Annotated in this window: 50 protein-coding genes (2 of these 50 cut by a window edge); 18 read left to right on the top strand and 32 right to left on the bottom strand. The window is 70.8% G+C overall.

Features of this window, described 5'->3' with window-relative positions; genetic code table 11:
- The 10 genes from P9K36_RS25345 to phaZ all read right to left on the bottom strand — a co-directional run.
- Nucleotides 1-168 carry the 5' end (the start) of a putative sulfate exporter family transporter gene (locus P9K36_RS25345; RefSeq protein WP_043384759.1) on the bottom strand. 921 nt of this gene lie to the left of the window's left edge, so 168 of the gene's 1,089 nt are visible here — the first part of the coding sequence; the start codon lies at nt 166-168; its stop codon lies off the left edge, out of view.
- Nucleotides 169-340: 172 nt separating this feature from the next.
- Complete coding sequence (locus P9K36_RS25340) at nt 341-1,264, bottom strand: ABC transporter permease (protein ID WP_051976149.1); 924 nt, start codon at nt 1,262-1,264, stop codon at nt 341-343.
- Nucleotides 1,257-2,027, bottom strand: coding sequence for an ABC transporter ATP-binding protein (locus P9K36_RS25335; RefSeq protein WP_043350049.1), 771 nt, complete (start codon nt 2,025-2,027; stop codon nt 1,257-1,259). Before P9K36_RS25335 ends, P9K36_RS25340 begins: the two co-directional genes overlap by 8 nt.
- A 157-nt stretch (nt 2,028-2,184) precedes the next feature.
- Entirely contained in the window at nt 2,185-3,324 is a 1,140-nt protein-coding gene (locus P9K36_RS25330) for an amidohydrolase/deacetylase family metallohydrolase (protein WP_111474328.1), read from the bottom strand.
- Nucleotides 3,325-3,457: 133 nt separating this feature from the next.
- Entirely contained in the window at nt 3,458-4,474 is a 1,017-nt protein-coding gene (locus P9K36_RS25325) for an oligopeptide/dipeptide ABC transporter ATP-binding protein (protein ID WP_043759645.1), read from the bottom strand.
- Nucleotides 4,471-5,484: an ABC transporter ATP-binding protein gene (locus P9K36_RS25320; protein WP_043350053.1), complete on the bottom strand. Its 1,014-nt coding sequence runs from the start codon at nt 5,482-5,484 to the stop codon at nt 4,471-4,473. Before P9K36_RS25320 ends, P9K36_RS25325 begins: the two co-directional genes overlap by 4 nt.
- Nucleotides 5,484-6,359, bottom strand: coding sequence for an ABC transporter permease (locus P9K36_RS25315; protein WP_052083912.1), 876 nt, complete (start codon nt 6,357-6,359; stop codon nt 5,484-5,486). The genes P9K36_RS25320 and P9K36_RS25315 overlap by 1 nt, the downstream gene beginning before the upstream one ends.
- A gap of 95 nt (nt 6,360-6,454) precedes the next feature.
- Nucleotides 6,455-7,396 (bottom strand): ABC transporter permease, encoded by a 942-nt coding sequence (locus tag P9K36_RS25310; RefSeq protein ID WP_043350057.1) that lies wholly within the window; start codon nt 7,394-7,396, stop codon nt 6,455-6,457.
- 263 nt (nt 7,397-7,659) lie between these two features.
- Nucleotides 7,660-9,246, bottom strand: coding sequence for an ABC transporter substrate-binding protein (locus tag P9K36_RS25305; protein WP_043759640.1), 1,587 nt, complete (start codon nt 9,244-9,246; stop codon nt 7,660-7,662).
- A gap of 436 nt (nt 9,247-9,682) precedes the next feature.
- Complete coding sequence (gene phaZ / locus P9K36_RS25300; protein ID WP_043384766.1) at nt 9,683-10,960, bottom strand: polyhydroxyalkanoate depolymerase; 1,278 nt, start codon at nt 10,958-10,960, stop codon at nt 9,683-9,685.
- Nucleotides 10,961-11,217: 257 nt separating this feature from the next.
- Between phaZ and P9K36_RS25295 the strand changes: the two genes are divergently transcribed.
- From P9K36_RS25295 to purQ, 5 genes are all read left to right on the top strand, one after another.
- Nucleotides 11,218-12,603: an ActS/PrrB/RegB family redox-sensitive histidine kinase gene (locus P9K36_RS25295; protein WP_043350081.1), complete on the top strand. Its 1,386-nt coding sequence runs from the start codon at nt 11,218-11,220 to the stop codon at nt 12,601-12,603.
- A 46-nt stretch (nt 12,604-12,649) separates the two neighbouring features.
- Nucleotides 12,650-13,249, top strand: a complete 600-nt coding sequence (locus P9K36_RS25290; RefSeq protein WP_043350065.1) for an ActR/PrrA/RegA family redox response regulator transcription factor — start codon at nt 12,650-12,652, stop codon at nt 13,247-13,249.
- Nucleotides 13,250-13,353: 104 nt separating this feature from the next.
- Nucleotides 13,354-13,587: a hypothetical protein gene (locus tag P9K36_RS25285; protein WP_043350069.1), complete on the top strand. Its 234-nt coding sequence runs from the start codon at nt 13,354-13,356 to the stop codon at nt 13,585-13,587.
- A gap of 178 nt (nt 13,588-13,765) precedes the next feature.
- Entirely contained in the window at nt 13,766-14,005 is a 240-nt protein-coding gene (gene purS, locus P9K36_RS25280) for a phosphoribosylformylglycinamidine synthase subunit PurS (RefSeq protein ID WP_043350071.1), read from the top strand.
- Entirely contained in the window at nt 14,005-14,685 is a 681-nt protein-coding gene (purQ, locus tag P9K36_RS25275; protein WP_043350073.1) for a phosphoribosylformylglycinamidine synthase subunit PurQ, read from the top strand. Before purS ends, purQ begins: the two co-directional genes overlap by 1 nt.
- Before the next feature lie 475 nt (nt 14,686-15,160).
- Here purQ and P9K36_RS25270 read toward each other — a convergent pair whose 3' ends face one another.
- The 5 genes from P9K36_RS25270 to P9K36_RS25250 all read right to left on the bottom strand — a co-directional run bounded on the left by P9K36_RS25270 (nt 15,161) and on the right by P9K36_RS25250 (nt 21,880).
- On the bottom strand, nt 15,161-17,593 hold the full coding sequence (locus tag P9K36_RS25270) for a penicillin-binding protein 1A (protein WP_043350075.1): 2,433 nt from the start codon (nt 17,591-17,593) through the stop codon (nt 15,161-15,163).
- Nucleotides 17,594-17,763: 170 nt separating this feature from the next.
- The gene (locus P9K36_RS25265) at nt 17,764-19,023 is read right to left on the bottom strand and encodes an N-acetylmuramoyl-L-alanine amidase (RefSeq protein ID WP_043759637.1); all 1,260 of its coding nucleotides are present in this window, start codon (nt 19,021-19,023) and stop codon (nt 17,764-17,766) included.
- A 124-nt stretch (nt 19,024-19,147) separates the two neighbouring features.
- Entirely contained in the window at nt 19,148-19,723 is a 576-nt protein-coding gene (locus tag P9K36_RS25260; RefSeq protein WP_111473552.1) for a hypothetical protein, read from the bottom strand.
- A gap of 197 nt (nt 19,724-19,920) precedes the next feature.
- Entirely contained in the window at nt 19,921-20,277 is a 357-nt protein-coding gene (locus P9K36_RS25255) for a phasin (protein ID WP_043357179.1), read from the bottom strand.
- A 337-nt stretch (nt 20,278-20,614) separates the two neighbouring features.
- Nucleotides 20,615-21,880, bottom strand: coding sequence for a glycosyltransferase (locus P9K36_RS25250; RefSeq protein WP_111474329.1), 1,266 nt, complete (start codon nt 21,878-21,880; stop codon nt 20,615-20,617).
- Nucleotides 21,881-22,004: 124 nt separating this feature from the next.
- Here P9K36_RS25250 and P9K36_RS25245 point away from each other — a divergent pair, with 124 nt between their 5' ends.
- Complete coding sequence (locus P9K36_RS25245) at nt 22,005-23,270, top strand: glycosyltransferase family 4 protein (protein ID WP_111473553.1); 1,266 nt, start codon at nt 22,005-22,007, stop codon at nt 23,268-23,270.
- Between the two features lie 249 nt (nt 23,271-23,519).
- Nucleotides 23,520-23,699 (top strand): hypothetical protein, encoded by a 180-nt coding sequence (locus tag P9K36_RS25240; protein ID WP_043357184.1) that lies wholly within the window; start codon nt 23,520-23,522, stop codon nt 23,697-23,699.
- 29 nt (nt 23,700-23,728) lie between these two features.
- Here the strand turns inward: P9K36_RS25240 and P9K36_RS25235 are convergent, their stop codons facing one another.
- The 5 genes from P9K36_RS25235 to P9K36_RS25215 form a co-directional block, all read right to left on the bottom strand.
- Nucleotides 23,729-26,224, bottom strand: coding sequence for an EAL domain-containing protein (locus P9K36_RS25235; protein WP_078947376.1), 2,496 nt, complete (start codon nt 26,222-26,224; stop codon nt 23,729-23,731).
- 94 nt (nt 26,225-26,318) lie between these two features.
- Nucleotides 26,319-28,001: an acyl-CoA dehydrogenase family protein gene (locus P9K36_RS25230; protein ID WP_075381037.1), complete on the bottom strand. Its 1,683-nt coding sequence runs from the start codon at nt 27,999-28,001 to the stop codon at nt 26,319-26,321.
- Between the two features lie 233 nt (nt 28,002-28,234).
- Nucleotides 28,235-28,441: a hypothetical protein gene (locus tag P9K36_RS25225; protein WP_043357188.1), complete on the bottom strand. Its 207-nt coding sequence runs from the start codon at nt 28,439-28,441 to the stop codon at nt 28,235-28,237.
- A gap of 128 nt (nt 28,442-28,569) precedes the next feature.
- The gene (locus P9K36_RS25220) at nt 28,570-30,135 is read right to left on the bottom strand and encodes an FAD-dependent oxidoreductase (RefSeq protein WP_278306199.1); all 1,566 of its coding nucleotides are present in this window, start codon (nt 30,133-30,135) and stop codon (nt 28,570-28,572) included.
- An 85-nt stretch (nt 30,136-30,220) separates the two neighbouring features.
- The gene (locus P9K36_RS25215; RefSeq protein WP_278306198.1) at nt 30,221-31,129 is read right to left on the bottom strand and encodes a DMT family transporter; all 909 of its coding nucleotides are present in this window, start codon (nt 31,127-31,129) and stop codon (nt 30,221-30,223) included.
- Between the two features lie 230 nt (nt 31,130-31,359).
- Between P9K36_RS25215 and P9K36_RS25210 the strand changes: the two genes are divergently transcribed.
- Nucleotides 31,360-32,232 carry a YihY/virulence factor BrkB family protein gene (locus P9K36_RS25210; RefSeq protein WP_043384854.1) on the top strand — a complete coding sequence of 291 codons (873 nt, stop codon included), beginning with the start codon at nt 31,360-31,362 and terminating at the stop codon, nt 32,230-32,232.
- Nucleotides 32,211-33,083, top strand: a complete 873-nt coding sequence (locus tag P9K36_RS25205) for an alpha/beta hydrolase (protein WP_043351465.1) — start codon at nt 32,211-32,213, stop codon at nt 33,081-33,083. Before P9K36_RS25210 ends, P9K36_RS25205 begins: the two co-directional genes overlap by 22 nt.
- Nucleotides 33,084-33,143: 60 nt before the next feature.
- On the opposite strand, the gene P9K36_RS25200 is transcribed toward P9K36_RS25205, so the two are convergent.
- The gene (locus P9K36_RS25200) at nt 33,144-34,919 is read right to left on the bottom strand and encodes a glucan ABC transporter ATP-binding protein/ permease (protein ID WP_278306197.1); all 1,776 of its coding nucleotides are present in this window, start codon (nt 34,917-34,919) and stop codon (nt 33,144-33,146) included.
- A 283-nt stretch (nt 34,920-35,202) separates the two neighbouring features.
- Between P9K36_RS25200 and P9K36_RS25195 the strand changes: the two genes are divergently transcribed.
- Entirely contained in the window at nt 35,203-35,976 is a 774-nt protein-coding gene (locus tag P9K36_RS25195; protein WP_043384792.1) for a MotA/TolQ/ExbB proton channel family protein, read from the top strand.
- A 42-nt stretch (nt 35,977-36,018) separates the two neighbouring features.
- On the top strand, nt 36,019-36,852 hold the full coding sequence (locus P9K36_RS25190) for a flagellar motor protein MotB (RefSeq protein ID WP_278306196.1): 834 nt from the start codon (nt 36,019-36,021) through the stop codon (nt 36,850-36,852).
- Nucleotides 36,853-36,888: 36 nt separating this feature from the next.
- Here P9K36_RS25190 and P9K36_RS25185 read toward each other — a convergent pair whose 3' ends face one another.
- A complete protein-coding gene (locus P9K36_RS25185; RefSeq protein ID WP_043384797.1) occupies nt 36,889-37,383 on the bottom strand; it encodes a CAP domain-containing protein in 495 nt (164 codons plus the stop codon).
- Nucleotides 37,384-37,587: 204 nt separating this feature from the next.
- Here P9K36_RS25185 and P9K36_RS25180 point away from each other — a divergent pair, with 204 nt between their 5' ends.
- Nucleotides 37,588-38,610, top strand: a complete 1,023-nt coding sequence (locus tag P9K36_RS25180; RefSeq protein WP_043384800.1) for a diguanylate cyclase — start codon at nt 37,588-37,590, stop codon at nt 38,608-38,610.
- Here the strand turns inward: P9K36_RS25180 and P9K36_RS25175 are convergent, their stop codons facing one another.
- Nucleotides 38,611-41,328: a DUF3772 domain-containing protein gene (locus P9K36_RS25175; protein ID WP_278306195.1), complete on the bottom strand. Its 2,718-nt coding sequence runs from the start codon at nt 41,326-41,328 to the stop codon at nt 38,611-38,613.
- A gap of 509 nt (nt 41,329-41,837) precedes the next feature.
- Between P9K36_RS25175 and P9K36_RS25170 the strand changes: the two genes are divergently transcribed.
- Nucleotides 41,838-42,386, top strand: coding sequence for an HNH endonuclease (locus P9K36_RS25170; RefSeq protein ID WP_043346385.1), 549 nt, complete (start codon nt 41,838-41,840; stop codon nt 42,384-42,386).
- A 393-nt stretch (nt 42,387-42,779) separates the two neighbouring features.
- On the opposite strand, the gene P9K36_RS25165 is transcribed toward P9K36_RS25170, so the two are convergent.
- Nucleotides 42,780-43,763 carry an omptin family outer membrane protease gene (locus tag P9K36_RS25165; RefSeq protein WP_278306194.1) on the bottom strand — a complete coding sequence of 328 codons (984 nt, stop codon included), beginning with the start codon at nt 43,761-43,763 and terminating at the stop codon, nt 42,780-42,782.
- A 252-nt stretch (nt 43,764-44,015) separates the two neighbouring features.
- Nucleotides 44,016-44,990, bottom strand: coding sequence for an outer membrane beta-barrel protein (locus tag P9K36_RS25160; protein ID WP_043346381.1), 975 nt, complete (start codon nt 44,988-44,990; stop codon nt 44,016-44,018).
- Between the two features lie 277 nt (nt 44,991-45,267).
- On the opposite strand from P9K36_RS25160, the gene P9K36_RS25155 reads away from it, so the two are divergent.
- Nucleotides 45,268-45,606, top strand: a complete 339-nt coding sequence (locus P9K36_RS25155) for an MmcQ/YjbR family DNA-binding protein (protein ID WP_043384808.1) — start codon at nt 45,268-45,270, stop codon at nt 45,604-45,606.
- Between the two features lie 4 nt (nt 45,607-45,610).
- On the opposite strand, the gene glmM is transcribed toward P9K36_RS25155, so the two are convergent.
- The 6 genes from glmM to pal all read right to left on the bottom strand — a co-directional run bounded on the left by glmM (nt 45,611) and on the right by pal (nt 52,734).
- Nucleotides 45,611-46,951, bottom strand: coding sequence for a phosphoglucosamine mutase (glmM, locus tag P9K36_RS25150; RefSeq protein ID WP_043384857.1), 1,341 nt, complete (start codon nt 46,949-46,951; stop codon nt 45,611-45,613).
- A gap of 133 nt (nt 46,952-47,084) precedes the next feature.
- Nucleotides 47,085-47,831 carry a sulfite exporter TauE/SafE family protein gene (locus P9K36_RS25145; protein WP_043346365.1) on the bottom strand — a complete coding sequence of 249 codons (747 nt, stop codon included), beginning with the start codon at nt 47,829-47,831 and terminating at the stop codon, nt 47,085-47,087.
- Between the two features lie 223 nt (nt 47,832-48,054).
- Nucleotides 48,055-49,977 carry an ATP-dependent zinc metalloprotease FtsH gene (ftsH, locus tag P9K36_RS25140; RefSeq protein WP_043346363.1) on the bottom strand — a complete coding sequence of 641 codons (1,923 nt, stop codon included), beginning with the start codon at nt 49,975-49,977 and terminating at the stop codon, nt 48,055-48,057.
- Between the two features lie 3 nt (nt 49,978-49,980).
- Nucleotides 49,981-51,030, bottom strand: a complete 1,050-nt coding sequence (tilS, locus tag P9K36_RS25135) for a tRNA lysidine(34) synthetase TilS (protein WP_278307328.1) — start codon at nt 51,028-51,030, stop codon at nt 49,981-49,983.
- Nucleotides 51,031-51,140: 110 nt separating this feature from the next.
- Nucleotides 51,141-52,127: a tol-pal system protein YbgF gene (gene ybgF, locus P9K36_RS25130; protein ID WP_043384810.1), complete on the bottom strand. Its 987-nt coding sequence runs from the start codon at nt 52,125-52,127 to the stop codon at nt 51,141-51,143.
- A gap of 112 nt (nt 52,128-52,239) precedes the next feature.
- On the bottom strand, nt 52,240-52,734 hold the full coding sequence (gene pal, locus P9K36_RS25125) for a peptidoglycan-associated lipoprotein Pal (RefSeq protein ID WP_278306193.1): 495 nt from the start codon (nt 52,732-52,734) through the stop codon (nt 52,240-52,242).
- A gap of 352 nt (nt 52,735-53,086) precedes the next feature.
- Between pal and P9K36_RS25120 the strand changes: the two genes are divergently transcribed.
- On the top strand, nt 53,087-53,491 hold the full coding sequence (locus P9K36_RS25120) for a response regulator (protein ID WP_043346357.1): 405 nt from the start codon (nt 53,087-53,089) through the stop codon (nt 53,489-53,491).
- A gap of 69 nt (nt 53,492-53,560) precedes the next feature.
- Here the strand turns inward: P9K36_RS25120 and P9K36_RS25115 are convergent, their stop codons facing one another.
- Nucleotides 53,561-54,595: a WcbI family polysaccharide biosynthesis putative acetyltransferase gene (locus P9K36_RS25115; protein WP_278306192.1), complete on the bottom strand. Its 1,035-nt coding sequence runs from the start codon at nt 54,593-54,595 to the stop codon at nt 53,561-53,563.
- A 74-nt stretch (nt 54,596-54,669) separates the two neighbouring features.
- On the opposite strand from P9K36_RS25115, the gene P9K36_RS25110 reads away from it, so the two are divergent.
- From P9K36_RS25110 to P9K36_RS25100, 3 genes are all read left to right on the top strand, one after another.
- Nucleotides 54,670-55,737: a GSCFA domain-containing protein gene (locus P9K36_RS25110; protein WP_043346353.1), complete on the top strand. Its 1,068-nt coding sequence runs from the start codon at nt 54,670-54,672 to the stop codon at nt 55,735-55,737.
- Nucleotides 55,738-55,831: 94 nt separating this feature from the next.
- Nucleotides 55,832-56,431, top strand: a complete 600-nt coding sequence (locus P9K36_RS25105) for a nitroreductase family protein (protein ID WP_075381031.1) — start codon at nt 55,832-55,834, stop codon at nt 56,429-56,431.
- Between the two features lie 156 nt (nt 56,432-56,587).
- Nucleotides 56,588-57,121: the 5' portion of an SHOCT domain-containing protein gene (locus P9K36_RS25100; RefSeq protein WP_278306191.1), read on the top strand. The gene runs 303 nt beyond the window's last position; the window shows 534 of its 837 coding nt (coding positions 1-534); it begins with the start codon at nt 56,588-56,590; the stop codon falls past the right edge of the window.

Below are 57,121 nucleotides of genomic sequence, written 5' to 3'. Positions count from 1 at the left end.
GGGATGGCCGGCGACCCGCTCCTCCAGCGCCTGCGCGGCCATCGCCACCGCGGTGATCGCCGCGCACAGGCCGATGCCGGGCAGGACCGAGGCGGCCGTATCCGACCGGCCGCCCCGCTCGGGAAGCGCCGGCGTCGGGGCTGCCTGGGAAGAGGATTCGAGGCTCACAGGATCGGACTCCGCGGTCGTCGACGGAGCTTATAGGAAGAAAACGTTCGTCGCACCCACGCAAAAGAGAAGTTACTTCTCTATTCAGGCATCGTTCGAGAAGACGCATCTAAGGACACGGTGGACCCGACCGCGCGCCGGGACGCTCCCGGTCGTCGGGCGCCGCGGCGCCTCAGGCCTGCATGCCCCAGCGCTGGACGGTGCGCCGCTCGATCGTCTGGAAGATCAGGTTCTCGACCACGAGGCCGATCAGGATGACGGTGAGCAGACCGGCGAACACGTTCGGGATGTCGAGCATGTTCTTGTTCTCGAAGATGAACCAGCCGAGCCCGCCCGCCCCGGACGACACGCCGAAGACCAGCTCGGCGGCGATCAGGGTGCGCCACGCGAAGGCCCAGCCGACCTTCAGCCCGGTGAGGATCGCGGGAAAGGCCGCCGGGATCAGGATCTTGCCGATCAGCCGCGGTCCCGACAGCCCGTAATTGCGCCCGACCATCTTCAGCGTCCGGCTCACCGACAGGAAGCCGGAATGGGTGTTCAGCGCGATCGCCCAGGTCACCGAGTGGACCAGCACGAAGATCAGGCTGCCGTTGCCCAGGCCGAACCAGATCAGCGCCAGGGGCAGCAGTGCGATGGCCGGCAGCGGGTTGAACATCGACGTCAGGGTCTCGAGCAGATCGGTCCCGATCCGCGACGCGATGGCGAGGCCCGTGAGCACGGTCGCCAGGGCGATGCCGGCGGCGTAACCCATGAGCAGCACCTTGAGCGACGACCAGGCGCGGGCCGGCAGCGTGCCGTCCGCGATACCCCGAAAGAAGGCCTCCACGGTGGCCGAGAAGGTCGGGAACAGCAGGTCGTTGTCGAGGTAGCGCCCGTAGGCCTCCCAGATCCCGGCCAGGAGGACGAGGATCACGATCTTGCGCAGCCAGGCTTGGTTGTAGAGCCGCTCGGCGAGCGACAGGGGCTTCTCCACCACCGTGGCGCCATGGGCGTGGCCGGTCTCGCGCACGATCTCAGGGCGGCCGGATTCCACGGGCGTCAGGCGCGGCGCGACGCCGGTCAGCGGGGCGCCGGTCAGGGCTTGCGCGCTAGACATTCTCGGCCTCCTCGATCTCTTCCGAGAACAGCATGTGCTGGATTCGGCTCTCCAGCTGCAGCGCCGCCTCCGGGGATTCGGCGCTGTTGAGTTCGGCCTTCACCTCGCCGGGATGGGGCGAGAGCAGCAGGATGCGGGAGCCGACCTTGATCGCCTCGGGGATCGAGTGGGTGACGAACAGCACGGTGAAGCGCGTGCCCTCCCACAGCATCAGCAGCTCGTCCTGCATGCGCCGCCGGGTGAGCGCGTCGAGCGCCGCGAAGGGCTCGTCCATCAGCAGGATGTCGGGCTCCATGGCCATGCCGCGGGCGATGGCGACGCGCTGCTTCATCCCGCCCGACAGGGTGTGGGGATAGCTGTCGGCGAACTTCGTGAGGTTGACCTTGTCGATGTAGAGGTTGGCCCGGTCCAGGGCCTCCCGGCCCTTGAGCCGGCCCGAGGCTTCCAGCGCGAAGACCACGTTCTGCCGCACGGTCTTCCAGGGCAGGAGCTGGTCGAATTCCTGGAACACCATCATCCGGTCGGGGCCGGGCTCGGTGACCGGGCGGCCCTTCAGGCGGATCTCGCCCTCGGTGGGGGCCATGTAGCCGCCCACCGCCTTGAGCAGGGTCGACTTCCCGCAGCCGGAGGGCCCGAGCAGGACGAACCGGTCCCCGGGCCAGACCCGGAAGCTCACCCGGTAGGTGGCGGTGACGAGGTGCTCGGGCGTCTTGTAGCGGAGTGTGACGCCGTCGACCTCCAGCAGAGGCTGACCCGTGTCCATCCATCCTCCCTGGCGCCGCAGCTTCGACCGCGTGTCGCAGAGGGCCGGCGATGGCCCGCCCCTCACGGGAAAGTGTATCGGGCCGCCGAAGAGGCTGTAAAGGTCGATATTCTGTATGCGATCGGACCGAGGACCTGCAGGTCCGGCCCCGGCGCGGTCAGGCCGGATGCCACCACCGGCCCTTCAGCACCACGCCCTCGGCGGTGATCCGCTGGGCGCCGGTCATGGTCTCCCCCCGCGTGTCGACGTAGTCGAAGGCCCCGTCCCGCACCGCCAGCACGGTGGCGTCGCCCAGCGCCCCGACCTTCAAGGTCCCGTATTCCATGCGCTTCAGCGCCACGGCGGCGTTCACCGTGGAGGCGGCGATGACGTCGGTGAGGCTCATGCCGAGGCAGAGCATCTTCGACATGGTGGTGACTTGGTCGAAGGCCGGCCCCTCGATGCAGAGCTGGTGCACGTCCGACGAGATCGTGTCCGGCAGGAAGCCCCCCGCCAGCATGGCCCGCGCCGTCCGGAAGGCGAAGGAGCCCTTGCCGTGGCCGATGTCGAACAGCACCCCCCGCGCCCGGGCCTCGCGCAGCGCCGGCTTCACAGCGCCCTGCGCGGTCACGGGCGAGTTCGGGAAGGGCCGGAACGCGTGGGTCAGCACGTCGCCGGGGCGGAGCATGGCGAGCACGGCCTCGTAGCTCGGCGGCGGCTCGTCGATATGGGCCATCAGCGGAAGGCCGGTCTCCTCGGCGACCTGCAGGGCAATGTCCAGCGGCGCGGTACCCTGGTCGCCGGAGGCGTGGCGCCCGACCCGGACCTTGATGCCGACGATCACGTCCCGGTTGGCCTCGGCGACCTCCACGGCCTCCCGGGGCGCCATCAGCCGCGGATCCTCGCTCTCGCCGACCATGATGGTCTTCGAGAACCCGAAGATGCCCGCGAAGGAGACGTGCAGGTAGGCGAGGATCCGCGCCTGCGACCGCTCGATCACGTGGCTGCGGAAGCCCGCGAAGTTGCCGGGTCCCGCGCTGCCGGTATCCACCGAGGTGGTCACCCCGGAGGTGCGGCAGAATTCGTCGGCGTCGATGCCCAGCGACGTGCCGCCCCAATAGACATGGGTGTGCAGGTCGATCAGGCCCGGCGTGACGATGGCGCCTTCCATGTCGCGGACCTGCGTGCCCGGGCCGGCCGGCAGGTCGCGGCCGAAGCCCGAGACCCGTCCGTCCGCGAAGGCGACGTCGCAGATCCCGTCGTGGTTCTGCGACGGGTCGATGACCCGCGCGCCCTTCAGGATGAGGTCGTGCTGCACGGTTGTCTCCAAAAGCCGTCTGCAGGGATCCGATCCGTCATCGCGCGCGCAGCGAAGCGACCCAGGGATCCGCCACGCTCGGGGATCGCGCGCCGCACCGGGTTGCTTCGCTGCGCTCGCAAAGACGGCTCCGTCAGGCCGCCCGGGCCGGCGCGGCCGCGTCGTTGAGGTGGCAGGCGGCGAAATGGCCGGTGCCCACTGCGTCGAGGCCGGGCACCTCGGTCCGGCAGCGGTCGAAGGCGTGCGGGCAGCGGGTGTGGAAGCGGCAGCCGGAGGGCGGGTTGATCGGGCTCGGCACGTCGCCCTTGAGCACGATGCGGGTGCGCCCGGCCCCGGGCTCGGGGATCGGCACCGCCGAGAGCAGGGCCTGCGTGTAGGGGTGCTTCGGGGCCAAGAACAGATCGCGGCGGGGCCCGATCTCGACGATCTTGCCGAGATACATCACCGCCACCCGGTGGGTCATGTGCTCGACGATGGCGAGGTCGTGGCTGATGAACAGCATGGCGAGGTCGAGCTCGCGCTGAAGATCCCGCAGCAGGTTGACGATCTGCGCCTTCACGGAGACGTCGAGCGCCGAGACCGCCTCGTCGCAGATGATCAGGTCCGGCTCGGCGGCGAGCGCCCGGGCGATGCCGATGCGCTGGCGCTGGCCCCCCGAGAACTCGTGTGGGAACCGGCCCAGCGCCTCGCGGGGCAGGCCGACCCGCTCCATCAGGCTGGCGAGCTTCGCCTCGAGGTCGGCGGCATTGCGGGCGAGGCCGAAATTGCGGATCGGCTCGGCCAGGATCGCCCGCACCCGCATCCGCGGGTTGAGGGACGAGAACGGGTCCTGGAACACCATCTGGATGTGGCGCCGCAGGGGCCGGAGCGCTCCGGCCGAGAGGTCGTCGATGCGCCGCCCGTCGAGCACCACCTGTCCGGCGGTGGGCGCGTAGAGGCGCATCAGCGCCTTGGCGACGGTGGACTTGCCGCAGCCGGATTCGCCGACGAGCGACAGGGTCTCGCCCCGGGCGACCGTGAAGGACAGGCCGTCCACGGCCTTCAGCACGCGGGTCGACCGGCCGAACAGGCCGCCGCCGAGGGAAAAGTGCTTCTTGAGGTCGTTGACCTCCAGCAGGGTGCGGGCGGGGGGTGCGGGCGGGGCGCTCATGCCGCGAGGGCGTCCTTCGGCGCGTAGTGGCAGGCGGCGAGGTGGCCCGGCGCCTTCGGCTCCAGGGCCGGCGCGTAGGCGCGGCACAGGTCGGTCACGTCCGGACAGCGCCCGGCGAAGACGCAGCCCTCGATCCGGCCCTTCAGGCTCGGCACCATGCCGGGGATCTCGGCGAGCCGCGCGTCGGCCCCGTGCTCGACGGCGCCGAGCTTCGGCACCGCCCCCATCAGGCCCCGCGTGTAGGGATGGCGGGGCGCCCGGAACAGGTCGCGGACCGGCGCCTCCTCGACCTTGCGGCCGGCATACATCACCACCACCCGGTCGGCGACCTCGGCCACCACCCCGAGATCGTGCGTGATCAGCATGATCGCGGCCCCGACCCGGGCCTTCAGGTCGCGCATCAGGTCGAGGATCTGGGCCTGGATGGTCACGTCGAGCGCCGTGGTCGGCTCGTCGGCGATCAGGAGCTTGGGCGAGCAGGCGAGCGCGATGGCGATCATCACCCGCTGGCGCATGCCGCCGGAGAGCTGGTGCGGGTATTCCCGCACCCGGCGCCGCGGCTCGGGGATGCCGACCAGCGTCAGCATCTCGATTGCCCGCTCCTCGGCCTCGCGTCGGCCGAGCCCCTGGTGCAGGCGCAGGGTCTCGCCGATCTGGCGGCCGACCGTCAGGACCGGGTTCAGCGAGGTCATCGGCTCCTGGAAGATCACGCTGATGTCGTTGCCGCGGATCTTGCGCATGGCGCTGTTGGGCAGGTCGAGGAGGTTGGTCCCCTCGAACTTGATGGCGCCGGCAATGCGGGCCGGCGGCTCGGGCAGGAGCCGCAGGATCGACATGGACGTCACCGACTTCCCGCAGCCGGATTCGCCGACGATCGCCAGGGTCTCCCCCGACTGGATCGCGAACGAGACCCCGTCCACCGCCCGGTTCACCCCGTCGGGGGTGCGGAAATGGACCTGCAGGTTCTCGATCGACAGGAGGGGTGCGCCGCTCATGCTGCCGGTCCTCATCAGACGTCTTTCGCCATGCGGGGATCGAGGGCGTCGCGCAGGCCGTCGCCGACGAGGTTCACGGCCAGCACCGTCATCGAGAGGAAGATCGCCGGGAACAGGATGATGTAGAACTTCACCTGCCAGAGGGCCCGGCCCTCGGCCATGATGTTGCCCCAGGACGGCGTCGAGGGCGGCACGCCCGCGCCGATGAACGACAGGATCGCCTCGGTGATCATCGCGGAGGCGCAGATGTAGGTCGCCTGCACGGTCATAGGCGCCAGCGTGTTGGGCAGGATGTGGCGCCAGATGATCGCCGGCATCCGGGTGCCCGTGGTCACCGCCGCCTCGACATAGGGCTGCTCGCGCAGGGACAGGACCACGCCGCGCACGAGGCGGGCGACCCGCGGGATCTCCGCGATGGTGATCGCGATGATCACGTTCTGGACCGAGCCGCGGGTCAGCGCCATCAGCGCGACCGCGAGCAGGATCGGCGGGATCGACATCATGCCGTCGACGACCCGCATGACGATCCCGTCGAGCCAGCGCACCATGCCGGAGACGAGTCCGACCGCGAGGCCGGCGATCGAGGCGAGGAACGCCACCGAGAAGCCGACCAGCAGCGAGACCCGGGCGCCGTAGACCACCCGCGAGTAGACGTCGCGGCCGAGCATGTCGGTGCCGAACCAGTATTGCGCGGACGGAGCCCGGGTGCGCTTGGCGGGCGCCAGGGCGGTCGGGTCGACGGTGCCGAGATACGGCGCCAGCAAAGCCATCAGGAAGACGACGAGGAGCAGCACGCCCCCGACCACGATGGTCGGGTTGCGGCGGATATAGGTCCAGACCGGGCCCCGGCGCTTGCGGGCCGGGAACACGTCGGGCAGCGGCGCCGCGATGGCGAGGCCCGGCGGCGGGGGCGCCTTGGGGGCGGTCGCCTCGGACGGGGTCCCCGCCTGCGGGGCGCTGCTGGGGAAGGGCGCGACGGTCGCGGTCAATAGCGGATCCTCGGGTCGAGCACGGTGTAGAAGAGGTCGATGGCGAGGTTCACCAGCACGTAGACGAAGCTGAACAGCAGGACGACGCCCTGGATGACCGGGTAGTCGCGCCGCAGGATCGCATCGACGGTGAGGCGCCCGAGGCCGGGAATCGCGAAGACCGTCTCGGTCACCACCGCGCCGCCGATCAGCAGGGCGATGCCGATGCCGATCACGGTGACGATCGGCACCGCGGCGTTCTTGAGGGCGTGGACGAACAGGACCGGCCCCTGCCCCAGCCCCTTCGCCCGGGCGGTGCGGACGTAATCCTGCTGGAGCACGTCGAGCATGGTCGCCCGGGTCACCCGGGCGATCAGCGCGATGTAGACGAGGCCGAGCGTCACCGCCGGCAGGATCAGGTTGGACAGCCAGGGCCACAGGCCCTGCTCGATCGGCGTGTAGCCCTGGACGGGCAGCCAGCCGAGTTCGAGGGCGAAGACGTAGGCGAGCACATAGCCGACCACGAAGACCGGGACCGAGAAGCCCGTCACGGCGAGGCCCATCACGAGGCGGTCGATCAGGCTGCCGGCCTTCCAGGCGGCGACGACGCCGAGCGGCACCGCCACCACGATGGCGAAGACCAGGGTGACCAGCATCAGCGAGACGGTGGGCTGCACGCGCTGGCCGATCATGGTGGTGACCGGCAGGTTGGTGAAGATCGAGGTGCCGAGATCCCCGTGGAGGATCTGCCAGGACCATTCCCAGAACCGCACCAGGAACGGCCGGTCGAGGCCCAGCGTGGCGCGGATCCGGGCGACGTCGTCGGGCGTCGCCTGGTCGCCCGCGATGATCGCCGCCGGATCGCCGGGGGCGAAGTAGAGGAGGCTGAAGACGAACAGCCCGACCACCGCCATGACCGGGATGGTGGCGAGGATGCGCCTGCCGATATAGCCGAGCATGGGTCCTCGCTAGGCCGTGGGACGAAGGGCGCGGCGGGCGCCGCCGCACCCCCTCTCCCCTCTGCGGGGGAGGGTGGCCGCCGAAGGGGGTCGGGAGAGGGGAACCCGGCTTCCGGAAGGGGCGCGGCCTGCATGAAGGGCGAAGCCCGATCCTGCATCGTCGCTCCCCTCTCCCGACCCTCGCTGACGCGAGGGCCACCCTCCCCCGCAGAGGGGGGAGGGAGAACGCGTCGCGTTCGCCGGCATGATCACCACCCGCCCCATCACGCCTTCGACACGCCCCAGGTGAACGGGATCGGCCCCTTCACGATGCCCGAGACGTTCTTCCGCCACGCCTGGTAGCCGAGGAAGAACCCGGTCGGGACGTAGACCACGCCCTCGCAGGCGGCGGCGTTGACCTTGTCGATGGCGGCCTTCTCGGCGGCCGGGTCGGCGGCGTCGAACCATTCGGCGATGGCGGTCTCCACCGGCGGGATGTTCGGCCAGCCGAACCACGCCTTGTCGCCGCTCGCCCGCACCGCCGGGTAGCCCGCCGGGTTGATGCAGTCGGCGCCCGCGTGCCACGTGTGGAACATGTTCCAGCCGCCCTGGGACGGCGGCGCCTTGGAGGCCCGGCGGGTGCCGGTGGTGCCCCAGTCGGTGGCGACGAAGTCGACGTTGAAGCCCATCTGCTTCAAGAGGTCGGCGGTGATGTCGCCCTGCGCCTTGGTGATTCCCTGATCCTGCGCCACGATGCAGACCACCGGCTCGCCCTTGTAGCCGGCTTCCTTGAGCAGCTTCTGGCCGAGCTTGATGTCGCCCTTGCCGACGTTGCCGCCGCCCGCCTCGCTGTAGAGGGGCGTCCCCGGCGTGAAGAAACCCGGCAGCTTCTTCCACAGGCTGTCGTCGTCGCCGACGATCGCCCGCATGTAATCCTCCTGGCTCATCGCGGTCATGACCGCCTGCCGGATCTTCGGATTGTCGAAGGGCGGGTGCAGGTGGTTCATCCGGAACGAGCCGACATTGCCCAGCGGGTCGGCGATATCGACGTTGAGGTTGCTGTTCTTGCGCAGCAGCGGGACGAGGTCGGAGATCGGGTTCTCCCACCAGTCGACCTCGCCGTTCTGCAGGGCCGCCGAGGCGGTGGCGGCGTCCGGCATGATCACCCACTCGACCCGGTCGACCAGCATGCGCTTGCCGCCCGCGAGCCAGGAATTCGGCTCGTCGCGGGGCTTGTAGTCGGTGAAGGTCTCGAACACCGCCCGGGCGCCCGGCACCCACTCGTTGCGGACGAACTTCATCGGGCCCGAGCCGACATATTCGGAGATCTGCGTGAACGGGTCGGTCTTGGCGATCCGCTCCGGCATCATCAGGGCCATCGGCGCGTTGGTCTTGCCGAGCGCGTAGAGCAGCTTCGGGAAGGGCTTCTTCAGGCGCCACTGGAAGGTCTTGTCGTCGGTCGCCGCGAGGTCGTCCTGGATTCCCCGGATCATCAGGCCGATCGGGTCCCGGGCCATCCAGCGGGTGAGGCTCGCCACCACGTCCTTGGCCAGCACCGGCTCGCCGTCGTGCCACTTGAGGCCGGGGCGCAGCCGGAAGGTCCAGGTCAGCTTGTCGCCCGAGACCTCCTCGGACTCGACCATCTGGCGCTGCGGCTTCAGCTGCGCGTCGACGCCGTAGAGCATGTCCCAGACGAGGGTGCCGGCGTTGCGCACCACGTACTGGGTCCCCCAGATCGGGTCGAAATTGGCGAGGTTCGCCTGCGGCACGAAGCGCAGCACCTTCGCGCCCTGCGCCAGGGCCGGCCGCGCGATCTGCGGTGCCGCCAGCCCGAGCGCGGCCGAGCCCTTCAGGAACGTCCTGCGGTCCATCGTCTTCTCCCTGGCGGTGCGGGTCTCAGGCCCGAAGCGCCGGCCCACACCTTGCGGGCGAGTTTGAACAATTCTTAAGCAGGGGCGCAATGGCCCGGCGTGACAATGGAGCTCTGGCAAGCGCCCGCGCGACCACCGGTCTGGGGACGGAGTCGGGCTGGGCGCAGGCGGTGCGTGCGCGGGCGGTGCTTGCGCGGATCCAGGTCACGGGGCGCATCTCGCAAGCCCCGCGCCAGTCCGGCCATCACTGCGTTATGTATTCAGGATCGGCGGGGGATTTTTTCGCGCGCGGGCGCAGGGCGAGACTTCGCCGGAGCCGGTGCGGCCTCACTGCGCGGCGCGCAGCGGTCGGAGCCGTGTGAGCATCGTCGCCCGCAGGGGACGGGGCCCGTCGCGCCTGTCCCGGGCGCGGCGGGCGGAGGCTGGACGTAACGCCTCAGCCCACCTGCCGCAGGTGGCTGCCCCGCGTGCCGGGCACCGCCTGCATGGCGCGGATGAAGGCGGCGATACGGGGGGCGATCACCGCCCGGTAGCGGGAGCCGTTGAACACGCCGTAATGGCCGACGCCGGCCTGGAGATGGTAGGCCTTGCGGGCGTCGGGCAGGTTCGGCGTGAGGTCTAGGGCCGCCTTGGTCTGGCCGACGCCGGAGATGTCGTCGTTCTCGCCCTCGACCGCGAGGATCGCGCAGCGGCGGATGGCTCCGAGATCGACCAGCGTGTCCCGGTGGCGCATCCGACCCGTGGGCAGGGCGTGGTCGACGAACACGGTCTGCACGGTCTGGAGGTAGTACTCGGCCGTCAGGTCCATCACGGCGAGGTACTCGTCGTAGAATTCGCGGTGCTTCTCGGCCGAATCGCCGTCGCCCTTCACCAGGTGGTCGAACATGTCCGAATGGGCGGTGACGTGCCGGTCGAGGTTCATCGCCATGAAGCCCGACAGCTGCAGGAAGCCCGGATAGACCCGGCGCCACGCCCCCGGGTAGATCGGCGGCACGAGGCTGATCGTGTTCTGCTCGAACCACGCCTGGCCGCGCTCCTGCGCGAGGCAGTTCACCGCGGTGGGCGAGCGGCGGGTGTCGATCGGGCCACCCATCAGGGTCATGGAGGTCGGCACCGCCGGCTCGTCGGCCGCCTCCATCAGCGCCACCGCGGCGAAGACCGGCACCGCCGGCTGGCACACCGCCATGACGTGCAGGTCCGGCCCGAGGACGGCGAACATCTCCTGCAGGTAGTCGATGTAATCGTCGAGGTCGAACTGGCCCGCGAACAGCGGCACCATCCGGGCATCGGTCCAGTCGGTGACGAACACCCGGTGGTTCGGCAGCATCGCCTCGACGGTGCCGCGCAGGAGCGTGGCGTAGTGGCCCGACATCGGCGCGACGATCAGCAGCTTGGGCTGCGCCTCGGCGGGGGGCGTCGGGAAGGCGCGGTCGAAGGCGATCAGGCGGCAGAACGGCCGCTCCCAGACCACCCGCTCGGTGACCGGGACCGGCGCGCCGTCGACGACCGTCTCGGTGAAGCCGAAGGCGGGCTTGCCGTACTGGCGGGTGACGCGCTCGAACATCTCGCAGCCAGCGCTCACCGCGCGTGCATAGGGGCCGTAGGCCAGGGGGTTGCCCGGCAGCTGCAGCCCGTAGCGCGTCAGATCGGCGGCAACGCGGGCGGGCGCCATCAGGGCGCGGGCGCCCTCGTACATCGAATAGGCCAGCAGCATCGTCACCTCGCGGTCTCGGTCCGGCCGCCGGCATTGCGCCGCACGGCCCGTCCCCTGCAACCCGAATCGGTAGGATAATGCTCCACCCTGAACGCCGGTGGAACATCCCGGAGCCGCGGCGACTTGCCTGTGACCACGTTCACCAGCGACGACTTGTCCGGGTCGGCTTGCCGGGATCCCCGCCACCGCGTCATGCGGTGGGGATCCGCGAGAAGCCGGGCCGGTCGGGTCCGTCCGGCGACGCATCGAAACACAGCATGCCCGATACCGATCTCAGCGGCCTCGGCCGCGACGCCCGACACCTGCGGCTCGACACCTTCGTCCGCCTCCGCTGGCTCGCCGTCACGGGCCAGAGCGCGGCGGTGGTCGGGGCGCAGTTCGGCCTCGGCCTGCCGCTCCCCTTCGGCTGGTGCTTCCTGGTGATCGCCACCTCGTCCTGGCTGAACCTCGCCCTGCGGATCCGATTCCCCGCGAGCTACCGTCTCAGCGACGATTCGGCCGCGCTGCTGCTCGCCTTCGACATCGTGCAGCTCGCGGCTTTGCTGTTCCTCACCGGCGGGCTCCAGAATCCGTTCTCGCTGCTGTTCCTCGCCCCCGTGCTGATCTCCGCGACCGCCCTCCCGCCCGAGCGGACGCTGGCGCTGGGGCTTCTGGCGGTGGGGCTCGCGACCCTGCTCGCCCTGGTGCACCGGCCCCTGCCCTGGTTCGCCGACGGGCGGATCGAGCTGCCGTTCCTGTATGTCTCCGGCGTCTGGACGGCGATCCTGCTCGGCACCGCCTTCACGGGCGTCTACGCGTGGCGGGTGGCGGAGGAGACGCGGCTCCTCGCCCAGGCGCTCGCCGCCACCGAACTCGTGCTCGCCCGCGAGCAGCACCTGTCGCAGCTCGACGGGCTGGCGGCCGCCGCTGCCCATGAATTGGGCACGCCGCTGGGCACCATCATGGTGGTGACCAAGGAGCTGATCCGCCAGCTCGGCCCCACCGCCTCGCCGGCGGTCGCGGAGGATCTCAACCTGCTGCGCGAGCAGGTCGACCGCTGCCGCGGCATCCTCGGCAAGCTGACCTCCCTCGACGGGGACGGGGTCGGCTTCCTGGAGACGGTCACGTTCAGCCACCTCGTGGAGGAGCTGGTGGCGCCCCAGCGGGCGCTGGGCGCCGCCCTCGACGTCACCAGCGCCGGCGACGGCCCGGAGCCGGCCTGCCGCCGCAACCCGGGCGTCATGTTCGGCCTCGCCAACATCCTCGACAACGCCGTGGACTTCGCCGAGGCCCGCGTCTCCGTCGAGGGGCGCTGGACGCCCGACCGGGTCTGGATCGAGATCCGCGACGACGGGCCGGGCTTCTCCAGCGAGGTGCTGCTGCGGGCCGGCGAGCCCTACGTCACGACCCGCAGCCACGACCGGCCGCAATCCGGCGAGACCGTGGGGGCCGGGCTCGGCCTGGGCCTGTTCATCGCCAAGACCCTGATCGAGCGCTCGGGGGCGCAGCTCGCCCTGATGAACGTCGCCGCGCCGGACGCCCATGGGGCGATCGTGCGGGTCTCCTGGGCCCGCCACATCTTCGAGCGGGGGGCGGCGCCGCGACATTCTCCGGAACTCAGTATCCGCGCCCCCCTGCCACCGCGCGATGCCGTACCTATATGAGGCACAGACCAAGAACCCGACGACGAAAACCCAAAAGGAGTGTCGGATGCTCACGCAGCCCGGGACTGTGGCGGCGACCAACCCCGCCGTGATCGACGATGCCGATCCGCTGGCCGCCTTCTCCGACCGCAGCCTGTTGATCGTTGACGACGACAAGCCCTTCCAGACCCGCCTCGCCCGCGCCATGGAGAGCCGCGGCTACCACGTGCAGGTGGCCGACAGCGTCGCGGACGGCGTCTCGGCCGTCGAGGCGCGCGCCCCCGCCTTCGCGGTGATCGACATGCGCCTGGGCGACGGCAACGGCCTGGACGTGATCGCCCGCCTCAAGGAGCGCCGTCCCGAGGCCCGGGGCGTGATCCTGACCGGCTACGGCAACATCGCCACGGCGGTGACCGCGGTGAAGCTCGGCGCCTTCGACTACCTCGCCAAACCCGCCGATGCCGACGAGATCCACGGCACGCTGATGGCGCAGCCGGGCGAGCGGGCCGACCCGCCGGAGAACCCGATGTCGGCGGACCGGGTCCGCTGGGAGCACATCCAGCGCGTCTACGAGCTGTGCAGCCGCAACGTGAGCGAGACCGCCCGGCGCCTCAACATGCACCGGCGGACCCTGCAGCGGATCCTGGCCAAGCGCGCGCCGCGCTGACACGGGATCCGTCCCGTCGGTTGCATCACGCGGCCGCTCCGGGCTAGCTGCGCGCGTCCCGGACGGCGCGTCCGGGACGCGAAATCTATTCGAGGGCGGATCTCGTGAACGGGCGCAACGCCATCACCATCATCAGCATGATGGTCCTCGTCGGCACCGAGGTGTTCGCCGTGGCCATCGCGGCGGGCTGGGCCATCGCGGGCATCTTCGATCTCGGCGAGCGGGTGGGACACGTCCTGATGGGCGTGTTCAGCCTGTTCGCGGCCTGGGTCATGCTCCAGCTCTGGCGCCGGGCCACCAGCATCGAGCCGCTGCGGAGCCCGGCCACGCATCGCTGAGCGAGTGCGCCTGCTCTAGAAATATTCGTCAAGTTGCACCGAATACCGGAATTATCCCCATGCGTGCGGGGTGTTCGACAGTTCGGCGGCCTTCCTGCTAGAAGCGGTCCGCGGCGGTCTGTGTGACGATGTCGCAGGTCACACTCCCGTCCCGGACACGCGTGAGACCCGAAGATCCATGAAAGCCCGTATCATCGTCACCCTGAAGACCGGTGTGCTGGACCCGCAGGGTAAGGCGATCGAGGCCGCACTCAGATCCCTCGGCATCGAGGGCGTCGACGGCGTCCGGCAGGGCAAGGTCTTCGACATCGAGGTCTCGGCGGTCGACAGCGCCGCCGCGGAGGCGACGTTGCGCACGGCCTGCGAGAAGCTCCTGGCCAACACCGTCGTCGAGAATTACGCGATCGAGATCCTCTGATGCACGCCGCGGTCGTCGTCTTCCCGGGTTCCAACCGCGAATCGGACGTCGTCCGGGCCCTGCGGCGATCCGGCGCGCAGGTGAGCCTCGTCTGGCACGCGGACCACGAACTGCCCGCCGGCACCGACCTCGCCGTGCTGCCCGGCGGCTTCTCGTACGGCGACTACCTGCGCTGCGGCGCCATCGCCGGCCGGGCCGCCGCCATGGATGCGGTGCGGGCCCACGCGGCGCGCGGCGGACTCGTGCTCGGCATCTGCAACGGCTTCCAGATCCTGTGCGAATCCGGCCTCCTGCCAGGCGTGCTGATGCGCAACGTCGACCGGCGTTTCATCTGCCACCGCCAGACGCTCCGGGTCGAGCGCACCGACACCCGCTTCACCAGCGCCTACGCCCCGGGTCAGGTCATCGACGTCTGCGTCGCCCACGGGGAAGGCAATTACTTCGCCGATCCCGAGACGCTGGCGCGGATCGAAGGCGAGGGCCGGGTCGCCTTCCGGTACTGCGACGCCACCGGCGCCATCACCGTGGAGGCCAACCGCAACGGCTCCCTCAACGCCATCGCGGGCGTCCTGTCGGAGACCGGGAACGTGCTCGGGATGATGCCGCACCCGGAGAACTTCGTCGAAGACCTGATCGGCGGAACCGACGGGCGCGGCCTGTTCGACAGTCTGGCGGCCTGAGATCACCGGCCGAAGATTTGTATTAACTGCCGATTAAGGTTTCCGGGGCATAAAGAGGCATCCAGTGATCTGGATGTCGAGTTGGACATGTTCGTCCGCTCTGTTTTGATGCCTCCCTGATGACTCTTCGAGCCGCTCCATCCGGGGCGGCTTTTTTCTGCGCGGATGCCGGAGCGCGGATCGCGCGAGCCACGTCTTCCGGACCGCGCAGGGCCGCTGCCGCGCCCCGGAACGACGGCAAGAACCCTGAATCGTCCAGGGCAGGCACCCTGATCCCACGCGGGAGGGGGACAGGATGAGGCCGGATCCGTGACCCTCGTCGAGGCCATGCCGCGGTTTCAGAACGCCGCTCCGGCGTCGGCGCTGCGCACGCTCGGGATCCGCAACAGAAAGCCCAGGCCGGGCGGACCCGACCTGGGCAGACTCGACTCGGGCAGACCCGACTTGAGCGGAGCGCGAGCCGGGACCGGTCGCCTCAGTACAATCCGCCGGCCTGCGCGGCCCGGTCGGGATCGGCCGGGACCGCCGCGGGGGCGGCGGCCTGGCCGCCGCCCGAGGACGACGGCGCCACGTAGGAATCCGCCGGTGCGGTACCGGGCTTGAACGCCTCCAGGATGGTCCCGGCGCCCTCGCCGGACCCCGCACGGGTGCCGCTGGCGAGATTGATGCGGATCAGCTTGATCCCCGGGGGCACGCGGAACGGCGTCGGCGGCTTGTCCTTGAGGGCGGTCTTGAGGAACTCCAGGGCGATCGGCGCCGCCAGCCCGCCGCCGGTGGCGCGGTCGCCGAGCGAGCGCGGCTTGTCGAAGCCGATATAGATGCCGACCGCCAGATCCGGCGAGAAGCCCACGAACCACGCGTCCTTGGCGTCGTTGGTCGTGCCGGTCTTGCCGGCGAGCGGCTTGCCGATCTGCTTCAGGATCGTCGCGGTCCCGCGCTGGACCACGCCCTCCATGATCGAGACCATCTGGTAGGCGGTCAGCGGGTCGAGCACCTGCTCGGAATCGTCCACCAGCTTCGGCTCGTCCTGGCCGGACCACTTCTCGGCGTCGCAGCCGATGCATTTGCGGTTGTCGTGGCGGTAGATGGTCTCGCCGATACGGTCCTGGATCCGGTCGATCAGGGTCGGCCTAATGCGCCGGCCGCCATTGGCCAGCATCGAGTAGGCGGTGACCATGCGCATCACCGTGGTCTCGCCCGCGCCCAGCGACATCGGAAGAACCGGCAGCATGTCGTCGTAGACGCCGAAGCGGCGGGCGTACTCGGCGATGAGCGGCATGCCGACATCCTTGGCGAGCCGCACCGTCATCAGGTTCTTCGAGTGCTCGATGCCGTAGCGCAGGGTGTGGGGGCCGCCGGACTTGCCGTCGTAGTTCGAGGGCGTCCAGGCCTCCTGGCCGGGGCCGGCCTCGATGGTGATCGGGGTGTCCTGGATGATCGAGGCGGGCGTGTAGCCGTTGTCCAGCGCCGCCGAGTAGACGATCGGCTTGAACGAGGAGCCGGGCTGGCGCATCGCCTGGGTGGCGCGGTTGAACTCGGATTCGTCGTACGAGAAGCCGCCGACCATCGCGTGCACCCGGCCCGTATTCGGGTCCATGGCCACGATGGCGCCGGAGACCTCGGGCTTCTGGCGCAGGCGGAACTGGCCGCGGCCGCCATCCATCGCCTCGACATAGACCATGTCGCCGGGCTGGAGGTTGGCGCGGCCGGCCCAGCGCATGCCCTCGGGCGTGATCACGCCGGTCTCGCGGTCCTTGACCACCTGGCCGGAGGCCTCGCGCTTGGGCTGCAGGCCGATCTGCACGCCGCCGCCGCCATTGCCCAGCACCACGGCGAGGCGCCACGGTGCCACGTCGCCCAGCGCCGGAACCTCGGCCGCCGCCATGCCCCAGTCGCGCCCGGTCAGGTCGACCTTGGTGACCGGCCCGCGCCAGCCATGGGCCTGATCGTAGCGCACGAGGCCGTCGACCAGCGCCTTGCGGGCCCAGCCCTGCATCTTCGGATCGAGGGTCGTGCGCACCGAGAGGCCGCCCTCGTAGAGCTTCTTCTCGCCGTAGCGCTCGGAGATCTCGCGGCGGACCTCCTCGGTGAAGTAGTTGGCGTTGGCGGCGTTCGGGAAGGCGACGCGCGGGTTGACGCCGAGCGGCATCTTCTTGGCGGAATCCGCTTCCTCCTTGGTGATGTAGCCGTTCTCCGCCATCAGGCGGATGATCTCGTTGCGGCGGTCCAGCGCCGCCTGGGTCTTGCGGTAGGGGTGGTAGTTGTTCGGCCCCTTCGGCAGGGCGGCGAGGTAGGCCGCCTCGTTGATGGTCAGCTCGTGGACCGATTTTCCGAAGTAATCCAACGCCGCTGCCGCCACGCCGTGGAGGTTGCGGCCCGGGACGATCGTGCCGAGGAAGATCTCGTTGAGGTACAGCTCGAGGATCTTGTCCTTCGAGTAGGCCGCCTCGATCCGGAGGGCCAGCAGCGCCTCCTTGATCTTGCGGTCGTAGGTCTGCTCGGAGGAGAGCAGGAAGTTCTTGGCGACCTGCTGGGTGATGGTCGAGGCGCCCTGCCGCTTGCCCGACTTGGCGTTGGTCAGGAAGGCGCGCACGATCCCCTCGGGGTCGATGCCGCCGTGCTTGTAGAAATTCTTGTCCTCGGCCGACAGGAAGGCCGCGACGACGATCTTGGGCATCGCCTGGATCGGCAGGTACAGCCGGCGCTCGCGGGCATATTCGGCGAGCAGCGAACCGTCCGCCGCGTGGACGCGGGTCATCACCGGCGGCTCGTAATTGGCGAGCGCCGCGTGGTCGGGCAGGTCCTGGCTGTACTTCCAGTAGAAGTACCCGCCCACCGCCGCGCCGACCACGAACAGCACCGCGCCAGCGCTGAACAGGATCCCGAAGAAACGAAGGATCAGACGCATCCGGTGTTCCGCTCGTCGCTGGCCCGGCCGAATGCCGGAATCGGCTCATCCGGCGCGTGCGTCCGCTCTCGATGCGGTCAGCCCCCGGATGCTCCCGTCAGGCCCCTTCGGAATGCCGGTTTCGACGGCGGTGCGACGGGGCGTTCGGACGTCCCGTATCGACACGCATTCTATGGTGAAACTGGGGCGACAGCGGCCGAGCGGCGCATGACCGTCGGACGCCCCAGGGTGGCGCGGTTGGTGAAGAACAGATCGATCGCCTTGGCCATGGAGCCGGTGACGCCCGCCCGCCACTCCGGCGATTGCAGCATCTCCAGGTCGCGCTTGCTGGAGAGATAGCCCAGCTCCACCAGCACGCTCGGCACGTCGGGGGAGCGCAGCACCACGAAGCGCGCCTCGCGGTGGGGCTTGGCGCTCATCTCGATCACGGGGGCGAGCTGGCCCATCAGCGTGCGGGCGAAGCCCGACGAGAAGCCGCGGGTCTCGCGCAGGGTCAGCTCCTGCAGGATGTCGGCGATGTCCGGCGGCGCCTCGGCGGCGTCGGCGCCCGCGGCGGCGTCGGCCCGGTTCTCGCGCTCCGCGAGCTTGGCGGATTCGGCGTCCGTGGCCTTCTCAGCATTGGTGTAGATCGTGGCGCCCCGCACCTGGGGGGCCGCCGAGATCGAATCCGCGTGGATCGACACGAACAGGTCGGCCTTGGCCTCGCGGGCGAGGCGCACCCGGTCGGCGAGGGGCACGAACACGTCCCGGTCGCGGGTCATCCGGACCCGGTAGCGCCCGGCCGCCTCCAGCTTCTCCACCAGCGCCTGGGCGAAGCCGAACACGATATCCTTCTCGAACACGCCGCCCACCGCGATGGCGCCGGGATCGGTGCCGCCGTGGCCGGCATCGACCATGATCAGCGGGCGCTGGTCGGTCGGTTCCGGCGGGGCGCTGCGGGCCTGGGCGGGGGCGGGATCCGCGGCGGCCGCGGCCTTGCGGAAGGCGTCGCGGTCGGCGCGCTGGAGCGGGATCGTGAGCAGCACCGCGCCGTCGCGGGCCCGCGTCACCGACTCGATCCTGCCGACGGTGGCGGGGGCGGTGAGGTCGATCACGATGCGGGAGCGGCCTGGGGCGAACAGGCCGTAGCGGAAGGATTGGACGAGCCCGTCGCGGCGGCTGCCGGTCCCGGATTCGAGCTGGAAGTTGACCTCGGGCAAGTCGATCACCGCCCGGTCCGGCCGCTCCATCACGAAGCCGCGGGCCTCGACGGCCCGGGACAGGGTCAGGGTCAGGCGCGTGCCGCCGGCCTGGCTCGCGAGGTCGGCCCCGATGGCGACGGCGGGCTTCTCGCCGTTCTGCGCGGCAACCGGCGCTCCCGCCAGGGCCGGCAGAAGCGCCACGGCCAGGCGAAGCCATGCGGTACGGATCAGGCGCGCGCAGTTCGGCATCGGTCCGGTGTCGTTTCCCGTGCCCTCCGTTACGGCATGGGACCGACTTGGTTAACGGACGGTTGCCGCCGCCGGTTCGATCCGGGGGCCCGTGTTGCCGGGATGCGACAAGTCCCGCGCCGCTTCAGCGGTACGCGACCACGCGGCTCGTCTGACCGATGACCGTGACCCAGCAGGTCAGGGACGCGTCGGCGGCCCGCTGGACCTCGCCGACCTGCAGGCGAATCACCTCGGCCGGCGACCGGGCGCCCGAGAGCGCCCGCAGATGCGCCAGGGCCGCCTCGCCCTCGCAGCGCACGTAGCGGGCGATGGTCGAGCCGATCTCGACGACATCGAAGCGGTCGGGGGTGAAGACGATCCGGTGTGGGACGTCGACGGCGTCCGGCACCGGCGGGAGGGCGATATCCGCCGCGGCACCGGCTTCGGGGACCGGCTGCGCGGCCGTCTCGGTCGGCCCATCGGCCGGCACCTCGGTCTGCACCTCAGAGGCGGTCTCGGGCAGGACCGGGGTGGTCGCCGCGGGCGCCGCCTGGGCCGGCTCGGCCTGCGGCTCGTGGGTCTCGACGGAAACGTCGCTCGCCGGCGCGGGTGCGTCCTCGGCGATCGGCGCAGGGCGGAACTCGGCCGGGGCCAGCGCCTTCCGGAGCGGTTGGGGTAATCCGGCGGGGCGGCCTCCCCTCGGTCGACGCGGCTTTCCCATCGCGCGATCTCCTCCTGTCGGCGTCAGGCCGTCCTGACGGAGCGGCGGCCGGAGGGTCGTGCGCAGCCGGCTCGCCCGCGGTGTCGGCCTCGGACCCGTGACGCCCGGGTGTCAGAGCCTCGGATCCGGTCGGCGCCGCGCGCCCTCCGGATCCCGTATCGTGTCCCCGATCGAGGATCGGGGACGGCGCGCCGGCCTCAGCGGGCGGCGGCGTTCTGGGCGAGGGCGCCGTAATCCTTGGCCTGGGCCTGGAGCGCGGCGAACTGGCTGCGGACGAACTCGGACTGGAGCTCGAACGCCTCGCGGAGATCCTTCGTGCGCACCAGCTTCTGGGCGAAGTCGAAGGTCGCGTTGGCGTTGGCCTGCGCGTGATCAAACCCCTTCGCGACCGCGGCGGTCAGGGTCGACTGGAAGGTCTGACCCGAGGTCTGGACCTGCTCGGCGACCTTCACGGCGTTCGTCATCATGGTGCCGACAGCGGTCCGAGCCTGATCGACGCTCTTCTCGGCGAAGTCGCGCATCTCGGTCGGGATCTCGAAGTTCGGGGTCTGCATCGATGTCTCCAGCAACGTTCATGGAGCGGGACGCCGGATGCGTCCGCGTTGACGCGCTTCTATATGTTGCACCGCAACAAGAAGTCAAGTGCATGCTTCGGGGGCCATGCAGGACCCGGAAGCCCGATAAAATGCAGATCCGATGATCTCGCACAGTCATCGCATCGCGGCTGCAGCCCCGATAGCAGATTGCGTGCAAGCTGCGCCATTTATCCGATCGGCCAAGATTGCCGATCCCGGCAAGAGGCCGCTTCGCAAAAAACGATCTGCCTGTCCAGAGGGGCACGAACGGATCGTGAATGCTTGTGGTATACCAGACGGGCCGGGCCGCCTCGGATCATCGCGGCTGGGCCAGCGAATCCGGATGCTGCATCGCACCAGCCGCGGCTCCGGACAGACGGGCGTAGAGCCCCCGGAGCGCCGCCGCATGGGCGTCCAGGCCCATCGGCGCGGTGCGGAAGAGCCTGCGGGCCTCCGCTCCGAGCGACGCCGCCAGGGCGTCGTCCCGGAGCGCCGTGAAGGCCTCGGCGAGGGGCCCGACCTCCGGTGCGAGCACGAATCCGGTCCGGCCGTGCCGGACCTTCTCGGCGGCGCCGGAGCGGTCGGAGGCCACGACCGGGATGCCGGCCGCCAGCGCCTCGTAGACGGTGAGCGGGCCGGTTTCGTACCAGCGCGACGGCGCCGCCAGCGCCCGGGCGCGGGTCCGGAGCGTAGCCCAGACCGCCTCGGGCCTCTGCCATCCGATCACCTCCACGCCGTCCCGGGCACGCAGCTCCGCCTCCAGGGGGCCGGCGCCGATGAACAGGGCCGGAAGTCCGGCCCTCCGCGCGGCGTCGGCCACGAGGTCGGCGCCCTTCTCGCGGGTCAGGCGCCCCACATAGGCGATCGCGTCGCCGCGGGCGGGCGCGGCCGCGGGCCCCTCCGGAAGCCGGACGGGGTTGTCGATCCGATGATGTGTGAGGGCGTAGCCGCCGAGCAGAGCGCCCAGCCGCTGCCGGCTGGCGTCGCAGACATGGACGACGTGCAGCGGATGGTGCCGGCTGGCCCGACCGACGACCTGCCGCAGCGCCGCGGCACGGGCGACCCGCACGAGCTTGTGCCCCCGGCTGCGGGGATCGCAGGGCGCCGCAAGGCAGGCGGCCGACAGGGGGGCGAGCCCGCAGGGCTCGGCCCGGTCGAAGCGGTAATAGACGCCGTTCGGGCAGGCCAGGGCGTAGTCGTGCAGCGTGACGACCAGCGGCACCCCGGTCTTCGACAGGACCGGAACGATCGCCGGCGACAGGGTCCGGGTCCATTGGTGCAGGTGGATACAGTCCGGCGGCGCGGCGAGGCCCGCGAGAGCCGCGGTGAGGCGGCGGGCGGCGGCGGCGTGCCAGATCCCGGCGGCAGCCGCCCGCGCGGCACCGAGCGACCAGATGTCGGGCAGGCCGAGATCGATCCGCTGGATCCCGGCATGGTCGAGGAGCGGATCGACGGCCCCCGAGATCGCCTGGATGTAGGTGACGGCGAGACCGGCCTCGGCGAGCCCGCGGGCCGATTCCAGCGCCACCTTCTCGGCCCCGCCGCTGGCGGCCGCGAACTCGGCCAGGATCACGACATGCACGGTGTCCCTCCCGGGGATCGCGTCGGTCTCGGGAGCCGGGAGGATGAAGGAGAGCGGTTTACGGGGGATCAACCGCGGCCGGATACAGATCTTTGCCCCGGATCAGAGCGGCGGAATTCCTGACGTGCACGTCGTCTTCGTCGCAGACCACGCCGCGATCAACGGCGGCCAGGCCAAGGTCGCGATCGAATCCGCCCTGGGGCTCGCCGCCCGGGGGATCCGCGTCAGCCTGTTCGCCGCGGTCGGCCCGGTGGACCCCCGGCTGGAGCCCGCCGGAATCCGGGTGGTCTGCCTGGAGCAGGACGACGTCACCACGGCGCGCAGCAAACTGGCCTTCGCCGCCCAGGCGATCTGGAACGGCGCGGCACGCCGCGCCCTCGCGCGGGAACTCGCCGCCTGCGACCCCCGGGACACCCTCGTCCACGTCCACGCCTTCGCCAAGGCGCTGTCGCCGTCGATCGGCCCGGCGATCCGGGCCTCCGGGCTGCCGTGCCTCTACACGATGCACGAGTTCTTCCTCGTCTGCCCCACCGGCGGCTTCTACGCCTATCCGGAGCAGCGGATCTGCCATCGGACCCCGATGTCGGCCGCCTGCATCGCGGCGCATTGCGACGCACGCAGCTACCCGCGCAAGGTGGCCCGGATGGTCCGCCATGCCGGCCTCGCCCACGTGGCCCGGCTGCCGGATCTGTTCGCCCACGTCGTCACGATCAGCGATCTGCAGGAAAGCGTCGTCCGGCCGCTGATGCCCCCCGGCACCGTGTTCCACCGGGTCGACAACCCGATCGCGGTGGTGCAGGCGCCCCTGCGGGAGGGCGCGCCGGGCGACTTCCTGTTCGTCGGGCGGATCTCCACCGAGAAGGGCGCGCCGATCTTCGCGGACGCGGCCAAGCGCGCGGGGGTGCGGGCGGTCTTCGTCGGCGACGGCCCCCAGCGGGCCGATCTCGCGGCGCGCCATCCCGAGGCCGTCATGCTCGGCTGGCGCGACGCCGCCGGCGTACAGGCGCTGATGCGCCAAGCCCGGGCGCTGGTCTTCCCGAGCGTCTGGTACGAGGGCCAGCCGCTCACCGTCTACGAGGCCCTGGCCTGCGGGGCGCCGGTGATCGTCAGCGATGCCTGCGCGGGGCGGGAGGCGGTGATCGATGGCGAGACCGGGTTCTGGTTCCGCTCCGGCGATCCGGAGGCGCTCGCCGCCCATCTGCGCCGCCTGACCGACGACGGCCTCGCCGCCCGGATGGGCCGGGCCGCCCACGACCGCTACTGGACGGCGCCCCTGAGCCTCGACGCCCATCTCGACCGCCTCGAGGGCGTCTACGAGACGGTGATGCGCGGGGCCACCGCCCGCAGGAGGGGCCTGAGCCCGGTCGATCGGCCGCTCGCGACCGCCTGACCCTGCCGCCGGTTCGGCCGTCCGTGCGCGGGACGCGGAGCCAGCCCGTCGGCGCCGCGCCGCCCGTCGCGCTGCCCGTCGCGCTGCCGCGGATCCCGACGCCGCGCGGGTGACGCCGGCGAGGCCATGGGCCGGACGCTTCGACCGGAAAGCCCATGCGGCCGCCGGAAAGATCGGATACACCCGCCGTCCCTCGCGTTGATGCCCACCAGCACCCTTGCGTGCCTCCGTCACGGACGAGTGAGCGACATGGCCGAGACCCAAAACAAGCCGAACGAAGCCAAGCCGGGCTTCCAGCAGGGCAGCGCCAAGCCGGGCGACGCCAAGAACCCCGACAACAAGCAGGAGAAGCTGAACGAGCGCCTGGACGAGGCCCTGGAGGAGACCTTCCCGTCGAGCGATCCGGTGTCGGTGAAGATCACCAAGTAGGCCCCGGGCCTGCACCGGCCGGGCGGCCGTCAGGCCGCCCGGTCGTCCGGGACCGGCTCCCGCCCGCGGTCGATCAGGCGGCGGGCCTCGGGCCCCGGGACCGCACGGCTGAACAGGAAGCCCTGGACCTCGTCGTAGCCCTCCGCGCGGAGCATCGCGAGCTGCTCGACGGTCTCCACCCCTTCAGCGGTGGTGGCGATGCCGAGGCTGGCGCCCAGGCTCGCCACCGCCCGCACGATCGCCGTGCAATGGGTGTTCTCGCCGACCTGGCTCACGAAGGAGCGGTCGAGCTTGATCTTGTCGAACGGGAAGCTGCGCAGGTAGCCGAGGCTCGAATAGCCGGTGCCGAAATCGTCCATCGCGATCCGGATGCCCAGGGCCCGCAGCTCATGCAGGGTCGCGAGATTGGCGGCGCTGTCGGCGAGCAGGACCGATTCGGTGATCTCCAGCTCGAGGCGCCGCGGGTCGAGGCCCGAGGTCGCGAGGGCGCCGCGCACGGTCTCGACCAGGCTGCGGTTGCGGAACTGGATCGGGGAGAGGTTCACGGCGAGGCGGATCGCCTCCGGCCAGGTCGCCGCCTCCGCGAAGGCGGTCTGCATCACCCAGGCGCCGATCGGGACGATCAGGCCGGTCTCCTCGGCCAGCGGCACGAACTCGGCCGGCGAAACCGGGCCGTGGTCCGGATGGGACCAGCGCAGCAGCGCCTCGAAGGCCAGGATCCGGTCGGAACGGGCATCCATCAGCGGCTGGTAGACCAGCGAGAACTGGCCGCGGGCGAAGGCCTCGCGCAGCTCGTTCTCGCGCCGCCGCCGCGCCTGCACCCAGGCATCCATCTCCGGCTCGAAGCACCGGAAGGTGCCGCCGCCCTCGGCCTTCGCCCGGTACAGGGCGAGGTCGGCGTTCTTCATCAGGGTTTCGGGATCGGTGCCGTCCCGCGGCAGGCAGGCGACCCCGATGCTGGTGCCGATATGGCAATCCTGGCCGTCCAGGCGGAAGGGCCGGCCGAGTTCGGCGATCACCCGGGCGATCAGCCCGTCGGCCAGGGCCGGGAGATCCATCCCCCCTACCAGGATGGCGAACTCGTCGCCGCCGAGCCGGGCCACGAGGTCGTCCTTGCGCAGGCAGCCGGCGATCCGCTCGGCCGCCTCGCGCAGGAGCGCGTCGCCGACCGGATGGCCCAGCGTGTCGTTGACGATCTTGAACTTGTCGAGGTCGAGGCAGAGCAGCACCGCCGCCTCCCCGTCCCGGGCGTGGCGGGAGATCGCCTCGGCGAGGCGGTCCCGGAACAGCACGCGGTTCGGCAGCCCGGTGAGCGCGTCGTGGTGCGCCATGTGGGCGATGCGGGCCTCGGCCCTCCGGCGTTCCGTCATGTCGATGGCGGCTTCGAGCACGGCCTGCCGCCCCTCGAACGGCATCGCCCGCTGGAACAGGGAGACCTCGATCGCCGAGCCGTCGGCGCGCCGGTGGAGGGCGCCGGTGGGCGGCAGGCCGAGCCCCGGCGCCGCGTCGGGGGGCATGGCGAGATCGGCCGGCGCCCGGCTCAGGAACTGCTCGCGGCTGTAGCCGTAATGGGCGACGGCCGCGTCGTTGACCGCCAGGAAGCGGTCGCGCGCGTCGGCCACGACCCACATCGGGACCGGGTTGTTCTCGAACAGGAGCCGGAACGAGGCCTCCCGGGCCTTGATGTCGCCGACATCCGTCATGGTGACCGAGAGGAGATCGCCGACGCAGCCCGCCTCGACCTTGAGGTAGAGCGTGCCGCCGTCGGACCGGGGGCGGCTCAGCTCGAAGGCGGAGCGCCCGCCCCGCTCGACCATGGCGGCGAGCGTCGCGATCGTCCGCGCGGTGATCGCCCCCGGGAAGAGCTGGCCGATGCGCTGCCATTGCAGGACCGCGGCGGGCCGCTCCAGGAGGCGCTCGGCGCCGCGGTTGAGGGCGACGATCTTGAAATCGATCGGGTGGCCCGCCGCGTCACGGATCGTGCTGAGGGCCAGGATCCCCTGGTCGGTGGCGGTGAACATCGCCTGGACGAGTTCGGTCCGGACGCTCGCCCCGTCGAACCCGATCAGCACGAACGGCTCGCCCCAGCGGTTGTCGAGGGGCACACCGACGAGGCGGGTCGAGGTCACGACGCCGGCATCCAGGCGATCGCACCGGCTGTAGGCGGGCTGGCCGGATCCGAGGGCGGCCGCGACCATCTCGCCGACGGGCTCGCGCAGCTCGATCGGGAGCGCGTCGACCGGGACGGTCTCGCTGGGACAGGGTTCCGCCGACGGACCTTCCGACCCTTGCGCGAGCCAGGCGCCGAATTCCTGGCCCGCCCAGAGGATCCGGGCGGCCTGGCCGTTCCGGGTGGTCACCAGGGCGGCCCGGTCGGCGAGGCGGCCGAGGCTCCCGAGCACGACGGCCTCGTAGGACGGGATCGGCGCCCCCGGCGTCCGGCAATCCTGCCAGCGCCGAAGGATGTTGCGGCCCGTCTGTCCGTCGTCGTCGTGCGCGGTCACCGAGCCGCCCCAGTTGTTCACCGGGGGCCAGGAAGCTGGGACTTCGTTTAAGCCGGGTTCATGAGCCGACTTATAATCCCATGATACGTACTATTCCCCAGTTTGATCTCGATTTTCAGGCCGCCTCGAGCAACCGGCGGGCGATCACCTGGGCCTGGATCTCCGCGGCGCCCTCGAAGATCGAGAGGATGCGGGCGTCGCACAGGATCCGGCTCACCGGGTATTCCAGCGCGAAGCCGTTGCCGCCGTGGATCTGCAGGGCGTTGTCGGCCGCCGCCCAGGCGACGCGGGCGCCCAGCAGCTTCGCCATGCCGGCCTCCAGGTCGCAGCGCTTGCCGGCATCCTTCTCGCGGGCCGAGAAATAGGTGAGCTGGCGGGCGATGTTGATCTCCACCGCCATCATGGCGAGCTTGTCGGCGACCCGCGGGAAGTTGACCAGCGCCTTGCCGAACTGGACCCGCTCCTCGGCGTAGCGCAGGCCGACGTCGAGGGCCGACTGGGCGACGCCGATGGCCCGGGCCGCGGTCTGGATGCGGGCCGATTCGAAGGTCTGCATCAGCTGGGCGAAGCCCTTGCCCTCGACCTCGCCCAGCAGGTTGCCGGCGGGCACCTCGAATCCCTCGAAGGCGAGCTCGTACTCCTTCATGCCCCGGTAGCCGAGCACCTCGATCTCGCCGCCCGACAGGCCCTGGACCGGGAACGGCTCCGCGTCGGTGCCGCGGGGCTTCTCGGCGATCAGCATGGAGAGGCCCTTGTGGCCCTTCTCCTCGGGCTTGGTGCGGACGAGCACCGTCATGATGTCGGCGCGGACCGGGTGGGTGATCCAGGTCTTGTTGCCGGTGATCTTCCAGGTGTCACCGTCCTTCACCGCCCGCGTGCGGAGCGAGGCGAGGTCGGAGCCGGTATTCGGCTCGGTGAAGACGGCCGTGGGCAGGATGTCGCCGCTGGCGATCTTGGGCAGGAAGCGCTGCTTCTGCTCCTCGGTGCCGCCGCACAGGATCAGCTCAGCGGCGATCTCCGAGCGGGTGCCGAGCGAGCCGACGCCGATATAGGCGCGCGACAGCTCCTCCGAGACCACGCACATGGCGGTCTTCGGCAGGCCCATGCCGCCGTATTCCTCCGGGATCGTCAGGCCGAAGACGCCGAGCTCGGCCATCTTGGTGACGATCTCCATCGGGATGTAGGCGTTCTTCAGGTGCCACTCGTGCGCCTGATCGACCACCTCGGCCTTGCCGAAGCGGCGCATCTCGGAGCGGATCGCCTCCATGTCCTCGTCGAGGCCCGAGGCGCCGACCGTGGCCGAGCCGCTGCCGTCGCGCATCCGCGCCACCAGGGCGGCGCGGTTCTCGGGGGTGTTCCCCTCGGCGATCAGGGTCTCGACGGCGTCGGTGCGGTACTGCGCCACCTCCTTGGCGGAGAGGCCGAGCGAGCCGGTGAGGCGGACCATCTCGCCCTGGCTCATCGGGATGCCGGAGAACAGCTGGTCGAGATACTCGCCGGCGCCGATCCGGACGAGGAGCGACTCGGTCTCGCCGAACCGGCCCTCGGCCTGGAGGCGCTCGGCGTAGCCGCCGAGCTCGGCGACCGCCTCCGCGTAGGTCGCGAGCCATGCGAGCCCGTGGGCGGCATGCTGCTCGCCCTCGAGCTTGGCCGCGTCGATACGCCCGTCCGTTCCGAGGATCCGCGTGCGGACCCGGCGGGTCGCCTCCGCGACGAGGGCCTTGACGCTCTCGCCGGCGGCCCTGGCGAGGGTGGCGATATCCTGCGGCTCGGTCTGGATGGCGGGGGATGCGGACATGGTTTCCTGCTCGCGTGGCGTCTTCTTGGATCGGGTCTTTTAACCTGTCGCGGGCCGGAGCCGAAGCAGATTTCGTTTGGCTCGCCTTGAACTCAAGTTGAATGCCGGAGCTCACGGGCCGATGCGCAGCCCATGAAAGTCAAGGCCGGGCCGGTGCGGCGATACGCGTCGGTCCCGACACTGATGATCCGTCCGCCGCCCTGCCGAAAGCTGTTCGCCAGACCGTGCCCGGCTCAGCGCCTCTGCTCGCAGCGCGTCTTCACGTAGGCCCCGTCCTCGCCCTTGAAGCCTGTACTGGCTGCCAGCACCGGGCCCTGAACGAGGCATTCCTGGAGCGTGTGGGCCGGCCCGGTGACCACGTCGAGGGCGGTCTCGCGGGAGCAGTCCGGGGCCTGGACGGAGGCGGCGCAGATGAGCGCGACGACGATGATCTGGTTCATGGGGCCTCCCGTATGGGCCCGACTCTCGAGACGGCGGGCGGCGTCTACCGAAAGATGGGCCGCCGGAACTGGTTCCATCGGCCCGGACGCCCGTCCTCGCGAGCGGAGCATAGCGATGACGGAGCGGGTCACACCAGCGCGGTGAGATCCGCACCCGACTCGATTGCCTCCGGGCTGGGCACGCGTCCCTCGCCCAGCAGGTGCAGGAACGCCGTGAAGGCCGGGTTGCGGCCGATGCTGCAGGCGGCCACGGCCCGGTCTTGGCGGACATAATAGGCGATGAAGTCCAGCGCCGCCGGATCGCCCTGCAGGATGATCCGATCGAAATCCGGCGCGTAGCCGCCGTAATCCAGGCGCTTGTCGCCCTGGTTGCTCCAGAAGAACGGCGCGCCCGCGAAGGCGCCGGTGGCGCCCAGCATCGCCCGGGCGACGTGGGTGCCGTGCTGCTGCGCCAGACGCCAGTGCTCGATCCGGGCGGTGACGCCGCTGCCGCGCTCCGGGAAGGCCGCGATGTCGCCGGCGATCCAGACGTTGTCGGCGAGCTTCAGATCGGCGCCGACCGGGAGGCCGCCGGTCTCGTCCGGCTCCACCCCGGCGACGATCCCGGTCTCCGGCGCGGCGCCGGCGCCGATCAGCACGAGATCGGCCGGCAGCCGCGTGCCGTCCGCGGTCTCGACGGCCTCGACGGAGCCGGTGCCGGCGATCCGCGCGACCTTGCCGGTCACGAAGGTCACGCCGTTGCCGGCGTGGTAGCGCTTCAGCGCCGCGCCCACGGCCTCGCCGAAGCGCTTGGCGAAGGGGATCTCCTCCCGCGCCAGCACCGTCACCGACAGGCCGCGCTTGGTCAGGAAGGCCGCGGCCTCCAGGCCGATGAAACCCGCGCCGATCACCACCACGCGCTTGGCCTGCTCCGCCGCGGCGCTGAGCCGCACCGCATCGTCGAGGCTGCGGAGCGTCATCACGCCGTCGAGATCGCGGCCGTCGAAGTCCGGCACCACCGCACGGCTGCCGGTGGCGATCAGCAGCGCGTCGCCGGTGAGCACCCGGCCGTCCGCCAGGGTGACGCTGAGGCGCGCCGGATCGATCCGGACCGCCTCGGCCTCGATCCGCTCGACCTGGTGGGCGGCGGAGAAATCCGGCTCTAGCAGGGTCTTCTCCGCCGGGGTGGGCTTGGCCAGGAACTGCTTGGACAGCTTGGTCCGGTCGTAGGGCGGGTGCCCCTCGCGGCCGACCATCGTGATCGCGCCCGCAAAACCCTCGCGCCGGAGCGTTGTGATGCAGGCGGCCGCCGCCGCCCCGGTGCCGACGATCAGGACCTGTCCGAGGGGCGTCCGGGCGTGCCGGGCCGGAGCGGGCTCGGGGGTCAGCGTCGCCACCGCCTCGCCGCCCTCGATCCGGACGGGATAGCGGGTGAGCGCGTCCAGCGCCGGCGGCTCCTCCAGGCTGCCGTCGGCGAGGGCGAAGGCCGCCTTGTGCCAGGGGCAGTAGAGCCGGCCGCCGCAGATCTCGCCCTTGGCGAGCGGCGCCCCGAGATGCGGGCACTTGGCCTGGAAGGCGCGCACGCCGTCGGCGTCGCGCACGAACAGCACCGCGTCGTCGCCCGCCTTGCCCTCGGCCTTGCCGCCGAGCGGGATCGCGTCGAGGGCGAGGCGGATCTCGCGGGGCTTGCCCGAATCCAGGTGTTCTTGGTCCATCCTCGCCTCGCCCGGTACCGGCCCGTGCGCACCAAACCGCGAAGCCCCGAAGGGTTTCCGCGCCTTCCGTCGCAGGCCCGGCGCCTCAGCCCCGGCTCGCCACCGCCACGCCGAGGGCGGCGAGCGCCATGCCGGCGCCTTGCAGCGGGGTCAGCACCTCGCCGAACAGCAGGTAGCCGAGCACGGCCGCGACCGGGGGCACCAGGAAGAACAGGGCGGCGACGCCCGCCACCGCCCCCCGCCGGATCAGCACCAGCAGCAGCAGGATCCCCGCGACCGAGTTGACCAGGACCGCCCAGCCGAGGCCGAGCCACAGGGCGGGGGCGGGGTCGAACGCGGTGCTGCCGAAGGCCAGCGCCAGCGGGATGGCGCAGGCCATGCCGCCGACGAACTGGAGGGTCGCGCCGGCCAGCAGATCGACCCGGCCGCCGGTGCGCTTCTGCCAGAGCGTGCCGAGGGTCAGCGCCAGCACCGCCAGGAGGCTGACGGCGAGCGCCAGCGGCGGGATCCCGGACGGGTCCGTGGCCCCGAGCTTCGGGGCGAGCACGAGGCCCGTGCCGACAAAGCCCATCATTATGCCCAGGGCCCGCCGCCCGCTGACGCGCTCGCCCAGCAGCGGCTGCGCCAGGAGTGCGGTGAGCAGCGGCTGGAGGCTGCCGACGAGGGCGGCGATGCCGGCCGGCAGCCCGTGGCTCACCGCCCAGAAGACCCCCGACAGGTAGACCCCCTGCATCAGGAAGCCCGCGATGACGGGGTCGCGCCAGCCCGCCCGGTCCCCGGGCCAGCGCACCCGGGAGGCCGTGGCGATCAGCGCCAGCACCAGGGCGACGGCCGTGAAGCGGATTGCCGTGAAGGCCAGCGGATCCACGTGCGGCACCACCGCCCGGGCGGAGATGAAACCCGTGGCCCAGATCGGGATGAACAGCGCCGGAAGGGCGCCGGCCGCGAGCGGCGACGGGCGTGAGAGCGTAGGCATGCCCGCCGGACGGAGCATGCCGGCGCGCCGGGCGCAACGGTGATCGCGTCCGCCCGCCGGAGCGCGGCCGCCACCGGGGACCGGCGTGGCGCGGACGCGTCACCGGGCGGCGATCGGGACCGGATCCGGCCGGCGGCGTTGACGCGCGGGTGCCGGCACCGTTCATCGGCGGGCCTCTCCCCGGGGAGGATCACGAGATCGAGGATCGTTGGACACCCGTGAAACCTCTCCGCAGCGGATTGCAGATCATGGGCGTCGCCGCGCAGCGCTTCGTCTCCCATGACGGCTGGGCGATCGCGAGCCACATCGCGCTCTCGAGCCTGACCTCGCTGTTCCCGTTCCTGATCCTGCTGGCGGCGCTGGCCGGCCTGTTCGGCACGCAGTCGCTCGCCGACGAGGCCGGGGTGCTGATCTTCGACGCCTGGCCCCGGGAGATCGCCAAGCCGATCGTCGGCGAGGTCCACCGGGTGCTCACCGAGCAGCGCAGCGGCGTGCTGACGCTCGGCGCGCTGTTCGCCCTGTACTTCTCCTCCTCGGGGGTCGAGAGCCTGCGGGTCGGGCTGAACCGGGCCTACGGGCTGCGCGAGAGTCGGCCCTGGTGGCTGACCCGCCTCGAATCGATCGGCTACGTGATCTGCGGGGCGTTCGCGATGCTGGCCTTCGCGCTGCTCGTGGTGCTGGGGCCGCTGATCTGGCGCAACGTCGTCCTGGTGGCGCCGGGGCTGGAGCCCCTGAGCCTCACCGTGGCGATCGGGCGGATCGCCGTGACGGCCCTGCTGCTGACCGTCGTCCTGGTCATCGCCCACAAGTTCGTGGCGGCCGGACGGCGCTCGATCCTGTCGGTGCTGCCGGGGATCGGGGTGACGCTGGTCCTGTGGTTCTTCGCCGGCCTCGGCTTCGGCTACTACCTCGACCGGTTCTCCAACGCCTACGCGTCGACCTATGGGGGTCTGGCTACCGCGATGGTGTTCCTGGTGTTCCTCTACTGGCTCGCCGCCATGTTCCTGTTCGGCGGCGAGATCAACGGCACGGTGATCGCCGCCCGCCGCAGCCGCCTGCAGGCGAAGATGCTGGCCCGCCGGGCCGAGAGGGAGGGACGATGGACCGGATCGAGCACCTGACGATCCGCGCGAACGGCGCCGATCTGCATGTGGCGCGCTGCGGCACGGGCACGCCGCTGCTGCTGCTCCACGGCTGGCCGGAATTCTGGCTGACCTGGGAGCCCGTGATGGCGCGCCTGGCCGCCCGCCACACCCTGATCGCCCCGGATCTGCGCGGCTTCGGCGACAGCGACAAGCCCGCGGGCGCCTTCGGCCCGCCGGAGCAGGCCGCCGACATGGTGGCGCTCCTCGACGCCCTCGGGATCGACCGCGCCGGCATCGTCGGCCACGATGTCGGCGGAGCGGTGATCCAGGCCCTCGCCCGGTCTCACCCGGAGCGGTGCGCCGGCCTGTTCCTGTTCGACTTCGTCTATCCGGGGATCGGCCCCCGGCTCGGGGCGCCGGACCGCCTCACCGAGATCTGGTACCAGTCTTTCAACCAGATGGACCTGGCGGTGACGCTGGTGGGCGCCAGCCGGGAGAGCTGCGCCGCCTATATCGGCCACTTCCTGCGCCACTGGTCGCACCGGACGGGAGCGTTCGACCCGGTGCTGGACGCCTTCGTGGACAATTTCCTGAAGCCCGGAAACCTCGCGGGCGGCTTCGCGCATTACCGGGCCGCCCATGCCGGGCGGATCGCGATGCTCAAGGGCGAGGCCCCGGCCCTGCCGCCGATCGGCGTGCCGACCTGCGTGCGCTGGGCCGAGCACGACCCGATCTTTCCCTTCGCCTGGACCGACCGCCTGGGCGAGACCTTCTCGGATCTCGATCTGGCGCTGTTCCCGGGGGTGGGGCACTTCCCCCACCGGGAGGATCCCGACCGGGCCGCCGCGGAGATCGCGGGGTTCTTCGCGCGGATCGGGTGGGCGTGAGGGCGTCCCCTCCCCGCACGGGGAGGCGGACGGCGTGCGCGCAGCGGCGCCCGGGCAGCCTCACGCGGCCAGCGCCAGCCCCTCGTCGTCCTCCGCCTCCGCCGCCATGAACTGGGCCCGGGCGAGCTCGGCGAAGCGCCCATTCTGCCCCACCAGCTGGTCGAAGGTGCCGGCCTCGACGATCCGGCCCTCGTGGAACACCAGGATGCGGTCGGCGTCGCGGATCGTCGCGAGGCGGTGGGCGATCACGAAGGTGGTGCGGCCCTCCATCACGGTCTCCAGCGCGCCCTGGAGCTTGCGCTCGGTGGCCGCGTCCAGCGCCGAGGTCGCCTCGTCGAGGATCAGGATCGGCGGGTTCTTCAGGAGCGCCCGGGCGATCGAGAGCCGCTGGCGCTCGCCGCCCGAGAGCGACCGGCCGCGCTCGCCGATCACCGTGTCGAGCCCGGCGGGCTGGCGCGCCATGAAGGCGCTGGCCTGGGCGCGCTCCAGGGCGTCGAGCATCTCGTCATCCGTGGCGTCGGGGCAGCCGACCTGCAGGTTCTCGCGGATCGAGCGGGCGAACAGCATCGGCTCCTGGAACACCACGCCGATGTTGTGGCGGAGGGACGACAGGCCGACGTCGCGGATGTCCATCCCGTCGATGCGGATCGCGCCGGCGGCCGGGTCGAAGCTGCGGTGCAGGAGGCCGAGCGTCGTCGACTTGCCCGATCCGGTGGTGCCCACCAGCGCGATCGTCTCGCCGGGCTTCGCCGAGAACGAGACGCCGTCGAGCGCCTGACGCCGGCCATCGTACGAGAAGGCGACGTCCTCGAAGGTGACCTCGCCGGCAAAGCGCGCCACCTGCCGGGCCTGCGGCCGGTCGGCCACCGCCGGGACGGTGTCGTAGATCTCGAAGAACTCGGCGATCTTGGGCGCCTGCTGGAACAGGCCGTTGACGAAGCCCACCACGTGGTCGAGGCGCGCCACGAAGGCGGTGGCGAGGCTCATGAAGGCCACGACCTCGCCCACCGTGGTGGTGCCGGCCTGATAGAGCCAGATGCCGGTGACGAAGATCGCCGTCATGGTGATGGTCGCCGAGGCGCGGGTCGCCACGTTGGCGAGCGCCCACCAGGACAGGACCGGGATCTGCGCGGCGAGCAGGTTGGTGATGATGCCGCGCATCGCGTCCTTCTCGGCCTTGGCGCGGGTGAAGGACTGGATCACCGCGACGTTGCCGAGCGCGTCCGAGGCGTGGGCGGCCAGACCCGAGTTGAACTCCTCGACCTGCCCCTGGAGCGCCTCGGTCCGGCGCATCACGAAGGTGGTGAGCGCCGTGAAGGCCAGCACCAGCACCACCAGGATCGAGCCGAGCTGCCAGTTGATCAGGAGGGTCATCGGCAGGAGCACGCCGAGCGAGACCAGGGCGACGAGGTGGTCGCGGAAGAAGCCGAGCCACAGCCACGCCATGCCGTTGGTGCCCTCCAGCATCGCCTTGAGCACCCGGCCGGAATGGTTGGCCGAGTGGAAGGCGAGCGGCAGGTCGAGGACGTGCTCGAAGTAGCTCGCCATCGACGACAGCCGGTTGCGGTGGGCGAGCCGGTCGGCGTGGAGCGCGATGAACACGCCCGCCGCGATGGTGAAGAAGCCGAACGCCACCCAGGCGGCGAGCAGCGGCAGCATGGTGCCCATGGCGTCGCCGCCGCGCTTGAGATGGGTCAGCTGGTCGATGATCCGGCCCATCAGCAGGGGCTCGGCGAAGGCCGCGATCGCCAGGACGACGTTGGTTACGGCCAAGCCTATGGCCAGCCGACGCTCCGCCTTCAGGAAACCCAGGACCCGCCCGTACAGACGAACCATCGTACCGCTCCGCCACCCCTGGCGCGGCCCGTGTGACCCGGGTCTCACGCCGTCTCTGACGGGTTCGCACGGCCGGCTTCAGCGCCGAATCCGGGTCAAACCCCTCTTGGGAAACGGGTATGCCAGCGCCCGCCTGAACGGGCGATGACGGACTGATACAGGTTCGAAACAGTCGCCTTTACGGTCCGTTCAGCCCGATGCCCTAGGATCGGCACGGGCCGCCTGCGTCGCGGATGCGAGCGCGGTGCAGCTCTGTCCGGAAAGCCCGTCGGGTCATCGTCCCATGGATCTCGCAACCGGTGTCGGACTGCTGGGCGGCGTCGGCGTGGTGTTCACGCTGATCATGATCGATGGCGGCAACTTCGCCGCCTATTTCGACAAGCATGCGGTCATCGTCATCTTCGGCGGATCGGTCATGGCGACGATCATCCGCTTCCCCTTCGCCACCATCGCCCACGGCCTGCCGATGGGCCTGCGCTACGCCTTCACCATGCGCGCGGTGAGGCCGCACGACCTCATCGAGGAGATCACCACGATCGCCGAGGTGGTCCGCAAGAGCGGGCCCATGGCCCTGGAGAACGTAGAGATCTCCGACCCCTTCCTGGCGCAGGGGGCCCGCTACGTCGCCGACGGCTACGACCGCGAGTTCATCCGCGACACGATGGAGCGCGACCGCGACAACTTCCTCATGCACCTCGACGAAGGCTCGAAGATCTACCGCGCCTTCGGCGACTGCGCCCCGGCCTGGGGCATGATCGGCACGATCCTCGGCATGGTGACGATGTTCGCCAACATGTCCGATCCCTCGAAGCTCGGCCCCGCCATGGCGACCGCGCTTCTGGCCACGCTCTACGGCGCGCTCATCGCCAACCTCGTGGCCCTGCCGATCGCCGACAAGCTGCACGTGAAGCTGGAAGAGGAGGACGTCTCCCGCTCGCTCATCATCGACGGCATCCTGATGATCCGCGACCAGAGGAGCCCGACCCTCGTCCGCGAGATGCTCGTCGCCTACCTGCCGCACCACCACCGTGGGTCGTTCGAGGAGGCGGCCGCGTGACCGCCCGGACAGCCCCGGCGGAGCGCCCGCGGATGGCATGACATGGCCAGGAAGAAGCGCGGCGGCGCGCATGGCGGCCACGGCTGGTTCGTCACCTTCGCCGACCTGATGGCGCTGCTGATGAGCTTCTTCGTGATGATCGCCGCGTATTCGACGCAGGACCAGAAGAAGATGCAGATGGTGGCGGGCTCCATGCGCGACGCCTTCGGCGTGAACACGGAGTCCAAGTTCGCCGGCATCATCGAGACCGACGGCCTGCCGGCCGCCGACCACGTGAAGCACCTGCGCGATATCCCTCCCGAGCAGGCCACCGACCGGACCACGCCGCCGCGGCTCGACAGGAGCAGCGAATTCGGCCTGACCGACACCGGCGAGCCGGAGAATTTCGGCCTCGCGGCCGCCTCCCTGCGGCAGGCCCTGCAGAGCCTGCCGGACTTCGCCGAAGTGTCGAAGAACGTCGTGATCGCCCGGACCGAGCAGGGGCTCGACGTGTCGATCGTCGACCAGGACGGGCGCTCGATGTTCCCGGAAGGCTCGACCCGGCCCAACGACCGCACCCTTCGCCTGCTGGAGAAGCTCGGCCCGGCCCTGCGCCAGATGCCGAACCGGATCGCCGTCACGGGCCACACCGCCACGGACCGCCCCGGCCGGCGTCCCGCCGCGCCCCCGTGGGACTTGTCGGCGGGCCGCGCGGTCAGCGTCCGGGAGATCCTGGCCGGCGCCGGCGTTCCGGACGACCGGTTCGCCACGGTCGCCGGCAAGGCCGACACCGAGCCGATGTTCCCCGACAACCCCTACATGCCCGCCAACCGGCGCGTGACGGTGACGCTGCTCAAGGAGGCCCCGCCGGTCCCGAACGTGAAGGGATTGCCGTGAGGACGCCGCGGCGTCGGGCCCGCCGGTCAACCGCTTCTATCGGGCGGTGAGCAGCGCCCAGTAGACCTTGTACTTCGAGCCCGGGGCGTAGGCGGTGGCGATTCCCATCCGGGTCGCTTCGGGCGCCAGCATGGTGGCGTCGTGGGGCGGACTCTCGCGCCAGCCGGAGAAGGCTTCGGCCAGGGTGTGGTAGCCGGCCGAGAGGTTGGCGTTCACGTTGGCGTAGCCGAGCCGTTCCACGGCGGCCTTGACGGTCTGCGCCCGGCTCGGCCGGTCGGCCAGGGCCATCGCGGCCGCCTCGGCCTCGGCCAGGCGCTGCAATTCGGGATCGACCGTCAGGGGCGGCGCGCCGCGGTTGCGGCGGTAGGACGAGATCATGTCGCGGGCCGCCGCGACGTCGATCTGTGCGCTGTTGCTGGCGAGGGGCAGGTAGATGCTCGGCAACGCCGCGGTGCTCGGCGCCTGGGTGGCGCAGCCGCCGAGCAGGGCTGCCGCGGTCAGCGCCGCCGAGCCCGTCGCGCGACCCAGCATCCTGCCCGTGATCCGGCCGAGCCCGCGCCCCGCATGCCGACCGTCCCGATCGCGTCTCGTCACGACTTACCCATCCCTGCGACGGTCGAGCCGCCCCGGCGGCATATAGGCGCTGCCGGGCCGTCGCGCATCGGACGATTAGGGCTTCCTCAAAGACCTGTCGTCTAAACGTGCACCGACCTCACGACCGAGCGTTCCCTGACCATGCTGGAGACGCCCCGCGATCGCGCCGTCGATGGGCCTGCCGGCCCGTCGGCCCAGGCCGAATCGGCCACCGATCCCGACGCCGCGGCGACGCTCGCGTTGCAGCAGGCGATCATCCGTGCGCAGGCCGGCCTGCTGGCGCGTCAGGAGCATGCCCTGGCCGCCGCCGGGACATGGCTGTGGTCGTGCCGCCTGGATGACGGCGCCCTCGATTGGTCCGGGGGAGTCCACGATCTGTTCGGCATCCCCCGGGGCGCGGCGCTGCACCGCCCGCGGATCCTGGAATTCTACGAGCCGGCCTCGCGGCGGCTGCTGGAGTCGATCCGCCGCCGGGCCATCGCCGGGCACGCGAGCTTCCGGCTCGATGCCGAGATCCGCACCGCCTGCGGCCGGCCGCGTTGGATCCGCATCCGCGCGGCGGTCGAGACCGAGGGCGGACGGCCAGCCCGGCTCTTCGGAACCAAGCAGGACGTCACCGAGGAGATCGCCCGGCTGGCCGAGCTGAGCCGGCGCGCCGACCGCGACCCTCTCACCGGACTGGCGAACCGCCACGCCTTCGAGGCGCAGTTCGACGCCGGATCGTCCGGCGCCGGACCGGATCCCCTCGGTGCCCTGATCCTCATCGACCTCGACGGGTTCAAGCCGGTCAACGACCTCCATGGCCATATCGCCGGTGACCAGTGCATCCGGCGCTCCGCCGCGCGGCTCGCGGCCATCTGCCGGGACGCGGCCCTCGTGGCGCGCATCGGCGGCGACGAATTCGCCGTGCTCCTGCGGGCGCCCGTGGATCTCCGCGCGCTGGCGGAGTGCGGCCGGCGCATCGTCGCCGCCCTGAGCCGGCCGATTCCGTATCGCGGACAGATGGTGCGGATCGGCGCCTCCGTGGGCATCGCCCTGGAGGTCAAGACCGGCATCGCGACGGGCGGCAGCCGGACCCGGCTGTTCGAGCGGGCGGATGCGGCGCTCTACGCCGCCAAGGATGCGGGCGGGAACGCCGTCCGCATCGCCGTCGGGAGCGGCTAGTCAGCCGCCTGCGCTCCGCAGGCTGCGGTCGCGCGGAACCCGGGCCGAGTCGCCCCCCTCCGGGACATCCGTCGGCTGGATGAAGCGGCTGGCGATCTCGCCCATGGCGCTCTGCATCGTGTCGAGGCCCTGCACGGTGACGATGCTGGAGCCGGGCCCGAGCGGCGGGATGAAGCCCGCCTCCGAGAGGGTCGAGAACACGGAGAAGTTCAGGTCGGTCACCACCTTCTGGCCGAGGCTCACGTCCACGATCCAGACGAGCAGCTCGAATTCCAGGAAGGGATCGCCGATCTTCTTGAACACCACCCGGGGCGCGGGCTCCTTCAGGACGTCGGAATGGCCCTGCGCGCAGGCCGCGATCATCTCGGCCGCACGGACCGGGTCCTGGTTGCGCAGGACGCTGACCGTGATGCTGACGCGACCCGTCCGGTCGCCCCGCACCCGGTTCTTCACCACCCCGGAGATCAGGTTCGAGTTCGGCACGATCACGGCCGAGCGGTCGAAGGTCTGGATCTCGGTGGAGCGGACCGAGATCCGCTTCACGATGCCCTCCTGATCGCCGATCACCACCTGGTCGCCGACCCGGATCGGGCGCTCCCATAGGAGCAGCAGCCCGGAGACGAAGTTGTTGACGATCGACTGCAGGCCGAAGCCGATACCCACCGACAGGGCGCCGGCCACGATGGTGAGCTTCTCCAGGCTCAGGCCCAGATACGAGAAGGCGAGCGCCAGCGCGATCAGGAAGCCGCAATAGCCCGCCACCGTGGTGATCGAGTTGCGCAGGCCCGCATCGAGGTCCGTGGCCGGCAGGTAGGTGTTCTCCAGCCAGCGCTGCACGCCGCGGGTGATGAACACGCCGACCACCAGGATGCCGATCCCGAAGGCGATGCTGGAGAGCGAGATCGTGACGTCGCCGACCTTGAAGCCGAAGAAAGCCTGCCGGACCGAGGAGACGATGTCGGTGGAATCCAGGCCCCAGGGCGCCAGCACGAGGATCGCGGCCGCGAGGAACAGGACGAGCCGGGCGGCGCCGGTCGCCAGGACAGAGATCTGGTTCAGCGAGCGCTTGCGCAGGCCCGTATTGGCCTGGAGCGTGGTGGCGAGCCGGGTCTCGTCGCTGAGCGCGCGGCCGACGAAGATGTCGACGCTCTGGACCAGCAGGTAAAGCAGGACCAGGACGCTGGCGTCCCAGATCAGCTGGTCGATCAGGAACGCCGCGAAGGCGACGTAGCCGACCAGCGCGCCGAGCCCGATCAGCGCCACCGCGGCCCAGCCGAGCAGCCGCGCCGGCCCGCCGATGCCCGTGGTGGTCTTGGTCGGCACGTAGGGGCCGAAGCAGGCTTCCTCCTCCTGCTCGGTATCGGCGAAGCGGTGGAGGCCGACAGCCAGGATCAGGGCCGTGGCGACCGCCCCGATGCCCCGCGTGGCGATGGAGATCGGCAGGGCCGCCGAGATCCCGGAATTCAGGGCCTCCACGGACTTCACCACGGTGATCACCGTGGCGATGCCGACCGCGAGCCGGGTCAGGCGCGTGGCCGCCGCATCGCTCACCGGGGCCGGCCGCCACGCCGGCTTCTCGGGGCTGAGCAGCCCGTCGCAGAGGGCCTCCACGAAGGCGATGAAGGCGAGCCCCCCGAGGATCGCGGCGGCCACCGGCAGGAGCCGGGACGGCAGCAGGTTGGTGGCGTCCAGCGCGTAGTAGACCGCGTAGGACCCGGCCACCGCCGGCACCGTGCCGAGCAGGATCACCCGCCAGGCGGCGAGCATCACGGCGCGCCGCGACGGATCGGTCCGGGCGGCGTCCCGGCGGGCGCCCTTGGGGGCGATGTTGCGCCGGCCGAAATACAGCGCCACCGAGATCCCGAAGGCGAGCCCCAGGAACAGCAGGTTGGTGAGGCTGCCGTTGCGCGAGAACAGCAGCCCGATATCCGACACGGCGCTCTGCAGGGCGCGCGTGTCCCGGGGCACGTCGCCCATCACCTTGGTCCAGAGGCCGGGGCCGACCAGGGGCTGGGAGCGCTGGAGCAGGTCGCGGGTGAAGGATTCGCGGCGGCGGTTCGAGACCCGGTCGACGATCTGATCGCCCTGCACCACCAGGGCGCGGGCGAGGCGCTGGGTCTCGTCGATGCGGGTGACGGCGGCCTCGCGCTCGCCGCGCTCGGCGGCGACATCGGCGCTCTCCTGGGTGTCCTTCGGCTTCGGACCGAGCTGGGCGAGGCGCTCGCGCGCGGCCTCCAGCGGCGCGTCGAGCCGGGTGACCAGGGTGCGGATCTCGTCGGTGACCGTGACGGCGCTGTCGCGGATGGCCGTGAGGTCGGCCACCGTCAGGTCCGTATGCCCGAGCTGCTTCTCGCGGGCGTCGAGCTCGGCCTTGGCGGCGTCGAGCTTGGCCCGGACCTTCTTGAACTGCTCGGGGACCTCGGCCTTGGCGGCCGGCGGGGCTGCGGGCTTCGCGTCGGACGGCTTCGCGCCGGTCGCCTGCGCGTCGGGCGCCTTCGTGTCCGGCGCCTTCGTGTCCGGCGCCTTGCCGTCCGCGGGCTTGGCCTCGGGCGCGGGCTTGTGATCCGCGGGCTTGGCGGCGGGCGCCGGATCCTGGGCGAAGGCCGGCAGGGTCAGGGCCGCCGGGGTTGCGAACACCAGCGCGGCGAACAGAACGAGCAGGCGGGACAGGCGCGACGCGCCCTCCGGCTTCAGGATCCGCGCTGGGATATGATGCATGAGCAACCTCTCGTCGGGCGCACGGCGGCCGGCCGGGGTCCGGCATCGGCGAATCGGCGGCGATCGGGGACCGGGCGGGCCTCCTGGCGGCCGGGCGCTCTGGGCGAGCAATAGGGCGAAAGCGTGCCCCTGCCCACCCCGGGGCCGGATCCGGCCCCGGACGGCCGCTGTGGGTGCGTCCCCGCGGCCCATCCGGAAAAGCTTCACAAGGGTGTCACGCTGGGATTAGATGAACACCTGATGGACAGGGCCTTTTCGTCGCTACGCGAAAGGGCGCGGCCGGTGGCGATGCCGGCCCGGCCCGGCCGCGTTCCGGATGCTACCGCATCGACCGGCGCCCCCGCGCGCCGGCCCGCCGCCCTGTTGTTCCCTCCGCCTCTCCCGTCAAGCCGTCGCTCCGCGCGCCGGCTCGTCCTGCATCGGCCGCGGGCCGGTTCGGACGGGCCGGCGGGGCGGCGGCCTGGTCCCGCGCGTTCTCCGCGCCAGAGCTAGTCCGAAGAGTCGCGCCGATGATGGATCTCCAAACCCTCGTCCTCAACGCGGATTATCGGCCGCTCTCGTACAATCCGCTCTCCCTCTGGTCGTGGAAGGACGCCTTCACGGCCCTGTTCCTCGACCGCGTCACCCTGGTGGCGAGCTACGACGTCGAGGCACGGTCGCCCTCGCGCTCCCTGCGGGTCCCGAGCGTGGTGGCGCTGAAGAACTACGTGGCGCTGGCCCGCAGCCCGGCCTTCACCCGCTACAACATCTACCTGCGCGACGGGTTCAGCTGCCAGTATTGCGGCCTGCGGCTGCCCTCGGGGGGCCTGACCTTCGACCACGTGGTGCCGCGCTCCCGGGGCGGGCTGTCGAGCTGGGAGAACGTCGTGGCGGCCTGCTCGCCCTGCAACCTGCGGAAGGCCAACCGCACGCCGGCCGAGGCGGACATGCCGCTGATGACCGAGCCGCGCCGGCCGACGCGCTACGAGCTGCACCACCGGCAGCCCGAGTTCGACCACCGCCAGTACCATCACACCTGGCTCGATTACCTGTACTGGGACAGCGAGCTGGAGAACTGAGCGCGGCCCGCGGCCCTTACCAGACGGGCTCGCGGCGGGGCGGCTCGTTGTACATCGGGACGTTGGGGTTGCGCGGCAGGTAGTCCCGGATACGGGAAACGTCGAGGGGCGGACCGATGATCTCTATCCGATGGCGAGGCCGGTATCCTGCCCGATATCCAAGCGCCGCGGGCGCGGCGTCCGCTCTCAGGTGACCGGGGCGGGGACGCGCGACGGCGGGATCAGCCGCGGAGGCGGATCCCAGGGAAAGCAACAATGCCAGACCCGCTGAGAAGCTGGTCGCGCAGCGCCCACCAGCCATGGCAACCCAGATTTTCAAGGTTCGGGGTTCTCTGATCATGACGTTGGGCCTGCGGGGCGACGGTGATGCGGAGCGATCCGCATCTTTGGGGATCAGAGCTTGGCTTTGACACCGAGCGAGAGCAGCAGCGTCTCCATCGACGCGCCGACCGACGGCTTCGGGAAAGCCGCAGCCAACACACCGCCCGCGTATAGCTTCTCGCTTCCGACGGCCTCGAGATAATTCTGATATTCGGCACGTCCGACGACAGAGATCAGTGGCGTCACCCTGTACTCAAGCGCTGCGTCGAAGCCGACCATGCCGGTGGGGCTCATCGTATCCTTGAAGACGATATAGCGCAGGGCATGATGGTCCTTCGCCATCCCGATCGCGACCGGGCTGCCGATCAGCTCACCTGAAGCCGTCCAGTCACCGAAGGCGATTTTGCCGCCGATCCCGAGATAGGGCGTCTGCCATTCCTGCTGATAGGCGATCCCAAGCTGGCCTCCAGCGAACATGCCCTGTTGGTCGCGGAAGCCGAATGGGGAGGAGTAGATATACGATCCGCCTCGGGCGTTCGATTTGAAAGTGAAGTACCGATAGCCTCCGATGCCGTAGAAGGCTGTATCTTCGTCTTTGTAGAACGTTAGAGCCGCACTCACGTCGGCCTGCCACATTTTAGATGGCTTGGCGTTGGGACTTTGCGAGTAGTGTGACCAGCTATTGAGCCCATTGTAGCCTTTTAGCCAATCAAAATCCTCCATCTCACCACCTGAGAACACTGAAGACCAGCCGCGAGCGCGAATGGTGACGTCCTCGAAGGGGCTGAAGGCGACGCGGCCGCCGACGGCAAGCGAATTCGTTGTCCAGTTCAACTGGCTGACGCGCCCGACGCCACCGACAACATTCACATATTCATGGGCTTGGCCGGCCACGTACCCGACGAACAACTCAGCAGAGAGCGTTTCTGTCTGCACGACCGGAATAGGATCGTAATCGGCGCCGCGCAGGTAATCGTAGTCCAGATCGGCGGCGCGGGCGGTGTTCACGCCGCAGAGACCGAGAACCGCCAGCAGCGGAAAGGTGACGGTACGCATCGGGATCGTCCTGGGACAGCAAGAGACGGCAGCGGATCGAGCCTCACCCCGGTGATACGTCGGTAACCTTAATTCTCCGTTGCTGAACACGATGACGGATTTCCAATCCGGAGATCGCAATCCCGGCGTGACGCGTCGGGTATTGGCGGCATTCAGGCCCGGATCGACCGGAACGGGGCGTGGAAACGCGAAACGGCGCGGAGAGCCTCCGCGCCGTCGTCGCCTGTCGGTGGGATCGGGACCGAGGCCCGATCAGTACTTGCGCACCAGCGGGCCGGGGATCGGCTCCGGCATCAGCGGCGGCAGCGGGGCCGCCACGAGGCCGCCGAGGTAGTAGCGCAGGCCGATCTTCACATCGTGCGCCTCGATGTCCTTCACCTTGATCGCCTGCAGGCTGCCGGTGCAGCACGGCACGAAGCCCGGTCCCGTCTCGGCCTTGCCGAGGTTCAGGTAGCGGTAGGCCAGTTCGATCTTCAGCGCGTCGGTCACGTTGTAGGCGAGACCGGCATGGAGCGCCCAGGCGAAGCTGCCGGTCGTCTTGTCCTTGTAGAACTTGCTGCCGCTGTTGGTGTTGTACACCGCGTTGCCGTTCGGGTCGTAGACCGGGGCGTACGGGATGCAGCCGCAGCCGGCATTGGTGTAATCGTAGGCGTAGGTCGGGCTCGTGAACTGCTGGTTCGTCGAGTAGCTCGAGACGTGGTTGAAGGCGTAGCCGACGCCGCCGCCGATGAACGGCGTGATGCCGTACCACGTGCCGAGGTCGAAATAGGCGTTGGCGAGCACCACCGCGGAATCGAAGTTTCCGCTCGACTTGTTCACGCCGTACGACCCGAGCCCGTTGTCGAAATCGGGACCCTTGTAATACTCGCTGCCGCGCAGGCCGGTCGAGTAGCGGTACTCGCCGGTGATGTCGCCGCGCAGGAACGGGGTGAACTGGTAGCCGACGCCGACGCCGGCAAAGCCGCCGCCGCCGATCGTGTTGCCGAAGGCGCGGTTGGCGTCCGGATAGCCGGTGTAGTCGTAGGCGTCGCTGTAGCGCGGACGGGTGTAGATGCTCGCGCCCACGTCGCCGCGCAGGTACCAGCCGCCGCCGACCTCGATCGGCGGGGGCGGGGGCGGAGGCGGCGGCGGAAGCAGCAGATCCGCGGCCGCGGCGAGGCAGGGCGCGCCGACGCTCGCCGCGAGCGTCAGGCTACGCACCAAAGCGTTCAGCTTGGAGCGGGCCATGGAGATTCCTTCACTGGACTCGTGAGCCGGACGCGCGGCGCGCGGTCCCGGGGTACGCAGCGAAGGATGGAAGCAACGTCTTAAATCCGGCTTAACGTTAAATGTTAGGCTTGCGCATCCGTTGCCGGCCTGTCGAAACCGTTATCCGGACGCGACTTGCTTGCCTCTGCCGCCGGGGATCCCCAGGTTGGTCCGGTTCATCTGTCTTGGATGGGACCCATGCGCCCCCCGACCATCGCCGCCCGGCTGCCCGGGCTCCGCACCGGCTGACATCCCCATGGGTCCCGAGGACGTACGCATCCTGGCCCCGATGCTGCCCGAGACGGTGACGGGCGCGCACAGCGGCAACCCGGATTTCCGGGTCGGCGGCCGGGTCTTCGCGACCCTCTGGGTCGAGGAGGCCCGGGTGGTGCTGCGCCTCGCGCCCGCGGATCAGGCCGCCCTGTGCGCGGCCGAGCCCGATCTGTTCACGCCCCTGGACGGCGCCTGGGGACGCCGGGGCTGGACCAATCTCGACCTCGATCTCTGCGACGAGGAGACCCTGCGGACGGCGCTGCTGGGGGCGTGGCGCGTGACCGCGCCGCCCGATCTGCGCGCCGCCTACGCGGCGGCCTGACCGGTCAGGCCGCGGCGCGGGTGACGGCGTCGACCACCTCGTCGACCACCGCGTTGACGAGGCCGCGGTCGTCGCCCTCGGCCATGACGCGGATCACCGGCTCGGTGCCCGAGGGGCGGATCACCAGGCGGCCGGCATTGCCGAGCCGCTCGCGGGCATGCTCGATGGCGCTGACCACGCTGTCCTGGCGGAGCGGCTCGCCGCTCCGGTAGCGGACGTTCTTGAGGATCTGCGGCAGCGGGTCGAAGCAGTGGCAGACCTCGCTCACGGGCCGGTTCTGCCGCTGCACCACGCTCAGCAGCTGCAGGGCCGCCACGAGGCCGTCACCCGTGGTCGTGTAGTCCGACATGATGATGTGCCCGGACTGCTCGCCCCCGAGATTGTAGCCGTGGGCGCGCATGTGCTCGAGGACGTAGCGGTCCCCCACCGCCGTGCGGGCCAGGGTGAGACCGAGGCCGCCGAGATAGCGCTCCAGGCCGAGATTCGACATGATCGTTGCGACCACGCCCGGCTGCGTGAGACGCTCGTCCTCCTGCCAGGAGCGCGCCACGACCGCCATGAGCTGGTCGCCGTCGACCACATGCCCCTTCTCGTCGACGATCAGCACCCGGTCGGCATCGCCGTCCAGCGCGATGCCGATATCGGCCCGGCGCTCGCGCACCTTGTCGATCAGCGCCGCGGGCGCGGTCGAGCCGACATCCCGGTTGATGTTGAAGCCGTCCGGCTCGGTGCCGATGGCGATGACCTCGGCGCCCAGTTCCCACAGGGTCTCGGGGGCGACCCGGTAGGCTGCGCCGTTGGCGCAGTCGACCACCACCCGCAACCCGTCCAGGGTCACCTGCCGCGGCAGGGTCCGCTTGGCGAACTCGATGTAGCGGGCATGCACGCTCTCGATGCGCTTGGCCCGGCCGAGATCGTTGGAGCCGGACAGGCGCTTGTGCATGTCGGCGTCGATCAGCCCCTCGATCTCGTGCTCGATCGCGTCGTTGAGCTTGAACCCGTCGGGCCCGAACAGCTTGATGCCGTTGTCCTCGAACGGGTTGTGCGAGGCCGAGATCATCACGCCGAGATCGGCCCGCATGGAGCGGGTCAGCATCGCCACGGCCGGCGTCGGCACCGGCCCGAGCAGCAGCACGTCCATGCCCACCGAGGTGAAGCCGGCCACGAGCGCGGTCTCGATCATGTAGCCGGAGAGGCGGGTGTCCTTGCCGATCACCACCCGGTGCCGGTGGTCGCCGCGCTGGAACACGAGGCCCGCGGCCTGCCCGACCTTGAGGGCGAGCTCCGGCGTGATCACGCCGTTGGCCCGGCCCCGGATGCCGTCGGTTCCGAAATACTTGCGCACCATGACGTCTCCGAGACCCGAGGGCGGGCCGGGCAGAGCCTAGCAGATTTCGGTGAAATCCGGAGCCGGACGCTCCCCGACGGTGAATCGGTTGCTTCCCGACAAAGGCGTTCGAAATGGGGCGGCGCGGCGTTTACAGGAGCCGGGGCAGCGCCGACGCCAAGAGGGTGAGGCCCGAGAGCGTGAGCAGGCTCAGCACGAGCCTGCGGAACGCCACTTCGCTGATGCCGCCATAGGCCCGGGTCCCGAGGAGCGTGGGGATCAGCATGGCCAGCAGGACCACGGCCAGCATCGGCAGGACCGGCGGGGTGATGATCCCCGAGGCGAGATAGGTGATCATCGTCACCGCGAGCATCGCGAGGTTGAAGTTCTGGACGATCGTGCGCTGCACGTCGCGCTCGTAGCGGCGCAGGGTGCACCAGAGGGTCGGCAGCACGCCCGTGAAGCCGCCGAGGGCGCCCATGACACCGCCGGCAAGGCCGACCGCGGCGTCGGCGATCCGACCGCCCGCCGTGACCCGCGGGAGGTCCCGGGCGAACAGCATCACCGGGCACCAGACCATCAGCAGGAGGCCGAGCAGGGCCTTGAACCGGTCGGCGTCGAGGCTGGGCAGCAGCAGGACGCCGAGCGGGATACCGGCGAGGCCGCCGAGCACGAAGGGCGCGAGGCTCTTGAGATCGACGCCACGCCGCACCGAGACGGCGGCGACGATCTGGCCGGCGAGCCCCCCGGCCACCGAGAGGATGGCGGCGAGCTTCGGATCGATCACCCAGGCCCAGAACGACAGGGCCACGAGGCCGAAGGCGAAGCCCGACAGACCCTGCACGAAGCCGGCGACGCCGGCGCCCAGGGCGACGACGAGATAGGTCGAGACCGGCATGGAAGCGTTTCTGCGACGGGGTGAGCGTTTGGCCAGTCCGGCCCAACCCCCGGGTGGGCGGCACCGAAGCTTCGGCCGTGTTGGCGCGGCCGAGTCATAAACGAGCCGTCCGGATTGTCACAGGCGGCTGCCGACGCGGTCCGTGCGCGCGTCGCATCCGGCGCCGGCACGAAAAAGGGCGCCGCGGGGCGCCCTTTCCGGTGGTCGTGCTGGTGTCCGTGCCTCAGGCCTGCGGCTGCGGCTCCAGGCCGCCGTCGCTCTCCTTCGGCCGGCCGCGGCCCGCCGAGGGGACCGAGGAGCCCCGGGCCGGGGTCGGCGGCACGTCGCCGCCGTCGCGGATCGGAGGCTGGCCCTTGAGCAGGTTGCGGATCTCCTCGCCCGAGAGGGTCTCGTATTCGAGGAGACCCTGCGCCAGGGCTTCCAGATCGTCCTTGTGCTCGGCCAGGATGCGGCGCGCCTCCTCCAGACCGGTCTCCACGAGGCGGCGGACCTCGGCGTCGATCTTCTGGGCGGTCGATTCGGAGACCGATTGCTGCCGGCCCATCGACATGCCGAGGAAGACCTCGTCGTTGTTGTCGCCGTACGCGACGGTGCCGAGTTCCGGCGAGAAGCCCCAGCGAGTCACCATCATCTTGGCGAGGCGGGTCGCCTGCTCGATGTCCGACTGGGCGCCCGAGGTGACCTTGTCCTGACCGAAGATCATCTCCTCGGCGATGCGCCCGCCCATCATGATCGCCAGCCGCGAGGTCATCTGCTCGAAGCTCATGGAGAGCTTGTCGCGCTCGGGCAGCTGCATGACCATGCCGAGCGCCCGGCCGCGGGGGATGATCGTCGCCTTGTGCACCGGGTCGGTGGCCGGGACGTTGAGGGCGACGATGGCGTGGCCGCCCTCGTGATAGGCGGTGAGCCGCTTCTCATCCTCGGTCATCACCAGGGTGCGCCGCTCGGCGCCCATCATGACCTTGTCCTTGGCGTCCTCGAACTCGTGCATCGTGACGATGCGCTTGCCGCGGCGGGCCGCCAGCAGGGCCGATTCGTTGACGAGGTTCATCAGGTCGGCGCCCGAGAAGCCCGGGGTGCCGCGCGCGATGGTCTTCAGGTCGACGTCGGGGGCCAGCGGCACCTTGCGGACGTGGACGCGCAGGATGCGCTCGCGGCCGGTAACGTCCGGGTTCGGCACCATGATCTGACGGTCGAACCGGCCGGGCCGCAGCAGGGCCGGGTCGAGGACGTCGGGGCGGTTGGTCGCCGCGATGATGATGACGCCTTCGTTGGCCTCGAACCCGTCCATCTCCACGAGGAGCTGGTTCAGGGTCTGCTCGCGCTCGTCGTTGCCGCCGCCGAGGCCGGCGCCGCGGTGGCGGCCGACCGCGTCGATCTCGTCGATGAAGATGATGCAGGGGGCATTCTTCTTGGCCTGCTCGAACATGTCGCGCACGCGGCTGGCGCCGACGCCCACGAACATCTCGACGAAGTCCGAGCCCGAGATGGTGAAGAACGGCACGTTGGCCTCGCCCGCGACCGCCCGGGCGATCAGGGTCTTACCGGTGCCGGGCGGGCCGACGAGCAGCACGCCGCGCGGGATCCGGCCGCCGAGCCGCTGGAATTTTTGGGGGTCGCGGAGGAATTCCACGATCTCCTGGAGGTCTTCCTTGGCCTCCTCGACGCCCGCCACATCGTCGAACGACACGCGCCCGTGGGCCTCGTTCAGGAGCTTGGCTTTCGACTTGCCGAAGCCCATGGCGCGACCGGCGCCGGACTGCATCTGGCGCGACAGGAAGATCCAGGCGCCGATGAAGACCAGGATCGGCAGCCAGCTCACGAGAAGCTGGATGAACCAGGGGGTGTTGTCCGACGGCGGGCGGGCGGTGATCTGCACGCCCTTGCCCTGGAGCTTGGAGACCAGGCTCGGGTCGTTGGGCGCGTAGCTCGTGAAGTTGCCGCCGCCGACATAGGTGCCGGACACGTCCTGCCCGGAGATCACCACCGACTGGATCTTGCCGGCATCGGCGTCGTTCAGGAGCTGGCTGTAGGCGATCTCGCTGCCGCCGCCCCGGTGCCCCGGGTTCTGGAACAGGGTGACCAGGGCCAGCACCAGTAGGAAGATGACGACCCACAAGGCAAAGTTGCGAAAATTCGGGTTCATCGATCAATCCTTGGCGCGTGCGACCCCCAGGACGGAGATGCCACGCGGCTGTTCCGGTCCATCCGTGCACACGTCACCAATGTAGGCGGGGGGCTCTCCCTTGCCAAGTAATTCGGGAGCCCCTGCGGCGAGGGCAGCACCTGCCCCCGTGCTTCGGCGCGGCGGAGCAGGGGCGAGGCTCACGGCTCCCCCCGAATCGGCGGAGACGAGAAACCCCGCCAGGGTGCGCCGGATCGGTTCCCGGCGGCGCAGGGCCGGCAGGAGCGATTCGAGGACCAGGGCCTCGAGGCGTTCGAGGCGGCGCGGTGCCGCGCCGGCCCGGGTCAGGGCGAGATCGAGGCAGCGCAGGACCACGGCATCCGGCAGAACCGCCAGGGCGGCTCCGTCGAGGCGCAGCCCCGTCCCCGCCCCCGTCTCCGGTCCGGACCGCCCCATCCTGTCGAGGGCCTGCTCCGCCGCGCTCCGGAGCGCGGCCTCGTCGCGGGCGGCGCGCTCGGCGAGCCGGGCGAGACGCGCCGGGGTCAGGCCCTCGCGTTCCAGAACCGGCCAAGCCTCGCGCAGGCGGCCGCGGGCGAAGCGCGGATTCCCATTGGCGGGATCGCGGAGATACGCGATGCCGCGCTCCTCGCACCACGCCACCAGGGTCGCCTTCGGCAGATGCAGGAACGGGCGCCCGAGGCTGAGGCCGGCGGCCAAGGTCCGCTCCGCGCGCATGCCGGCAAGCCCCGCGAGGCCGCTGCCGGCCGCGAGCCGCATCAGCACCGTCTCGGCCTGGTCATCCTGCGTATGTCCGGTGAGCACGAGACCGGCGCCGATCGCCGCGGCCTGAGCGGCGAGCAGGGCGTAGCGGGCGGTGCGGGCCGCATCCTGCAGGCCGGTGCCGGGCTTCGCGCCCGCCCAGGTCAGGAGTGCATGGGGCAGGCCCAGATCCCGGGCGGCACGGCCGACGCCCTCGGCCTCGGCTTTCGAGCCCGGTCGCAGGCCGTGATCCACGGTGGCGACCTGCACGGCGACCGGGCCAGCGTCGCGCAGGGCAGCGGCGGCATACAGCAGGGCGCTCGAATCGGGGCCGCCCGAGACGGCGAGGAGGACACCCCGCCCGCCGCGCGCGGCCGGATCGAGCCAGGGGCGGAGGGCGCCGAGGACCGGGTCGCCCGGGTCGCTCAGGCGCCGCAGCGGGCGCGCTTCTGTTCGCGGGCGACGCCCTGACGGACGCCGCTGCCGGCATTGGGGAATTTCCGGTCGAGCTCGGCCAGGGTCGCGCAGGCCTGCTCGCGGGCGCCGAGCGCGTTGAGCGTGACGCCGAGCTTCAGCATGGCATCGGGCGCCTGGGAGGAGCGGGCGTAGTCGGTGGAGACCTTCAGGAACTGCTCGGCGGCCTCGCGGTTGCGGCCGCGGGCAAGGTAGCTCTCGCCGAGCCAGTAGGTCGCGCCGGCGACGCGGTTGTCGCGGGGATGCGACTGGATGAACTGGCGCAGGCCCATCTCGGCCTGCTCGTACTGCTTGGCCCGGTACAGCTCGACCGCGGCATCGTAATCGGCGGCCGGATCGCCCGTCCGCGTTGCCGCGACGCTCTCGGAGGGCCGCGCCGGGATCGCCCCGGTCCGGGCCGGCGGCCGCAGGTCCACGGGCTCGTCGTAGCCGGGGGCGCTGGCCTCCGCGTCCTCGTCCTCCCCGTTGATCGCGCCCTGCGGCAGGCGCTGCGGCCGGGGCGCAGCCTCGGCCGCCTCGACGGCCTCCCGGGGCGGCAGCGGCGCCGAGGGCTGGGTGCTGCCGAGCTGCATCGGGGTGCCCGGGGCGCCGGGGGCCTGGGCCGGGTCGAAAGCGTCGCCGCGCTTGCCGGGGCGTCCGGCGCCCGGATTCCCGCCGTTGACGGGGCCCGACGGCGCGGGAGCGGCCGAGGGCTTGCCGCCCTTGCCCTCGTTCAGGCGGAACTCGACGTCCTCCTGGAACTTGCGCAGCTGCTCCTTGAGCTGGCGGTTCTCGTACTGGAGGGTCTCGATCTGGCCGGCCATGAGCCGGGACTGGTTCTCGATGCGGCCGAGGCGCACCACCAGCTCGGAGGCATCCTGCGCGACGGCCGGGTGGCCGAGGAGCACGGCTCCCAGGATCGTGGTGAGCGCGAGGCGAGTGCGAAGACGGGCGGACATGGTGGGGGTGCGATCCGGTGGCGGCGCGAGGCCCTAACAGATGCGCCGCACCGCGGCAAAACTGCGGCGCGGCGGCGGCCGGGGCCGCCTCCGGGTAACGCGTCGCGACGGCTTACGCTCCGGCGCCGCGGTCGAGGACGATCACCGCCCGGCGGTTCTGCGACCAGCAGGAGATGTCGTTGCACACCGCCACCGGCCGCTCCTTGCCGTACGACACCGTCCGCATGCGGTTGCCCGCGATGCCGCGGGTGGCGAGGTAGTCGTTCACCGCCTGGGCCCGGCGGGCGCCCAGGGAGAAGTTGTACTCGCGGGTGCCGCGCTCGTCGGCATGGCCCTCGATGATGAAGGTGTAGCGCGGGTAGCGCTGCAGCCACGCGGCCTGCTTGTCGAGGGTGGAGGTCGCGGTGGGCGTCAGGTCGGTGGAATCCGATTCGAAGAAGACCCGGTCGCCGATATTGACGACGAAGTCCTGCGCGCTGCCCGGGGTCGCGGCGCCGGCCCCGAAGGCGGAGGCGTCGGCGAGGTCCTTGTCGTTGCTGCAGGCGCCGAGGCCGAGGGCGGCGACGAGGGCGAGGCCGAGGGCGGCGGCGCGGAAACGCTGGGGCATGGTCTGAAAAACTCCTCGAGCGGTGCCGAAGGCCGGCTGCGGGTCTTCGAGGCGGGTCCGCATAGTCCTGGCGCCGTTGGTAGGCGGGGATGGTTAAGCGACGGTTCCGTCGCGCGGCGCGGCGGCCGTGGTGACGGTCCGCACCGAGCGATGGCGTGCGCTGACGCACCCGGGACACGCCCGGAATGCGGCGGCGGCGGGGCGGACGGAGGCGAAGGGCCATTTCGGCCGTGTCGGTTGCGGCGCGGCAACAGGCGCGGGGCTTCCGCACCGTAACGGTTCCGGCCGGGACCTTAAGGAATCCTCAACCCTAACGCTTCCTAATCGACGGGCCGAAAACCGGACCTCCGTCATGCGCCCCGCCCAGTGCGTCCTCATCGTCGAGGACAGCTACCTGCTCCTCGAGATCATCGCGAGCCTGTGCGAGACGCACGGCATCCGGGTGATCGAGGCCTCGACGGGTGAGGCGGCGCTGACCGTCCTGCGCGACCGGGGCGATGCGATCGACTGGCTGTTCACCGACATCCACCTGCCGGGGCTGATCGACGGCTGGACCGTGGCCCATGCCTTCCGGGCGATCCATCCGGACCGTCCGGTGGTCTACTCCTCGACGGACACGAACCGCCGCAGCGGCGTGCCGGGCAGCCTGTTCCTGCGCAAGCCCTTCCAGGTGCAGGAGGTCAACCGGCTGGTCCGGATGATGGTCGAGGGCCTCGGCGCGACCGACTGCGACAGCCAACTCTGCACGGCAGGCTGAGACGCCGCCTCCCGGATCACGGGCCGTCCGCATCCTTCGGTCGGACGCCCTTCACGGCCGGAGACGGCCTCAACCGCGCCGGAACAGCGCGACAATCTCCGGCGCGGCGAGCCAAGCGTCCACCCGGGGACAGGCGAGATCCCCAGGGGACGTCGCGTCGTAGACGGCAAAACTCGCCGCGATGAAGCCCGAGAGGTCGTAGAGCACCGGGAAGTCGTCGCCCCGGGGCTTGGCCTTGAACAGGTACGAGCCGGTCAGCCCGAAATGCTCGGCGATGGGCGGGTAGAGCGGCCAGACCACGTCCTGAGCCAGCTCGTCGCCGAGATAATCCTCGATCTCCACGGGCTCGGGCGTGAGCCCGTTCTCCAGCAGCAGCCGCCGGGCGATGTCGCCGAGGACATGGACCTTGGGATGGTTCATCAGATGCATGAAGGCGCCGCGGCGCGCCCAGCGGGTCACCTCCCGCTCCAGCCCGAAGCCCAGGGCATCCGCCGCGCCGACGAGTTCGCGCACCGCCGGATCCCAATGGTCGAGATAGCCCAGGCGGGCGAACACCTCCTCGCGGAACAGGCCGGCGGTGCGCTGCGGCTCGAGGCCGAGCCGGTGGGCGGTGAGGACGATCGCCGAGTGGTACTGGCCCATCGGCGACGACGCGAGCTTCAGGGCGGCGAGGTCCGAGGCCTGGCCGGCATAGACCATGTCCGGGTGGAAGGCCGAGAACACGATCGACGGGAAGAGCTTGAGCCGCGGGTCGGCCGCGCGCAGAGTGGCGACGTCGCCGCCCGGGATCAGCCCGGCCGGGAAGGCCTGCGAGAAGACGTGGTCGTGGGCGCGCAGGGTCCGGATCAAGCCGTCGACATGGCCGTGGTCGCGCTTCAGCGAGCCCATGGGCAGGTAGCGGACCGGGCTCTTCGGCGCGAGCAGGCGCATGGCCCGGGCGATGCCCCGCGCCTGGCAATTGCCCAGCACCGCGATGCTCGGCCCGTCACGGGTCGTGGCGGCGCGGGCGCGGTTCCGCCATGGTGTCGCCCAGGTGGGCGCCCAACTGGGTGTCGCGAGGGTGAACGCGCTGCGGGCGCGCCGGGGCAGGTCGTTCAGGGCCACGTCGCGTGCCGGTGTCAGCGGACGGGTCAGCGCCCCCGAGGGCCTGCCGCCGTCGTGAAGAAGAGGGTTCGAAGATGGCGTTGAATCCGTATACGGGTCTACCGGCCGAGCGATTCTGGCGCAAGGTCGTCACCAACGTGCCGCCCTTCGCGGTCAATCCGCACCCGAAGGACACGTTCGTCATCGGGCCGACCGACAAGGTCGCCACCGGCGGCTCCTGCTTCGCGCAGCGGGTGGCCGAGGCGGTGCGCGGCGCCGGCTTCAACTATTACCTGACCGAGCCGCCGCCCCCCGGCATGAGCGCCGAGGAGGCCAATGCCCGGCAGTTCGGCACGTTCTCGGCGCGCTACGGCAACCTCTACTACACGCGCCAGTTCGTGCAGCTGTTCGACCGGGCCTACGGCAAGTTCGAGCCGGAGCTGAAGGCGTGGCTGCGGGACGACGGCCGCTACGTCGACCCGTTCCGCCCCACGGTCGAGCCGGCGGGCTTCGCCAGCGAGGCCGAGGTGGTCGCGGCGCGCGACGCGCATCTCGCCGAGGTGCGCCGCCTGTTCGAGACCCTGGACGTGTTCGTGCTGACACTCGGCCTCACGGAAGGCTGGCGCTGGCGGGCCGACGGGGCGGCGCTGCCGCTCGCCCCCGGGGTCGCGGGCGGGACCTTCGATCCGGACCTCTATGAATGCGTCAATGCCGGCGCGGGCGAGGTGCTCGGCGACCTCAACGGCTTCCTCGACCGGCTCTGGAGCGTGAACCCGAAGGCGCGGGTGATCTTCACGGTCTCGCCGGTGCCGATGATCGCCACCTACATGGACCGGCACGTGATGGAGTCGAACAGCTACTCCAAGTCGGTGCTGCGGGTGGCGGCCGGCGAGGTGGTCGGCCGCGGCGACCCGCGGGCGGTCTACTTCCCCGCCTACGACATCGTCACGAGCAACGTGAATGCCGGGCGCTACTACAACGAGGACCAGCGCACCATCAACGATGCGGGCGTCCGCCACGTGATGCGCCTGTTCCTGGCGACCTTCGCCCGCGACCGGGTCTCGCCGGCGCCGACCCACGCCCCCGTGGACCTCGCAGCGGAGTTCGAGGGCAATGCCGGCGTGATCTGCGACGAGGAGGAGATCGAGCGCAGCGTGGCCTAGGGTCGGCATCGGGTCGGCATCGGGTTTGCCTCCGGGCAGGCGTTTCGGGCAAGCTCGGCCGCCCGGGCGCCCCGCCCTTCCGGAGACGAATCCCTTGAGCCTGCCCCCGCCCCGCCGCGCCGACCACGACATCGATCCGGTCTTCGTGAAGCGGCACTCGCCCCGCGCCTTCACGGGCGAGGCCGTGCCCGAAGCCGAGCTGATGCGGATGATCGAGGCGGCGCGCTGGTCGCCCTCCGCCTACAACTCGCAGCCCTGGCGCTTCCTCTACGCGCTCCGCGGCGACGCCCACTGGGAGACCTTCCTCGGCCTGCTCGTGCCCGGCAACCAGAAATGGGTATCCGGCACCGGCGCGATCCTGTTCCTGGTCTCGAACGGGCTCATGAAGGTCGGCGACGAGCTGAAGCCGTCTTACAGCCACTCCTTCGACGCCGGCACCGCCTCGCTGGCCTTCCAGCTCCAGGCGATCCACCAGGGCTGGCACGCCCACGGCATGGTCGGCTTCGACCATGTCCGTGCCCCCGAGATCCTGCGCCTGCCCGAGAACCACCGGATCGAGGCCGCCTTCGCGGTCGGCCGCAAGACGCCCGAGACCGAACTCACCGAGGAGCAGCGGCCCCGCGAGACGCCGAACGGCCGCCGGCCGATCACCGACTTCACCATCGCGGGTCCGTTCCCGCCCGCCGCGGACTGAGACGGGCCGGAACCGGTGCCTTCGACCAGGGATTGTGTCCGCAGCGCAACGTCGTGGCCGGCCTGGGGCTCACCGCCGCAGGCCGGGCACGCCGGGTGGCGGATCGCCGGGCCTGCACCGATCCGGTCCGCCCTGCGACGAATCGGGAGCTGGCTCATGAACCCGTCCGACAGCGCCCCGCGCGACGGTTTCTTCGACGACGGACCGCTGGACCACGCCTCGGGGCTGCAGAGCGTGGCCGAGCGCCACGGGGTCAGCCTGGATGCGGTGCGCCATCTCGTGCAGGCGCTGGAGCGCGGCCACGGCACGATGGCGCAGTTCGACCATCCGGATCTCGGCGGCATGGGCCAGTGGTTCGCCGGCGGCATGGTGATGGTCGGCCGGATGTTCGACGACGCGCTGAAGGCGCGGGTCGGTGCGCTCTGCACCGAGCTGGCCGGGGCGCTCCCGGCGGGCGGCTTCTCGGATGCGGCCCCTGCGGCCCTCCGGGGCGGCGGCGAGTGGTGGCCGGCCGGTCTCGGGAACCCGGCGAGCACCGGTGCGCAGAACGGGCTGCGCTACGCCTATTTCCCGGACAGCCGGCGGCTCGCGGTCGAATCGGGGGCGGGGGTGGCTCTCTACGACACCGGTGAGCACCGCATCACCGGCGTGTCGCAGGCGGATGGAAGCCTCGGCTTCACCGGGCCGGCC

The sequence above is a fragment of the Methylobacterium sp. 391_Methyba4 genome, from assembly GCF_029691625.1.
In the GTDB taxonomy this organism is placed as follows: domain Bacteria; phylum Pseudomonadota; class Alphaproteobacteria; order Rhizobiales; family Beijerinckiaceae; genus Methylobacterium; species Methylobacterium fujisawaense.
This window is presented reverse-complemented; position numbering and strand designations above follow the sequence as displayed.

Coding starts and splice junctions, on each gene's coding strand:
- P9K36_RS25340 (WP_051976149.1), bottom strand. CDS start 1,264: ATGTCTAGCGCGCAAGCCCTGACCGGCGCCCCGCTGACCGGCGTCGCG.
- P9K36_RS25335 (WP_043350049.1), bottom strand. CDS start 2,027: ATGGACACGGGTCAGCCTCTGCTGGAGGTCGACGGCGTCACACTCCGC.
- P9K36_RS25325 (WP_043759645.1), bottom strand. CDS start 4,474: ATGAGCGCCCCGCCCGCACCCCCCGCCCGCACCCTGCTGGAGGTCAAC.
- P9K36_RS25320 (WP_043350053.1), bottom strand. CDS start 5,484: ATGAGGACCGGCAGCATGAGCGGCGCACCCCTCCTGTCGATCGAGAAC.
- P9K36_RS25310 (WP_043350057.1), bottom strand. CDS start 7,396: ATGCTCGGCTATATCGGCAGGCGCATCCTCGCCACCATCCCGGTCATG.
- P9K36_RS25305 (WP_043759640.1), bottom strand. CDS start 9,246: ATGGACCGCAGGACGTTCCTGAAGGGCTCGGCCGCGCTCGGGCTGGCG.
- phaZ (WP_043384766.1), bottom strand. CDS start 10,960: ATGCTGCTGGCCTATTCGATGTACGAGGGCGCCCGCGCCCTGATGGCG.
- P9K36_RS25295 (WP_043350081.1), top strand. CDS start 11,218: ATGCCCGATACCGATCTCAGCGGCCTCGGCCGCGACGCCCGACACCTG.
- P9K36_RS25290 (WP_043350065.1), top strand. CDS start 12,650: ATGCTCACGCAGCCCGGGACTGTGGCGGCGACCAACCCCGCCGTGATC.
- purS (WP_043350071.1), top strand. CDS start 13,766: ATGAAAGCCCGTATCATCGTCACCCTGAAGACCGGTGTGCTGGACCCG.
- purQ (WP_043350073.1), top strand. CDS start 14,005: ATGCACGCCGCGGTCGTCGTCTTCCCGGGTTCCAACCGCGAATCGGAC.
- P9K36_RS25270 (WP_043350075.1), bottom strand. CDS start 17,593: ATGCGTCTGATCCTTCGTTTCTTCGGGATCCTGTTCAGCGCTGGCGCG.
- P9K36_RS25265 (WP_043759637.1), bottom strand. CDS start 19,023: ATGCCGAACTGCGCGCGCCTGATCCGTACCGCATGGCTTCGCCTGGCC.
- P9K36_RS25260 (WP_111473552.1), bottom strand. CDS start 19,723: ATGGGAAAGCCGCGTCGACCGAGGGGAGGCCGCCCCGCCGGATTACCC.
- P9K36_RS25255 (WP_043357179.1), bottom strand. CDS start 20,277: ATGCAGACCCCGAACTTCGAGATCCCGACCGAGATGCGCGACTTCGCC.
- P9K36_RS25240 (WP_043357184.1), top strand. CDS start 23,520: ATGGCCGAGACCCAAAACAAGCCGAACGAAGCCAAGCCGGGCTTCCAG.
- P9K36_RS25230 (WP_075381037.1), bottom strand. CDS start 28,001: ATGTCCGCATCCCCCGCCATCCAGACCGAGCCGCAGGATATCGCCACC.
- P9K36_RS25225 (WP_043357188.1), bottom strand. CDS start 28,441: ATGAACCAGATCATCGTCGTCGCGCTCATCTGCGCCGCCTCCGTCCAG.
- P9K36_RS25220 (WP_278306199.1), bottom strand. CDS start 30,135: ATGGACCAAGAACACCTGGATTCGGGCAAGCCCCGCGAGATCCGCCTC.
- P9K36_RS25215 (WP_278306198.1), bottom strand. CDS start 31,129: ATGCTCCGTCCGGCGGGCATGCCTACGCTCTCACGCCCGTCGCCGCTC.
- P9K36_RS25210 (WP_043384854.1), top strand. CDS start 31,360: ATGGGCGTCGCCGCGCAGCGCTTCGTCTCCCATGACGGCTGGGCGATC.
- P9K36_RS25205 (WP_043351465.1), top strand. CDS start 32,211: ATGGACCGGATCGAGCACCTGACGATCCGCGCGAACGGCGCCGATCTG.
- P9K36_RS25200 (WP_278306197.1), bottom strand. CDS start 34,919: ATGGTTCGTCTGTACGGGCGGGTCCTGGGTTTCCTGAAGGCGGAGCGT.
- P9K36_RS25195 (WP_043384792.1), top strand. CDS start 35,203: ATGGATCTCGCAACCGGTGTCGGACTGCTGGGCGGCGTCGGCGTGGTG.
- P9K36_RS25190 (WP_278306196.1), top strand. CDS start 36,019: ATGGCCAGGAAGAAGCGCGGCGGCGCGCATGGCGGCCACGGCTGGTTC.
- P9K36_RS25185 (WP_043384797.1), bottom strand. CDS start 37,383: ATGCTGGGTCGCGCGACGGGCTCGGCGGCGCTGACCGCGGCAGCCCTG.
- P9K36_RS25180 (WP_043384800.1), top strand. CDS start 37,588: ATGCTGGAGACGCCCCGCGATCGCGCCGTCGATGGGCCTGCCGGCCCG.
- P9K36_RS25175 (WP_278306195.1), bottom strand. CDS start 41,328: ATGCATCATATCCCAGCGCGGATCCTGAAGCCGGAGGGCGCGTCGCGC.
- P9K36_RS25170 (WP_043346385.1), top strand. CDS start 41,838: ATGATGGATCTCCAAACCCTCGTCCTCAACGCGGATTATCGGCCGCTC.
- P9K36_RS25165 (WP_278306194.1), bottom strand. CDS start 43,763: ATGCGTACCGTCACCTTTCCGCTGCTGGCGGTTCTCGGTCTCTGCGGC.
- P9K36_RS25160 (WP_043346381.1), bottom strand. CDS start 44,990: ATGGCCCGCTCCAAGCTGAACGCTTTGGTGCGTAGCCTGACGCTCGCG.
- P9K36_RS25155 (WP_043384808.1), top strand. CDS start 45,268: ATGGGTCCCGAGGACGTACGCATCCTGGCCCCGATGCTGCCCGAGACG.
- P9K36_RS25145 (WP_043346365.1), bottom strand. CDS start 47,831: ATGCCGGTCTCGACCTATCTCGTCGTCGCCCTGGGCGCCGGCGTCGCC.
- ftsH (WP_043346363.1), bottom strand. CDS start 49,977: ATGAACCCGAATTTTCGCAACTTTGCCTTGTGGGTCGTCATCTTCCTA.
- ybgF (WP_043384810.1), bottom strand. CDS start 52,127: ATGTCCGCCCGTCTTCGCACTCGCCTCGCGCTCACCACGATCCTGGGA.
- pal (WP_278306193.1), bottom strand. CDS start 52,734: ATGCCCCAGCGTTTCCGCGCCGCCGCCCTCGGCCTCGCCCTCGTCGCC.
- P9K36_RS25120 (WP_043346357.1), top strand. CDS start 53,087: ATGCGCCCCGCCCAGTGCGTCCTCATCGTCGAGGACAGCTACCTGCTC.
- P9K36_RS25110 (WP_043346353.1), top strand. CDS start 54,670: ATGGCGTTGAATCCGTATACGGGTCTACCGGCCGAGCGATTCTGGCGC.